The following is a 57,671-nucleotide window of genomic DNA, read 5'->3' on the forward strand; positions in this document are numbered from 1 at the left end:
TAAGTGACTCACGGTCCAACGCTGTTCAGCTTCTAACCAACCTGAATCTGAACGTTTATGATATGCAGAATCTCTAATCACGATTTGTCGAAAAGACTTCAAATCCTCAAGTTCAAGCTGTCGATTAAGTTGCTGTAAAGGATGAAAGGGGCTAGAAACCGCGACAAAGTCGATAGTGCATAACTGCTCACTCACTCCGTTTGCAAGACTAATAGGTGAAATGGCTACATCTGCTTGATTACTTTCTACCAATTCGTGTGCGCCGCTTAAAATAGACTCAAATAACTCGATGCGCAATAAAGGATATGATTTAGATGTTGCCTCAAGTGCCTGATAAAGTATATTTTTGTCAAAAACTTCATCAACTGCAATACGCAGCGATGCTTCTACACCAGCACCAAGCGTATAACCCACGGCTTCCACTTTTTGAGCTTCATCTAGCAGGTAGTTAGCACGTCTGAGTAACATTTCACCAGAGTCTGTTAACTTCGTTTTTCTGCCTTCTACATAAAATACTTTAACCCCTAACAACTGCTCAATTTTACTCACTGCAGTGTGAATACTCGACTGACTCTTGTGTATTTGCTCAGCCGCTTGGTTAAACCCACCATGCTCGGCCACCATACGAAACATTCGCCATTGTTCAAGTGTAATTCTTAACATGCTGTTGCACTTTCCTATAATTATCTTGTAGATACGCATTTAGTAAAACATATCGATGTCAGTGGGTGAAAGTTTTTCTGGCTATATTAAAATTAAAAAACACTTTACCTCAACTTAGCTTGAGCTTTTACGCTTTAAGCACTTTCAAAGGAGTATTTATGCGTAACACACTTATTTTATTTTCAAGCGCCAATGAAAATGGCAATACTTTTAAACTGACTAACCAAGTTATGGACAATTTAGCCAACGAACAAGTTAAGTTTTTTCATATTGATAAACTTAACTTCGCAGATTATAACTATAATAATCAATATAGTTATGATGATTTCTATCGCATTGTAGAAGCATTGGATTGGGCAGATAACATCATTTTTGCCTCTCCTGTGTACTGGTATAGCGTAAGTGCCAATATGAAACGCTTAATTGACCGAATGACAGAGCTAACTGAAAACCCCACAATTAAACCAATAGGTAAAGCGCTCAAGGGTAAGCGTGGTTACGTATTGACCACCTCAGCAAGCGAACAAGTGTGTGATGTGTTTGCCCGTTTTTTTAATCAGCTTTATAGTTATTTTGATATAAAATACAGTGAGTTATTACACGCCTCATGTCGTGAGGAATTTACCTTAAAAGAAGAAGAATTTAGACAGTTCATCCACAGCATTAACCGTGCGCCAGCTACCTAATGTAAATAACCTCAGCTCTGGATAAGTGAATTTGCCCAATAAAGCTATTTTTCTCACTCTCGGCGTTGCTTTCATTTGTAATAGCCAGCTATTACTGTATAAAAGCGCCTTGATATTGAAAAAAATATCATCATTGGATTGTACGTAATATTTGTTTACAACAATATTTTCTATTTCAAAACCCTTATCCAAACCTGAGGTTAAATAGCCACTTTAGTATTAGCAAAGTGGCTTTTTTGTTCACCCCTCAATATGGCGCTGACACTGTAATTTATATTTTCGTCGCACTTCATCTACTAAACGATAGCGAGAGCTACGCTGGCGTTCATGAGGAGCAAACATCGAACTGGCACCATCGAGTAAGTTAACAGCATGAGTCAGTGCTTCAATTTTACTTTCATCTAGCTCACTTTGAGCGGTCAACTCATTAATTTGCGCAATTGCTAACTCTTTAGCTGCAATATCTTCAGGCAAACCAGAGCGAGTACACAAGCCATATGTGCCAGATAAAAAGTGCGTCCACTCGGTTTTAATATGGTCAGAGAGTTTTTCATTCAATTTTGCATCTGCGCTGTGATAGCCTTGTGCCTTTAAACCCTCTATGGTTTGTTTATATCTATAACTGAACACGCGATAAATTGATTCTTGATCATCTAAAGCCTGCACTATCCCTAACCAATTAACATAGCCTTTAGCATAATATTCATAATCACTATGCTGCTGGTGCTGACCAAAAAACGACTCACAATGTACACAAGGTTTAAATGATAAGATGCTTGAGGCACAACGCCCTGCTGTTGGTATTGACGCAAAGTTTATTCACTGACCTGTGCCAATGATAGTAATTGCGATAGCGTAATAAAGTGGTTGTTTAGATAATCTAATAACTGCACTGTTATTTCCTTTTTAATTCACAATAAATAAAAAATCCCTCGCCTCTTGACCTCAAGTTAACCTGAGCTTTTAAAGTTAACTTAACTCAGTAACACATACTTATAAATGAGCATTTACCAAGTAATGAAGCAAAGATTTAATAGCGAAAGCGATTAAATCACAAATTTATACAAAGAAAAAATAGGAGATACCCATGCGCTTAGAGCACCTCAATTTAGTGATTACAAATATGGAAAAATCATTGCACTTTTATCAGGCCGCATTTCCTCATTGGCATGTACGTAGCCAAGGGCATGGCCAGTGGTATGGCAAAGCAAGACATTGGTTACATTTTGGCGATGACTATAACTATATTGCCTTTAGCGACCACGGCGAAGGAGAAAACCGGATATTAACAGGACACCAAACAGGGCTTGGTCATTTTGCATTTGAGGTTAATAACCTCAGTGCCCTAATTCAAAGAATGGAAAACTCAGGCTATGCCGTTGACAAAGGTAGCAGTGATAATCCACATAGGCGAAATGCCTACTTTATAGACCCCGATGGTTTTGAAGTTGAGTTTGTTCAATACCATAGCGATCTGCCAAAAGAGCGTAATAATGATGATTAACACTAAACGGGCCACACTGTAACAGCAATGCGGCCTTCACTTTGTTAACAATGATCAGCCAAGCTTCAAGCGCTCAACTTAGAGGAGCCCAGCAAAATCACGATATCTTACTTTAATATAATTAAACTGCTTAATTATAAAATTTTATTTTTATGATTGAATTACAGCATTAGGTTGCGGCTCACGTGAAGCACTACCAAACCGTCTAATCATTTTTGCTATTGGCCGCTCAAAGCAGCAAAAAGAGATATAAGCCACCAGTAAGCTCAAACTCAGTGATAAGATCAGCTTAAATTCAATCGCTATTTCCCACTCGTTAACCATCAAAATAATGGGCATATGCAATAAGTACAGTGAATATGAAATTTTACCAACAAAATCTCCTAACTTGTTAGCAAGCAAGATATTGTTGTTAGGCACTAAAAACACTACACAAAAAAATACAGCACTCATCACCAATAAAACTTCATAGCTAAGCCACATCCTATTTTTAGCGTCTGATGTGACTGGCGTAAACTCTGGATACATAAGTGGAATTAAACATAAAGAAAGAACAAACCAATGTTTTTTAAGATAATCTGGAATTTTTGCTGATTTATAATGCATACCAAACACCACTCCAACAAAGAAAAACGGTAAGGTTCTTAATATGCTAAATAAGTTATATGGAATACCATTAAAATCACCTGAAATTCTAGGGAAATTAGTAAAAAACAGTAACATCATCACTGCAACAGCGCCGACATAAATATATCCAGCTCTTGCATTTGACAATGACCAAAAAATTACAAAAATTAAATAGAACTGAATTTCTGGTGGAATTGACCAAAGTACACTCTCACCATACACAAATAATAAATGGCCTAATAACGTATTAAAATCCGGTATGTTATAAAGCACATCCATTTCAGCTATAGTAAAAAAGTATGAGCAAAAAACAACAAGTAAATACAGGGGCAATACGCGCGCACCTCTGGCTATAAAGTAATGCTTTATATGTTCTTTAGTAAATTTTTTATCTAAATAAAGATGTGACATTAAAAAACCACTTAACATGAAAAATAACATCACGCCATATGCGCCACTACCGCCACCTAAAATACCATCAAACCAATTAGTAATATCACTAAAGTGAGTGAAAAAAACGATTAGCGCAGCCAGTGCCCTAAGTGTGTTTAACTTCCTGATTTGCATAAACTGCTATGTTCCCTTTTTTATTTTTTGTCATGACAGTATTTATAAAAATATCAAAAAAAGACCAACAATGACGATTCAAAGTGGCCTTTTTTGTACTTTTAAAAGCTTATTCAACGAATCTGAGATTCATGTTTACCCCAAATCCCATGCTCACTTTGCCCCTGAATATTCACCCGTTTGGCATTAAACTCAGGCTCTTTGCCCAATTTTCGCTGCGCATTATAATCATTATTTACGGCAATAATGGTCGGTGTTAATAACACAATAGCGAAAATATTTACTAGAGTCATTAAACCAAGCGCCATATCAGCTAAGCTCCATACTTCTTTTAACGTGGCAGTTGCACCCCATAACATCATGCCCAAATACATCGCAGTATAAATACTTCGCCCAAGTTTGTTATCTAATTTAAACAAGTGCAAATTACTCTCAGCATAAGCAAAATTTGCAACGACAGAGGTAAATGCAAACAAAGTAATTGCAGCAGCAACAAAATAAACACCACCTTGCGCTAAATGCGCTGTCATCGCATTTTGTGTAAGACGTATGCCTTGCATTTCACCACTAATGTCAACATCAGCGAGTAGAATAACCACAGCAGTACAACTGCACAGCACAATGGTGTCAAAAAACACGCCTAGCATTTGAATATACCCTTGCGTTACAGGGTGATTTGGCACTGGACTGGCAGCCCCTGAGGCGTGAGGTACACTACCAGCACCCGCTTCATTTGAGTATAACCCGCGCTGAATACCATTTTTAATCGCAGCTCCCATAGCACCAGCACCCGCCTCTTGTAAGCCAAAAGCTGAGAGTAAAATGTCTTTGATCATTGCAGGTACTTCACTAAAGTTAATCAGCGTTATTATCACTGCGACAGAAACAAATACAATGCCCATCATAGGCACCACTCGCTCAGCAAATCGGGCTATGGCTTTAAAACCACCTAGTATGATAGAGCCCGCCAACACAGTGATAACAATACCTGAATAAAGCGGTGGAATATCAAATGCAAAAGATAATGCATCAGTAATAGTATTGGTTTGCATAGCACTGAAACTAAATCCATAACCCAAAAACAAGCAAACAGCAAAAACAATGGCTAACCAGCGCTTATTTAAACCCATTTGAATGTAATAAGCAGGCCCGCCACGAAACTCTCCAGCGCTATCTCGCACTTTATAAACTTGACCAAGTACGCTCTCAGCAAAGCCAGTAGCCATACCAAGCACTGCAATCACCCACATCCAAAAAATAGCCCCACTGCCCCCAAGTGAGATAGCCACTGCAACACCCGCTAAATTACCTGTGCCAACACGTGCTGAAAGCCCTGTACACAATGCTTGAAAGGAACTGATTTCTTCTTTATTAGCTTTGCTACTGCCTTTTAGCAAAGTAAACATATGCGCAAACTGGCGCACCTGAATACAGCCTAATCGCGCCGAAAACCACACACCTGCAAACAGTAAAATATAAATCAGTAATTGGCCTTCTCCCCACAAAAGGCCATTAACGCTAGCAATCACTTCATTTACCATGCAGAACTCCTGTTATGCACCTTTCTAGATGCATTATTATTATATATTTTGCAAATGCACACCTGCGAGCATACAGCGAATAGAGCCACCTGCAGACTCTAAAGTAGGAATGCTCATCGGCAATAAGCGAGCTGAGCTTTCAATGATGTTTTTTTGTTCCATCGTGAGCGCATCACACGCCGTATGAGATAACGCTAATACTCGCCCATGTTTACCCTTTAACTCTATAGCATTACCACAAAACTGCGCAATTTGACTGTTTGAGAGCACAATCACTTCCTTTTTATGTTGTGCAAAGCGCTCTAATAAAGATGCCTGCTGTTCTTTTGGCACCATATCTAAGCCAATCATGACAAAGTTGCTTGCCACACACATCAAGACATTAGTGTGGTATACCGCCATACCTTGTTCATCAATGGCTTTAAATATATGAGCTTGATAACCCAATTGCTTGCATACTTTCGCCACTAACTTAGCGCATGTGCGCTTTGACTCAACGGCATAGGCAGTTTTGTGATAATGATCCATCACCATAGAGCCCGTACCTTCTAAAAACAAATTATTACGCGTTAAATCACTAAAATCCGTCAGCTTACTCACTCTATAGTGCTGCTTTAAAAATTCTATTATATCGTTACGTCGCTCTGCTCGACGATTGGGGGCATACATAGGGTAGGTTAGCAGTTGACCATCGCCATGTGTAGAAAACCAATTGTTAGGAAACACCGAGTCTGGTGTTAACTTAGTTTCATCCTCAAATAAATGTACGATTACGCCCGCATCAGTTAGCAATTTGGCCACACCAGTGACTTCTTGATAAGCCTTTATACAACTATTTTGGCTCTCAGCAGCAACTTGATACGCATTATCATGCATTGTTTGTGGATTAGATACAAAGTGATGGGGTCGGATCATCACCACAGCATTAGGCGTTTGTGATTGCCTCATACTGCCCCCAGCCTAACGATTACCGGTTTGGTACAAGCCAAAGGTACAGCTTGTTCAAGTGTAAAAAAGAACGCCCGCATTGCGCCTCCTAAGGTGTTGTCATAATTTAAACTCTACTATAACGAGCAAAAAGAACAGTTAAAATGCCAAAGCTATAAGCAATTAGCACTATTATTTATCATTTTGTACAGTCATACATTGCAAAATGCCAACATCTTGGTACTTTAAATGGGTTCGTTGTTTAAATTTGGGAGTTTTAAATGCAGCCTTATCTGTATGACTCATTAGATAAAGCGCTTATCGCAGCACTTAGAAAAGATGGTCGAGCATCTATATCTGCATTAGCACAATTGCTTAATATATCTCGTGGTACAGTACAAAATCGTTTAGATAGGCTACAAAGCTGTGGCGCTATATTAGGGTTCACTGTAAGGGTTCATGAACAAATAGACAGTGACTGCGTGCACGCCATTATGATGATAGAGGTCGTAGGCCAGTCAACCTCCCAAGTCATCCAAAAATTAAAAGGCATACCTGAACTGGTTAGAATACATACCACTAATGGCGCGTGGGATTTAATAGCAGAAATAAAAACAGCTAATTTGAGCGCATTTGATAGCGTACTAAAAGAGGTCCGAGCAATACACGGTATTCTCAACAGCGAGACCAGTATTAAGCTTTCTTCAATTTAAGCTAATGAGGAAGATCTGTATACTTTTTATAAATAGCCTCGATTTCTTGATTTGCTATCATAATGGTTAAAGCATCATCTAATTGTTTTTTCAAATCAACCAAATGCGGCTGTAATCGCATGGCGACGTTGGTAGTCTCAATCGTGTATGCATCATTAAACTGCCCATAAGCTGGGTTATTGGCAATATAATAATGTGCCGTATCTTGACCTATTAAAATATAGTCTAAACGACCATAAGCCAACTGACCTAACAGCTCTTTTTCAGAAACATTATCGTATACAAGTAACTTATCCTCACCAAAGTGTCGTTCAAAAGTGCCATACCGATACCCTCTTACACGACCAACGACACTTCCGTAAGCCTGATTTATCACTTCTAACGTATTACTGTGGTTAGCTAATAAAATCTCCACAGATGTTGCGTAATCAATGGTATAAACACCCGGCACTTTTTGTTCTGCGCGCCACTGCCAATTAACTCCGGGTTCAATATCTACTTGACCTGAGTCAAAAAAACGTTGCCCACGCGCCACTGATGTGGCTATAAACTCAAACTCATGACCAGTTAGCTGCGAAAGCCGGGCAAAAATATCCGCAAATATACCAACAACCTGCTGATTATCTCTAAAACTGTAAGGTGGATTAGCACCGTGATACACCAACACGGTATACTTTTGACCAAAAGCGGAAAACGCAATTAACGCAATACATATAAGCCATAGTTTCATAGCAGCTCACTTAACCCTATATTACCTATAAGTTAGTTATAGCATTTTGTTTGACTTTTAACCGCCCCGCTTAAAGTCATTGTGTTTTATTATTCAGATTTAAGTTGTTGAGCATATTTTGCTACCACTAATAAATTAGCAATAAACCATAAATCTTTAATCACAAATTGCCCAAGGCCTGCCAATAGAGTCTGTGAGCTAAATGCCCCTTCGGCACTAAATAAAAATGTTTGTGTCATAACAAATACCGAGCCACACCCAAGTATGGCCAGCAGCATTACATTGCGATGCTTAAACCACAGGCCTAGCCCGAGTAAAGCTGCAAAAACTAGGTCAAAAATACCGATAATATTTGACGCCTGTTGCACCGAAAATACTTCATAAAGCCATGACATAAATGGCGAAGTGCTCACCAGTGATACAATGCCTTTAGCTTCAAATTCAAAAAACTTGAGCCCACCAATCCATAACAACACCATCGCCACAGGCGCATAATTTAACCAAGCTTGTTGTTTAAGAGAAAAACGAGAAGAAAAATACACGCTCAATAATAAAGGAAGAAGTGCCACATATTTTATAATACCTTGCCCAGAACCTAGCACAGGAAAGCCACCTAAATCTTGCAGATATCGACTGGGGCTAAGTAACGTCAATAAAAATACAACCGCAATAGCAAGTAATGCACCAACACCTAAATATTTAAGTTGAGGTTTATTAGCAAATACAAGTATCGCAGCAAATACCATAACGACACCAATCAGTAAGCCAAGAGTGGCGCTATTGGCTATGCTATCAATATGATAAAAGCCAAGTAGTACATCCATACCTTTGGCATTGCCGTTTAGTGCAAACGACAAACCTAACAGTCCAAGGCTTGCTGCTAAGCACACTTTTATAGCTAGATTTACATACTTATCAAACATTAATTTATTCTCTTTATACACAATAGTGAACAGTTGACCGTTCAAAGCAAAGTTTTACTTCAAATATGGTTTGATTCAAACTTCGAGAAAGTATCAAGGCCTATAAGGATACGTTTTTGAATTAAGCAGACTGTGTTGAGTTAATATAAGCGGCGCTGATGTGCGCCGCTTATATTAAACTTAAGGCGTGTTTAACTTAAATTAACTTGATAGGTAGGTGGCTGATTGAGTTGCTTACCAAGTCCTCTCAGCCCAAGCCACCAAATCAATGCCAGTACCGACATTGCCGCCAACCAAATACTGGCGAACATCGGTTGCTTTGCAAAGTTGGCGAGCTGATAAATACTGGTTGATAAAATGTAGGCCAATGAGGTGGTCCAACCAATTACCAACCACATCCAGCGCGCGCCAGATTCTCTTTTTACCGCGCCTAGCACCGCTACGCATGGGGTATATAACAAAATCAGTACTAGATAACTAAATGCACCCAACTGGCCATTAAACTGACTGGCCATTTGCGTTAGTAATGCATTACTGTTTGCATCTTGTTCATCCAATGCGCCAAGGCCCAAAGGATCGCCAAGACTACCTAATAAATCAATGAAGTTGTTTGGTATAGTGGCGAACGCTTCAATTGTTGAATCAACTAATGAGTATTCACTTTGCAGCTCACCTTGGCCAATATAGAGCGCATCAAGGGTACCTACAATCGCTTCTTTGGCAAATAGTCCTGTCACAATACCCACCGTGGCAGGCCAGTTGTCTTCATCAATACCCAGAGGCTTAAATGCTGGTGTGACTACTTGCGCTGTTTTAGCCAGTAACGAACGTTCAGTATTTTCATTGCCAAAGCTGCCATCAGTCCCAATTGAATTAAGCATACTCAATAGCACAACGACCATCACGATAGTTTTACCTGCACGCAGCGTAAAGCCTTTAAGGCGGTGCCATGTTGTGAGCCAAATATTGCGCCATACAGGTAAATGATAAGCTGGCATTTCAGTATAAGACGGTGTTTTTTCACCGGTAAACACCAGTTTTCTAAAGATAAAACCACTGGCAACAGCGACCACAATCCCCAATAGATATAATGCAAATACCACATTAGCACCATTAGTTGGAAAAAATGCAGCAGCAAATAACGCATAGACAGTTAAACGCGCACCACATGACATAAAGGGTGCCATAATAATGGTGAGTAAACGGTCCGACTCACGGTTCATAGTCCGCGCTGACATCACCGCAGGGACGTTACAACCAAACCCTACAATTAAAGGCACAAATGCATTACCCGGCAAACCAATAGATGACATAAGTCGGTCAATAACAAATGCAGCCCGAGATAAATAACCACTATCTTCGAGTAATGATAAACACAAATACAATATGCCAATGACGGGAATAAAGGTGGCTACCAACTGTACACCTGCACCAAACCCATCAGCTAGAATAACACCGAGCCAATTAGGTGCATTAATGGCAGCTAACCCTTCTTTAACGCCATCGATTAATAATGCACCAACAAAAATATCAAAAAAGTCGATAAAAACCGCGCCAAAATTTACCGCTATGGTAAACATCAAGTACATCATTGCCAAAAAAATAGGCACACCTAAAAAGCGGTTAAGTACTATTTTATCTAACGAGTCGGTTATGTCTGAGCGCTGTGGTGAAATAACATTCACTCCATGAGTAAGGCCACGTACCTTTTTATATCGCTCTGTGGTAGCTGCCACTAAATCCGTATTTATTACACTCGACTTATTAACTGTTTTTTTACTACTAGTATTTTGCGCTAAAGCAATAGACAAAGCTGATTTAAGCGCATCGGCACCTTTACCTGTTGAGCCCACCATCTCAATTACAGACAAACCTAAACGCTCACTGAGCAATTTAACGTCGAGTGTTTTACCGCGCTGCGTTGCCACATCAACCATGTTTGCAACAACAAGCATGGGTGTGCCCAGCTCTTGCAGTTGAGTCGTTAACACCAAGTTACGCTCAAGATTTGCCGCATCAACAATATTGATGATTAAGTCAGCATTGCTTTGGTGCAAAAAGTCGATGGCAATTTGCTCATCCTGCCCTGCTTCTATTTGTTCAAGACTATATAAACCCGGTAAATCAATGAGCTCAATTTCTTGGCTTTTACCTGTATTTGATAAAGTAAAGTGACCAATTTTTTGCTCTACCGTAACGCCTGGCCAATTACCCACCTTTTGTTTTGAGGATGTTAGGCGGTTAAAGAGTGTTGTTTTGCCACAGTTAGGGTTTCCTACTAATGCAATCTTCATTGACGCCCCTAAAGTTTTACGGTTAAAGAAATTAAACTCGCGTCGATTTTTCTAACGCTCACTAATGTATCGCCCACTTTGACTTGCAATGGGCAGCCCATAGGCGCAACGTTCATTAGCTCAATTGATTCCCCTGGTACTAAGCCAAGGGCCATGATGCGGCTAGATAGCGCAAAGTCTTGATGGTGCAAAGCTTCAATCACCGCTTTTTGTCGCGGCTTTAATTCATTTAAAGTCATAAATTAAACACTTATTGCAATTGGCAATAATTACCATTCCTATTTTGGTGCATGATAACTCACTCCAGTGCCTAATGAAAGTGTATGACTACGCTCTTGAGCAAAGCATTTAAGGTATGCCAACCTTTCGATCATTTAAATTTATTGTTTCAAAAAGCAGAAAGTTAACGCCTGATATAAGCACAAACAGTACGTATTCTCACCGTTTGTGCCACCTTAAAACAATGCAACTGCAATTAAAATGAAATACTCACCCCAACAGAAGGCAAAGGCATATCGGGGAACTGATAATCTTTTTCAAATGTTGTATACATTTTATCATATTCAAGCTCTTGCACAGCTTTTGAGCCATAAACGTTCAACACTTCAAAATAGACATTACTTTCAAGCCCAAATAGTTGCGTTTTGTAATCAGCGCGAATATCTAGGCGATGATAGTTATCCCATTGCTGGGCGTTAAACTCTCCATAGTGTGGAATATAGAATAGGGGCTCATTACCTTGCTCTATATAAGGTGTTGCTGATTGGACTTGAGTATAACGCCTGCCACTTTGAAAACGCCACTTGGCGCCCAATTGCCAATTGTCATTCCACTTATAATCTACAACAAGATTGGCAACCCAAGGCAAATCAAACTCTGAATTAAACTTTTGTTTTGTAAGGGTGTTATCACGCTCTGTTTTGCTATATGCAATACTCGCCCAACCAAACCAATCATCCGCAAGCTGCTTATTAACTAACAACTCAACCCCATAAGATTGACCTTTAGCAACATCTTCAAATGTAGAGTACCCCATTGTAATTTGGTTTGGCATGCGCTTTTGTGCATTAGGGTTTGCAACAATTAAGTTATCTAATTCTTTATAAAATAGTTCTGTTTTAACGCTATACCCAGCATCTAACTGAGACTCCAAATTCAACGCATAATGCTTTGATCCACTAGCTTGCAAATTAGGGTTGCCATACCCTTCAATGATAAATTGATAGTCATCAATTAAAGTATGATGCACCCCCATACTAAAATTCACCTTGTGCGCCATGTTAACTTGGTAGCCCACTCTTACTCTTGGCTCCAGATAGTTTTGGTCATTCCTATCAGAGCCGATAAAAGAAATACCCACTTGATAATTCCACCTCTGAGATAAATCTGCACTTGCTTGAATATAAGCCTGATATTTGTTGAAGCTCAATTTACCTGATGTTTCAAACAGATCACTGAAATAACTTGGGGGGCAAATTTCAAACTCTAAATTACAAGCAAGCAAACGACCACTGCTAACATAATCTACTTCTGTGTCTTGCAACTTTGCCCCAAATTTAATAACACTGCTTTCACCACGATAGGTTACATCGGTTTGTGCTATTAACTTTGTGATGTCAGCATCCCAGCGAAATATATCTCCCTCACGTTCTTGTTTATTTTGTGTCAATATATTCAGGCTCGTGGTTGTTTCAAAATCCCCAGTAAAATTTTGCCAACTTAAAGCTTGACTGTGAAAGTAAGTTTCAAAACGCTCCCCTGATGCTAAATCTGGGTTTTTACCAATATCTCGCCCCCCCTCATCAAAAGCAATCTCAATATAGTCTTTCGCACCACTTGCCGTGGCACGGATAATATTATTATCATTCACATCCCAAATCAGCTTTGCTTGGTAGTCACGATTTCTTGGTGGTACTGCGAACGAAAAATCCTCATCCTCAATAAAATTATCAACATAGGTGTGTACTAAGCTTTCACGAAAAGAAACATAAAATGCGGCATTATTAGATATTGCCTGCTCATATAAAAAACCACTCCTAAAAAAGCTCAAATCGAGCACTTGAGAAGGGGTATCTCCATCTGGGTCTCGTAACTGAGTTAAAATTACCCCGCCATTAGCATCAGCGTATTGACTGGACCAAGCACCAGTTTTCAATTCAAAGCTTTCAATTAATAGTGGGTTATAAATGCTCAGGCCATCGTTATGAAATACATAGCCCATTTCTAAACCATCGGTTAAATATAAATTATCACTCACAGAGCTACCACGAATAGCGGGCTGTGCTACTGGCCCTCCTGTACTTGGCGTAGCAAGCACAACTCCAGGCAAAGCTTCTAGCCCTTTTAATGGGTCATTACCCGTGCCGGGCAAAAACAACAGCTTACCTGAACTGATTTTGATTCCATCAGGTTTTGAAGCAACCACGGTGATGCTTTCTATCTCTTTCTCTAGTGCATTACTTTGTGCCCAAACTGGTGTGCCTACTGTGCCAATAATCATTGCTAAAATATGTTTTGAAAAAGTCATCTTGCGTCCTTTAATATTCATTTTGTGATGACTTTAATTTACGTACCTATTGCTTTCTGGTTTAATTAAACTATTGATTTATGTATGAATGGGCAGTTTTTTGTATGAATGGGCAATTTCCATTAGGCGCAATTAGTCCTTGGCGGTATTTTTTCTTTGCTGGCTTCTTTTTGGCTTGCCTACTCAGTGTCTCAGATGATGATAATAACCTGCCTGTATGGCTAAATTTTTTCGTTTGGCAAGTACAAGTTTTTTCCTGCTTAGCCTTTTTTATTTTGACCCACTGCCTACTCAAAGGTCCATTAGGAAGGCAAAATGACATACTCAAATTGGCAATTAGTTCTATAATAGGCGTTACTTTTTATGCCCCATTTTCATTGCTGATCGACGTTTATGTAGAATATGAAACAGCATATAGCTGGAATGCGCTTTTTGAAGAATGGCAAAACATGGTCCCCCCTGCACTATTATCTTGGATAGCTATTAACTTGCCTTGGGTCATTGGCTTTAAGCTAGAAAAAACAACAAGCACACCCCATAGTGCAAATATGGCAATAAAGAAAGGCATCAGCCATACAAAATCATCAACCGAATTAAGCCCAAATATTGAACAAGCAAGTATTCAGTGTACAAAAAATGAAGAACAGTCAGGTCTGAATCATAACTGTGATCGCCACTCCTTTTACCAACTGGCACAGCTCAAATCCATTAGTGAGCTCATTTATTTAAAAGCTGAATTGCATTATTTAAAAGTGGTTACGCAATCACAGCAGCATTTGATTTTATATAACCTAAAAGATGCTATTTCAGATATTTGTGCCGCTGAACCAAGCATTATTGATGGACAGACGCATCGCAGCTTTTGGGTAAATAAAGAACATATTCTATCACTCTCAAAAAATAACCGTGAAGGGTCACTGTTAATGTCAAACAAAGACTTTGTTCCTGTTAGTCGTACAAACATGAAAAAGGTTAAAGCATGGTTAGAGAGTAAAGCTTAGGCTAGGGCATGCTGTACATGAGTAAAATGGCTTTATTAACCTGTTGTATTTATGAAGATTAATGTATCAGTATTAAATTCTGTCGCAAAATGTCGTAAAGTTTTCAGGTTACTGTCGCAATTTAGTCGTAAAAGATTCCATGATAATGTTGAATCATTGCGCTGTCTTTAATCAATATAATCACAGGGTTAATATGAAAATAAATGCCACATTAATATTAAAATTAAGAGCTCAACAAAGTTGGTCTCAAGAAGAGTTAGCCATTGCATCTGGCTTGAATCTCAGAACAATTCAGCGAATCGAAAAAGACGCGACTGCTTCACTGCAATCTAAAAAAGCATTGGCGTCAGCATTTGACATCAATATTCATGAGCTCGACGATGAAGAGTCAGTAAAAGTGACCAAATACGAATTCAAAACATTAGAAATAGCACATAATGAGGGGTTTCTTGCTGGCCTTAAAAAACAAAAGCTACCGGATTTAGCCAGTATTTTAAATAAAGAGGGCCAACATGGCTGGATGTTGGTTCAAGTGTTAACACCTGAGATTACTCAAGGTGTTTGGACAGGTCAAACAGGCTCAATGATCGCTATTTTGCAAAGAGCATATACTTAATTAATGTAAAAATTATCTATTAGCTGCAAGTATTTATTCACTTAACGCGTAAACTTTAAGCAAGCTCGCGATTTTATTTATAAAATTTACATATCGAATGTTTAACAAAAACCAAAAGAGAAACGTCAGCACTGGCAACACTTGCAGCGTAATACTATGAGAAAATCTGAGAGTCAGGTAAAGTAGCCTGATTGAAACTATTAAGCCTGCGATAACATCGGGGCGAGCAATACGTGATTCTGTTCCACCGGAATCAAGGGGGTTACTGTGCAACTGAATCAGCGGTTGAGAAAAGGTTTTGATCTATACTCCAAAAACGCGGCAATATATGTTGATAACACGTATATTACTTATGAGCAGTTAGATATAAAGTCTACGTATATCAACGATAATTTAAGTTCCCAATTTACTAGTGTCGGGATACTAGACTATCGTAGCGTTGGTTATTACTGCGCCGTTGTATCGTGTGTTTTAAGTAGCAGAACTTTTGTTCCTCTTGGGACCAAGCTACCACTAAATCGACTAATCTCCATAATAGAGCAAAGCCAGCTAAGCTGCATTCTATTTGGCTCGCAATACAAAGAATTATACCAAAAGCTACAAAAACGATTCCCGAGAGTCTCTTTCTTATGTATTGAGGAGCTACTTTCGCTTACCAGTCAACCAAAATTGCATTCAAGCAATACCAAAACAGACGTTGCATATATTTTATTTACTTCAGGCACTACGGGGACCCCTAAGGGTGTACCTATTAGTTGGAATAACCTTGATAGTTATGTAACTTATATGGATCAATTCTTGCCATTGACACCTGATGATCGTGTGAGTCAAGTATTTGACCCTACGTTTGACTTAAGTATTCACGATATGTTTATAACTTGGACTCAAGGAGCATGTTTATATGTATTGCCCGAAACAGCATTATTTGCTCCAAGCAAATTTATCAAACAACATGAACTGACTATTTGGTTTAGCGTACCTTCAACTGCTTCAATTATGTCAAAATTAGGTATGCTTAAAAAAGCGAGCTATCCGAGTTTACGCATTAGCCTCTTTTGCGGCGAAGCACTACCAACAGCGCTTGCTGATAACTGGCATAAAGCTGCATACAATAGTAAAATAATTAACCTTTATGGTCCAACTGAAGCAACGATTGCTTGCTCTCATTATGAATATAACCCAAGTGAAAGCACAAGCGAGGTTTACGTTCCGATAGGGACAGCATTTCCACATATGAACTTTTGTACTGATAAAAATGGGCAGTTGCTTATTAGTGGGCCTCAAGTATTTTCAGGCTACTTATCAAATACCGAACATCATAGTGCTAGTTTGCATGTTAAAAATAATATACAACACTATTGTAGTGGTGATTTAGTTAGGTCAGGCCCAAATAATAACTGGCATTACGTAAGTCGCATAGATGCTCAGGTTAAAATTCAGGGATATCGGGTTGAGTTGGCAGAAATAAATGCCAAGAGCTCTGAGTTTTTAAATAATGCCTTAGTACAAACTATTGCAATACCAAAAAACCAACCACAAAGCTTGACTATATTTATCTGTGCTCCTGCCGATAAGAAAGTAGCAGATGAGCTATTAACTTATTTAGCACAGCAGTTACCTCATTATATGGTGCCAAAAAAAGTCATTTGGATAGATTCTATGCCACTAAATAGCAACGGTAAAATAGACAGTAATACACTACATTTATTAACGGAGAAGTAATGAGCTTAGTAAATTCAATTGAACATACTATCAACACTAAATTAATTGATAAACATGGGGCTGAAGTGTTACACACGCTAGATAAAGATAGTAGCCTCATTAGTAGTGGGTTATTAGATTCTCTAGATTTTATCAGTATGCTCATGGAACTTGAGAACACCTTTAACCTAGATATTGATTTTGAGGACGCTGACCCTGTGCAATTTACATCATATAGTGGTTTAGTTTCTTTTTTATGTGAGCCAAATAATGCCGAATAAAGTAGATTGGAAAGATATCTATAACACTGAATATGTTAACGCTCCTGAATGTTGGAAAACCTGTGGTGGGTACTGTTGTAAGAATTTCTATGGAGAACACTTCAATATCCTTGATAAATCAGGCGTTTCTCTTCCTCTACTAGAAAAAGAATATGAGTATTATAAATCAATTGGTGGTATTACTAACATCACAACTCCAGCAAAAAAGCGTACATTCCACTTAAGTAATGGTAAAGAGTTCAGTATCTATTTACTCTCTTGTCAATGTGGTGGGTTATGTAACCCTCATGGACACCGCCCTCTAATTTGCAGAATATATCCTTACTTCCCTGTTGTGGATGCGTTTGGCATGATAGTGGATTTTGAATACTCGGCACTGATGGATTTATTCTATCGTGACCCAGATAACAATCATAATTGCACACTTGTTCGAGAACAGTCTATCCGTATAAAACGCGAGCTCACAGTAAGCTTAAAGCCCTTGTTAAGAGACCCGGAAGTCGTGTTTGTATTTAGATGTTTATCAGAGCTGGTTAATAGACTTAAAATAAAAATGGATGGGTTTATTGATAACCTAGATGAAAAGCAAAAAAAGAAATTTATTGCAAAGTATGAGTGGATGATATTATCAGGTAAACCATGGAAAGATAAGGAGTTCTCTCATAGGATAACTGAGATTTATGATGAAGTTAAGCTTGCATTTGGCAATGAGGACTTTTTGTGAAAGCAATCTCCGTTGAGAAAATAACGTCAACTATTGATGGCTTAGGTATCGCCAAGGGTGATAATATTTTTATTCACTCTTCATTATTTACCCTTGGGAATATTGCGGGTCATCGAGTCGAAGAACTGCCCAACTTACTACTACAGTGTTTTCAAACAGCCATAGGGGCCGAAGGCTCTCTGTTCATGCCCGCATTTAATTATGACTTTCCAAAACAGCGAAACGCTAATTTAATTTCACAAAAAACAGTATTAGGATTTTGGCCTGAGTGGTTCAGACAGCAACCTAATGTTGAGCGCTCAGGGCATCCAATGTTCTCTATTTGTGGTCTTGGGCAAGATGCATTTGAAATCTGTAAATCAGACACCCCTGAATTTCATGCTTTTGGCCCAAACTCAACTTTCGATAGGTTAGTTAAGAAAAACGCCACACTTGTACTTCAAGGAATTGGATTAAGAGTAGCAACAGTGGTTGTTCACATTGAGTCCATGCTCCAATTAAAATATCGATTCAACAAACCGTTTCATGGTGATCTCACCCTGATAAATGGAGAAAATATAAGTGGTGATTTCCATCATTTTTGTTTCCCTATGAATAATGCTTACAGAGAAAGTTACTCGCGTTTAGAAAAAGCACTATTAAATAGTAAAGTGATGACTAAATTAACTTTAGGCCGCTCCTTTATCTATGCTATAAAAATGAAATCACTCTTTGAGTTTATTGAAAAGCTTGTTCAACAAAACCCATTTGCATTACTAAATTGCACTCCGACAGCTTTGTACCGTTATGAAAATGGGCAGGAGATCGCATACCCTTTATAGCCTTGGAGCTTCTACTTACCAAGATATTAAAGCTTCAGCTTGTAATATCTTGGTCAGCTAAAACAAGCACATTAGCTTGTCTCAAATATTTTTAAAGTGAACAAAGGCTTACTTTTATGATCAATCGTTGTCTGCCAATCATCGAGTATTTATTGATTTAACTTAGCTTTAGCCTCTTCAACTTTTGAAAAATCTAACCCCAGCTCATCAACAGCCTCTTTGATGAGTGCTGGGTTTTGCATTACCAACCCCATTAACTGCTGAAGCTTTTCGGGTGGAATACCTAGTTGTGAGATAAGCCCCATCGCCATCATAGGGTTTTCAGTTAACGCTTGGAACAGCTCTTTTACTTGTTCATCACTAATATTATGTTCTTTTAATATCGCCAAAATAGGGTTCATAATTTTACCTTTTATACTCAAATAGTACGCCAATACTTTTTTCACAAAGAAAAAGCGTATGATGGTTATATGTAGTGACTCAAATTACGTTTTTCAAGTGCCTACTTTAGGCGCATCAAAGCAACAGCGAAGGTAGCTGACAGCACATGAATAAAATACCAACACCAGACGAAAGCCCTGAAACTAACGCTGTCAACTTTCCTTGGCTTAAACCTTGGTCAATTGCCAGCAGGTTTACCTGATCCTGATGACCAATAGCATAGGCGCCGCTGAAAAGCAGCGATGATATCAAATGCAATCATAGCGCTCTTTTAAAAAGAGTCACTCACTTAACGTGGACCCAAAAATATACAACCTAGTTCAAGGTTTTACTGATGCATGCTTAACTTATGCATTAAATTATTGCGCACAGCGGGCCATTCGCTCGCAATAATCGAATATACCGCAGTGTCCCTTAATGAGCCATCGGGCATAATTTGATGAGCACGTAACACTCCATCTAGTTTAGCCCCCAACCGTTCTATCGCGCTGCGAGATGCATGATTAAAAAAGTGCGTTTTAAAGACAACAGCAATGGCAGTGCATACATCAAATAAATTTTCCAACAAGAGCAGTTTAGCTTCGGTATTAATTGCGGTCCGGCGCGCACTGTTTGCATACCAAGTATAACCAATAGCAGCCCTTTTGTTGCTAACATCAACTTGATAATAACGTGTAGTGCCAACAATTTTTTGCGTTTTATTATCAATAACAACATAAGCGATATCGCCATTTTCGGCTCCCGCGATTGCCTGCTCAATGTACGTTTGCATTTGTTCCGGTTTAGGTACACTGGCATACCATAGCCGCCAAGGTTCGCCATCTTCAACAGCACACTTAAGACCGTCAATATGGCACAGTTCTAAGGGCACTAAAGTAACATAGCGTCCTTTTAAGGCGGTGTTTTTTATCCTCATTATTGTTATTTCCCTAATGGTTCTTTATTCGTTGTTCTATTGCAGTTACACTCAGCATATTCGCGGGCCTCAATGCCTGAAAACAAAGCCAAGATTGGCATTTTAGAAACGGTTGGAGTTAATGTGCTGCTGAATTTTGCTGTTTTAATCGCTCTTTTGCAAGGTGTACCGCCTGACTTATCAGAGCTAAAATCACAGTTCATGCTTCAACCTAATGAGTTAGCGCAGCGCTATTATCAGTATGCAGCACTGCCAGCCAATACAGGTTCAGCGCAGTTTTATCAACTAACCCTCAAAGCTGCTATCATAAGCAATCAACCTAAGCTGGCCAACGACATTGCACTAAAACTTGCCCTCCCTAAGTGGCAAACACATATTGATAATCACCAAGCTAAGTTAATTAGTAACTTAGGGGTTTTATTGAGAATTAATGGCCACTACGAACATGCAATTGACGCTTATCAGTGTGCTTTATCGTTGAATAATGGCAGTAATAATTTTCGCTTTCATACACTTCTAAATTTACAATCGGCAATGTTACATACCAAACAATACGACGAGGCAAAAAGTATACTCGAGCAAGCCAAAACACTGGCTGAAAACAAACAACAACACCTGCGAGTAAAAATAAACTTAGCCAATTATCTACTTGATAACAACCAGCTGCACCAAGCACGGCATTTATTCAAAGCGCTATATCGGGACCTAAGTTTGGCTGGCGAAACCGAAATGGCTGCACGCATTGGGTTAAACCTGTTAAACACCGAAATATTACTTGGCAATTTCAGGCAGTTTTGGCGCTATCAAAACTCAGTTAGACAGACTATTTTTTCAATTGCTAATAGTAATCATCACTACTATTACCACTTTGTGATCATGCACTCATTAGTTAGTGCAATACAGGCACCTAGCGAGATTCAATACGCACGCTTTGCTTATGCAATTGAGCATGGTGATTTTTTATTTGAACATGGTCAGCAACAATCGATACGCAAATATGTAGAAATGGTGGATGTACCTTGGATTTCAGTACAATTTGCTGAGCAAACAGCGCAGTACGAGCGCGTTAGACCTAAAAAAACAGTGCCATTAGACTTGCTAGAACAATACTGCATTGCGCCAAACGAAAATCAAAGTCGCTTAAAAAGCGACTTTGACTCAATTACTTAATTAAAAGTCTGCGTATCTCGCGCTATTTTTAGCAAATTCAAATACATTGATTTTACCACACTGCGCAAAATGGTTATTTGTAGTATAAGGTGTACCAATTTGTGCTATATCCCCCTCCCATCCTTGGCCATTTTTTACATAAGCTTTTAACTCAAACCAACCATCTATACTGTTACTACAGTCCATTTGCACATCTAACATCCAATAGTGATCACCGTACAGGTTGAGTGGTGTTTCTCCATAACCATCTTGTGAGACTACACGTTTAACACCCCATGCATCTGGCCATATATTCGTTGTCCAATCCAAAGGGCTGCCTTGAGCACCTGCATTTTGTGTCGCTTCATTTGCTGACCAATCAAGATAGTGATCACCTACTTTCCAATCATTAGTCGTGCTGTTTTTTAAATTATTATGGGTTATTTTTAGTGCACATTGACTCGCATCCTGTGTGCAATTTCTACCGATACTCTGTGCATAGTTATGATCAATGCCACCGCGCACAAACATATCCTGCCCTGCTTGGGTCTCAGCCTTAATAAAAATTACCGTACGCTGCATTGGTTCGATGACATCATCAACAATTTTTGCCTTATGGTGAATGGCCAGTGCATCCATTTGAGTCAACGTAACATCAGCATATCCTTGTGTGTTGACCGTTACAGTTCGCCCAGAACAGCTCGATTTATTAGCGTTTAAACTACCAGTTAATACGTCACAATATGCGCCCTGAGCAAGGCCCGTTTGCAAGGTGCGTGTTAAGGCTTCTGAGTCACGGTTAATCGCAACAAATCCTTCATTACCACGAGAAAATGCTATCTGATTATTACCGTTATCCCACCAATTATTAACTTGCCAATGGCTAGTCGTGTTATTGCGAAAATCAACTGCACCAGAGATCATCATATGTCGATGCTCACACTGCCATTGATCTGCAAAACAGTTAAGCTGTCCATTATCATGCACTGTTACACTAGGCGGCCCAGCATCACTATCGTGATTGAACTCAAAACTCGACATTACTTTTGGGTAGCCATAAGGGTAAGCCAACATAAATACATTCGCTAAGTCATATAGTTTACCATCAGCAAACGTCACCACGTTACCAGCACCACCATGTCCGCGTTGATTATCATGATTATCAACAAAAACAACGGCTTTGTAACTTGGCATCATCCCCCATGCCTCACCAAAATTACTCAACCATGCAAGCTTACCGTTTTTAAACGTTTCTCCAAGCTTAGTAGTGTATTTAAATTCTGTCACAAGCCCATTGCCAAAGTACTCATTTGCACTGACGGCTTCGCCGCCCTGATCAATCACTTCTTGAAATATCAAAGGTGTGCCGTTCACTTGTGACAAAATAGTGGCAATATCTGATGCCGGCATGTGCTTGGAAGCGTCTAACCGAAACCCCGCAACCCCGGCACTTACTAAAGTGTTTAAAAAACCCGAAAGTTGCGATTGTACATAAGTGGTGTCGGTATCTAAATCAGCTAACCCAACTAACTCACAGTTTTGTACCCGCCACGCGTTATTACCGTAATCTGCGTTATTAATCGCACAGCTTGGGTGAAAATCTTGCGGGCTATACATAGGAAACTGTTTAATACCATAGCTCGTCCCAGCTATGCCTTGACCGCTGCCCGCCGCCATATGGTTTATTACCGCGTCTACATAGATATCGACACCAGCTTGCTTACAACGTGTAACCATCTCTTTAAACTGTGCTTGCGTGCCGCCACGACTTTGTAATTGGTAACTGACTGGTTGATAACGTGTCCACCATGGTGCACCGGTGATATGCTCATTGGGTGGTGAGACTTGCACAGCCGCGTAGCCTTTGGGGCCTAAGAAGGTTTCACATTCTTGTGCCACATCAGGCCAAGACCACTCGAACAAGTGAACAAACGTGGTTGGTTGAGCTTGCGCAGAATGCGCAAAACACAGCAGTGCTGCACCACTGGCAGCTGAAAATTTAGATATTTTATTTAATGTTGTCATAATGTGCTCTTTTGTTTTTTGATTTATTTACAAACCAATAACAATGTAGAGCACTGTCCCTAATTTATCCCGCTGAATACGTATGCAGCTATATAATGGAGCTGAATCACCCCCTTTTGCTGTCACTGCTCGAACGACGCCAAAATAAACATAAATCATCTCCGATTTCAGCTAAGCTGTGCCGTATTTAAAGGGTTAACTTGCCGCTGAACGACTTAAACGATCATGTACATCTTGCCACTGTTCATCAAATGGTGGCAGCTCAATCCAGATATGCTTTATTTCAGCACCATCAAGCTGATGAAGTGCATAATAAAGATTTTGTGCATAACGTGCTTTATCTGATGATAGCTTCATTTGCATCGCGCTCGTATTATCCAGCTCATTCGTTAAAAAGTCAGAGTAATACAGTACCGCTATATCACTTTGATACAATGTTGAATGCGCTGTTAATTGTTCAAACAAATGTTTGCTTTGCATTAGCTTGACCGGTTTTGAAGGTTGGTAATGCGCTTTCACATTGCCCGGCACTGCCATATTATGAGTTTGCGGCATGTGAATCGGATATCCCAATACAGCTTCTATTTGTGATTTAGTGATAGGACCGGCACGCAAAATAGTGGGTGTTTGGCCAGTAACATCAACAATAGTTGACTCTAATCCGACCTCACAAGGCCCGCCATCTAATATTGCCGCAATTTTATTATTCAAGCCAAACATAACTTGCTCAGCCGTAGTTGGGCTAATGCGTTTGTAGGGGTTTGCAGACGGCGCAGCAAGGCCTGTATCTAAACGGGCTAGTAATGCTAATACATCCGCCTGATTTGGTACCCGTAAACCTACTGTGTTTTGTCCACCAGTCACAATTGGTGATACATGCTCAGCTTTGGGTAAAATTAAGGTCAAGGGGCCTGGCCAAAATGCGCCAGCTAACGCCTCTACACATTTAGGTATAGCAGCAGCCCACTTACTCAGCTTATCTACCCCGTCAATATGTACAATTAAAGGATGATCGGCTGGGCGTCCCTTTGCGGCAAATATTTTACTGACAGCATCAGGTTGGCTAGCATCGGCTGCAAGCCCATAAACTGTTTCTGTAGGAATAGCGACCAATTCTCCACTTTTCAAATACTCAAAAGCAGTTTCTAAACTCCGCAGCTCGTTTAAAGATAAAATTTCAGTTTTTAAGTTAGCGCTCATACCCAATCCAATAAGGAACCATGTTCGTACATACTCTGCAAACCCGCTATTATACCTTAAGAAATGACCACAACGACAGATAAATTCTTATTTAAGAGCATGTGACAATAATGACTTTCAATCCTAATTTACCTTTAGTGTATCACCCGAATTACTCTTTCTCATTCGACCCGAAACATCGCTTTGTAATGAGTAAATTTGCACGGTTATTTGCACATTGTCAGCAACAAGGTTTCATTAAAAATAACCTTTTTCAACCAGCGCAAGGGACACCTGAGCACCTAGAAGAAGTCCACTGCGAAAATTACATTTGGGATCTGTGGTATAATCGTTTGAATGATAAAGCCATACGCCGCATTGGTTTACCATGGTCAGAACAACTTATGGCGCGTACATTCACCGCGCCTTTAGGGACACTTAAAACAGCTCAACTTGCTTTAGAACACGGTGTTGCATGCCATTTAGCGGGTGGTACACACCACGCTCATTATGATTTCGGTTCGGGGTTTTGTATGGTAAACGACTTGGCCTTCACAGCCAGCACGTTAATCGCACAAAAAAAAGCGCGTAACATCCTTATTTTTGATTTAGATGTACACCAAGGAGATGGTACTGCGGCTATGCTCAAACACAATCCATATGTATTCACCTGTTCGATTCATTGCCAAAAAAACTTCCCGTTTAGAAAGCACCCAAGCGATCTTGATATCGGCTTAGAAAACGACCTCGAAGATATTGCCTACCTAAATATTGTAAAAGAAGCATTAGTAGGGCTTATTGAAGATATCACCCCTTCATTAGTTTTATATGATGCAGGTGTTGATGTTTGGCAACATGATGGGTTAGGCAAACTAAATATTACTTGGCAAGGCTTACAAAAGCGCGATGCCTTAGTATTAAAAACATGCCAAAAATATGGTATTCCAGTTGCCACAGTCATTGGTGGCGGCTATGACAAGAACCATCAACGTTTAGCTCAGCGCCACAGTATCGTCATTGAACAAGCAGCTCTATTGTGACAAAGATGAGATTAACTTAAGGGCTTACAAAATTTGCATTGTGCTCAACCAGTGCCTTACGAACACGCTCTATAATGTGTGGGTCAGTGTTTTTATTAAATGCCATACAGGCACTACGTTCATCAGCATTTTTAACTTCATAAACAATTTCTAATAACTCATATGGCTTGCCTAGCCCTTTCATCATTTCGTAAGCTGTGTATTCTGTTGTAATAATGAAATCGACTCTTCTGGCGAGCAATTTACGAGGGCTGGCGCTGGGGTCTGCTGACAAATCTAAATTTACATCGGCTTTAAAACCTCTGGCGCGCAAGTACTCATGCGAAATACTGCCTCTAACCAGTGAAGTAATGTATTTTTTTGCATCTTCCAAAGATGTCAACTTTACGTCATCTCTGCTGCGAAGCTTAAATAAATACTCTTTAACAGGCTTAAGTAAAGGGCAAGCCCATAAAAACATAGACTCTCGCTCTTTCGTTCGATAGATAGAATAAATCATGGTATTCGCTTTAGTTTGCGTCAACTTCATAGAACGCACCCAAGGGTAAACTCTGATCTCATAAGGCACTTGAGCAGCTTCAAGCACTTCACGTACCTTTTTAGTTGCACGCCCCACCACTTCACCTTCTTCATTGATAAAGTTGTATGGCATCCAATCTTCAGTTACCACACTTAGTATTGGCTGAGCATGGATAGTGCAAGAGCACAACAAAAACACAAACCAATATACCCTCATACCACACTCACTCTAGCTGCTTTTTAAGTATTATGCGCATTACCTTTATACATTGCAAAAACAACAATTAAAGTTTCATCTCTAGTTTTGCTTTTTATCCTAACTTCATGCACCATGCGCTCTTAATTAATAGAAAGTATAGTACGTTATGAAATCATTCTTCTTTTTGCTTTGTATTTGGTTATTCAGCCAAGGTACCAATGCTCAACAACAACATACGCAGCCTACAGAGGCTGAAAAACAACAAGCACTTGATGCCCAGCAAGCCCCTATGTATAAGCCCCTTATAGAGAGATACATTTTAGACGAGCTAAAAGCTGTCCGTTATGATCAACAAAAACTACGTGAAGATGTAACCAAGCAAGTCACTCACAGCCAATTAGATGCCGCTGATAGAGCTATAACCTATACTACAGACACCGTTAACAATGTATTATTTATTATCACTGCAACAGCTTCAATATTAGTTGTTGTTGGCTGGACATCACTCAGAGACATTAAAAACAAAGTTGAAGACATGGTTAAGGAACGTGTCGGTAATATCACAGAAGAATACGAACAAAGACTGCAAATACTTGAAGAAAAACTAAAAGAGCGCTCTGAAGAAATCCTCACTAACCATAAAAAGATAACCATTACCAATGAAGTACACTCGCTATGGATGCGAGCCAACTTAGAAAGTGATATGAGCTCTAAAATTGAAATTTACGACGAAATCCTAAATCGTAAACCTGAAGATGTGGAAGCCATTGCATACAAGGCTGATGCGCTGTTAGAGCTGGGCGACACCAGCCTTGCTATACAATTGTGTAATCAGGCGTTGGAGATGGATAATGATTATGGCTATGCATACTGGCAAAGAGCCTGCGCCTTCGCCATATTGCATCAACATGCAGATGCGATGTCAGATATTCGCATGGCTTTAGAATATGCCCCAAATTTAAAAAATGAACTATTGCATGAGGCCGCTTTTGCTAGTTTACACGACAATGCCAGCTTTAATGAATTGATTGATCATACTTAAAAGCAATATTGCAGCCATTGCTATTGTCGCTAACTCGTTTGCTGGGTATGATTGCCCAGCTAAACATTAGATGGCGTTCAGAATTCTGAACGCCATCATGAAGTCTTCCTGACGAAATCTCTTAACCGTTTTACATTAATGCCTTGCTTGAACTTTTAAATAACTTATTAAACATTGTTATAATGTATGCACTTGTGAATCAAATACCTATTACAGAGCCTAAAAATAAGCCTGTAAATCATACCAATAAAAACTATAACCTTTTCAAGTAAGCATCAATTGCATGTGAAATTAACTCATCAATTTGCTCTTCAAATTCATCTTTGTCTTTGTCCAACCTATCTAAATAGGCTTCAACCTGAGCCATTGACAAGTTTTTATTTGCTACTGTGTATTCTCTTTCAGGTAATGCCTTATCATAACGAGGTACAAAGCTAAAAAGCGCATACACTGGCGGCTTAATTTTACTATTTGCAAACTCACAAAAACCTTCAACAAAATCTTTTCCAGTAGGGCCTAAACAACCAGGCTCAACGCGATACAATAATCTTATTTTTTTGTCTTCACTCATACAAACACCAATTTGTTCAACATAATTTGTACTCAATTAGTTGTTTATCTACAACTTCGAGTCACCATTAAAGTTTATGATCAATTACCAATATTGCTCAACCGAGATATGACCAGGCTCTGCACGGCGATGCCTTTTAAAACCCTTAGTCGTGAGCCAATGGGTAGTGTCTTTAACCATTTGAGGATTACCACAAATCATAAAATGACTAGACTTTGGCAACTCTTCAAGAGCACAAAACGCAACTAACTCTCCCGATTCTAATATATGAGTGATCCGCCCAGACAAGCCATATTCTGGTACTTCTCTTGAGACTACAGGAACATACTTAAATTGCTTAAACGCCTGCTGCGTCATACTAATTTGCTGTCGATAAGTTAAGTCATCATTAGCGCGAACACCATGTACCAGTATAACCTGCCTAAACCTATCCCAAAGCTTACCTTGTGCCAAAATAGATAAAAAAGGCCCAATTGCCGTGCCAGTACTTAACATCCACAAAGTATGTGCATCTGGTATTTCTTCAATCGTTAAAAAGCCATTAGCTTGAGCGTCAATGTATATATCATCACCCGCTGTTAAGCGGGCCAGTTTTTGTGACAAACAACCGTCAGTCACTTCTATTAGGTAAAATTCCAAAGTAGGGTCATGTGGAGAGTTCACATATGAATAAGCACGCGCAATACGTTTACCATCCACTTCAAGTGCTAGCTTCGTAAATTGCCCAGCTTTGAAAGGTTGAACATCAGCAGCCACTTTTAAACTAAACAAGCTGGGTGTCCACCAATTTAGATCAAGTACTTTGCCTGTTACCCACCGGGCCATACATTCTCTCCAGCATAATACATTTTATAAACTCAATGTCGGTCGCCTTACTTAGGTCACAATATAGCTGTCGTTAAAACAAAGATTGATGCTCTCCCTTAACCACACCACTGTACGTTAATAATGCCTCAATAAACCATGGCAGATATAAAAATAAAGTCAAAGCGCGGAACACCATGGCTTACCTAGAAACTCAGGCAGAGCATTTTCTCCTTGCCGGCTTGGTGGACGTGTTGGATACAAGTGCATTGCCTCAATAGTCGTTAAATGTGCTTTAATCCCCATACCATAACCTTGCTCACTCAGTTCAATTACATTATTTTTTACCCACTTTTCATCTTCTAAGGTCATGCGACCTGATTTCATAACTTTTTCAATCAAGTCAAGCCATTGTAAAAAAAGTGGCGGCTTTAAACCGTGTTGGTGCAATAATAACTCGTAGCCTTTTCTATATTTTGAAAATTTATCAAACGATTGCTGTGCGAGCGCTGCACTCATAATATTTAGCTGGATCAATACCTCAGCACGTCTATCTTTATTCTTTACATATAATAAATGTGCTTTTTCAAAGTAACTTAATGCTCTAACATGCTCTCCCATCGCAGCCAAAGTATTGCCCCTTACAACCGAGTATCCCGCTTTCACTTTAGTAGATAGTTGATGCTCATCAATGCTACTTATCAACTGAAATGCCATCGCAGGCTGATCTGACAGTCGATATACAATCGCTAAATTCACTTTTAGCAATGTTAACTCCAAGTCACTTGCAGACTGTCTTAATGCACACTTGTAATGAATTCTAGCTTGTTCAAGTTGATTATTATAGCGATATGCAACGCCAATTCGTGTAAGTAAGTTAAACTGCACAGGCCCCATAAAAACGGATAAGTCAGCGCTATAAAGCTGCTCTACAATGGTTGTAAAAGTAGACCAATCACGCGCATTTAATGCTGCGAGCACTCCCTCTAAATATAAAGTGACTACAGCTTCTTGGTCTGCTTCTTTTTGAGCTAGCTTTAACAATTGCTCATACAGCTTAAGTGCCTTTTCTGGCTCACTAGTCGACAAGCTCTGTAATTCGCTAAGCTGAACAGTGCTCACTGACGACATAAGCCATGAAGATAAAAGCAATGCGGTGATAGACATTAACACGCCTCAAGATAGTTTCTCATGTAAAAGCATAGTGGCTAATAAGCGCATTTTCCCTTAAATTTTCATACCAATTGCATTAAATAGATAATCAGATAGCGCGATTGTTAAATGGCGTAGTAACCTAATAAAGGTTTCTGGTATATCGTTATTCTACATCAATACTTTTAACGCAGTTAATGACTTATTTAGCTCGCTAGTATGACCAATGTTTTAATAAAATTGCTATTACACTCATTAAAATCAAAATCGTAGACAAAAAAAAGCCGCACTAGGTGCGGCTTTTTGGGTGTGATTCGCTTTGTTTTAGGCGTGTCTCCAAAACTCTGCGATTACGTTACCAAGGAACTGATAGTTTTCAGGCTTTGACCACCTGAAAATAAAATTTTTAAATTGACTCTAATGCAATTTTTACCATTTCATTAAATGTGCTTTGACGTTCATCGCTTGGTGTTGCTTCACCTGTGATCACATGATCACTCACAGTAAATAAAGCCATTGCTTTAGCACCATACTCTGCTGCAACGCCATACATACCAGCGGTTTCCATATCAACAGCCATGATGCCTAACTTGTCGAGCTGTGCATAAAAAGTGTCATCTGCTTGATAAAATGTGTCAGTGGTAAATACATTACCTACCTTCGCTTCAATACCAAGCTTTCGTGCTGCATTTACTCCGTTTTCAAGTAAACCAAAATCGGCGATTGCTGCAAAATCATAACCTCGCACACGAGCACGATTTACATTTGAGTCCGTGCTTGCACCTTGTGCAAAAATAACGTCGCGAATTTTAATATCTTTACTTATACCGCCACAGGTACCAATTCGGATCAGATTTTTTACGCCATAACTTGCTATAAGCTCTCGTGCGTATATAGACATTGAAGGAATACCCATACCAGAGCCCATAATACTCACAGGTTTACCGTTATAAGTTCCGGTAAAACCATACATATTACGAACACCGGTTACTTGACGCGCATCTTCTAAAAAGTGCTCCGCGATGTACTGCGCGCGAAGCGGGTCGCCAGGCATTAATACTGTTTCGGCAAAATCACCACTGTTTGCACTAATATGAGGTGTGCTCATCAATTGTTTTCCTTCTTTATGCTTTGTTCAGCGAAGCTTTAAACCCTTCACCATACTCAAGCGCAGATAAATTAAACCACTGGGCAAGGGTTTGACCTATGTCTGCAAAACTTTGTCTCTCTCCTAACGGAGCATTTTTTAAACCCGGTGTATACGCCAATACAGGCACATATTCACGAGTATGATCGGTTCCAGGCGCAGTTGGATCACAACCATGATCGGCGGTAATCATCAACAAATCACCTTCTTGCAATTTGTTCAGTATAGTCGGTAAAAAAGCATCAAACTCTGCAAGTGCTTGTGCATACCCAACGGCATTACGGCGATGACCAAATTTTTCGTCAAAATCCACTAAATTGGTAAAAATTAAACTGTGATCAGGCGCGCTATCTACTAACTCTGACGTTTTTTCTAGCAAGTTCATTAATCCAGGCGCTTTATGCTTTTGGGTAATGCCTTGATGCGCGTAAATATCAGCAATTTTGCCAACACTAATTACTTCACCACCATCTGCTGCCAATTTATCTAATAATGTTGGCGCTGGTGGCAACACCGAATAATCTCTGCGATTACCGGTACGAATAAAGTCGGCACTCGAAGTGCCTATAAACGGCCGCGCAATTACTCGTCCTATATTCATTTCATCAAGCAGTGCCCGTGCGATTTCACATACTTGATAAAGCTTGTCAAGGCCGAACGATTGCTCATGAGCGGCTATTTGAAAAACGCTATCAACTGAGGTGTAACAAATTGGCATGCCAGTTTTTACATGCTCCTCACCCAGTTGTTCTAAAATGGTCGTTCCTGAGGCATAACAATTACCTAAAATACCTTCAATATCAGCACATTTGCAAAGTTCATCTACAAACGCCTGTGGAAAACAAGGTACTGTGTTAGGGAAATATCCCCACTCAAACAACACTGGCACCCCTGCCATCTCCCAATGGCCAGATGGCGTATCTTTACCACTGGATAACTCTTTTGCATAACCCCAAGCGGCTTGCGGTTGCTGCCTTTGACTGGCTTCACAGGCTTCTTTGCCTGCAGCTTCACATGCATCAAGTAAACCTAAACGACTTAGGTTTGGTAAAGGTAACGCTTTACCTGTTTCTTGTTTATACGCTTGTAAAAGATGTGCAAGAGTATTTGCGCCTACATCACCAAAACTTTCTGCATCAGGTGCTGCGCCAATACCTAGGCTATCTGCCATTAAAATGATTGCTCTTGCCATTATTTACCTCATTTTTACAAGACATGGGTTTACGTTTGTGTAAATATCCAACCTGTGCTCCCATTGATTGCTACTTTATTGTTGCTCTGAATAATCGTACAGGACATAAGTCCGCTGTCATAAAAGCATAACAAAATTCACGAACGTCGTTGAAGTTGCTGATTTTGTCTCACAGGACATAAGTCCTGTTTTGTTATCTACAAAATCGCTAAATTTGCATCCTAAGCGAAGCAAAAGAGATTAATCGTGTCTTTTTTGCTATTGTGATCTTCCAACGTTAACGACTGCTGGGTGTGAACTTTAGTGACACGAACAATTATAGCTATTGCTGGAGCATCTGCTTCCGGTAAATCTCTTTTTACACAGACAATATACAATGAGTTAGTCAACGAGCTTGAATCTGGCGCGATCGCCATTATTGAAGAAGACGCTTATTACAAAGACCAATCGCATTTACCGATTGAGCATAGAACACAGACGAACTATGACCATCCGGATGCGTTTGAACATGACTTGCTGCGCACACATTTAGAGCAGTTAAGGTTAGGTAAATCTGTAGAAGTACCTACCTACGACTATGCCCAACATACACGTAGCAATGAAACGCGTACAGTAATCCCAGCCAAGATATTAATCATTGAGGGTATTTTACTATTAAGCGACCCCGCATTAAGTGAAGAATTTGATATTAAGGTGTTTATTGATACGCCTTTAGATATTTGTTTACTGCGTCGAATGCAACGAGATATTGAGCAACGCGGTAGAAGCTTGCCGTCTGTGGTTGAACAATACCAAGCAACGGTAAGACCCATGTTTTATCAGTTTATTGAGCCTTCAAAGCACAATGCCGACTTGGTCGTCACCCGTGGTGGTATGAATCGCGTTGCGATTGATATAATTAAAAGTAAAATAAAATACTTACTGCAAGAATAAAACGGGAACTTTAGGGCATGACAACAATAATGAGCTTAGTAGGCATGCTAATGCTACTGAGCGTGGCTTACGGTTTTTCAACAAACCGTAAGGCCATAAATAAACGTACGGTTGGGGTTGCATTAGCAATGCAAGTATCAATCGGTGGATTTGTGCTATTTGTTGATGCGGGTAAAAACGCTTTAGCAAGCATGTCCAGCGCAGTATCAGCTGTAATTGGCTATGCCAATGACGGGATAGCATTTCTATTTGGACCACTTGCAGATAAAAGTTCGTTAGGCTTTATTTTTGCAGTTCAAGTATTGCCAGTTATTGTATTCTTTTCAGCTTTAGTGGCGGTTTTATACTATCTCGGCATTATGGCATGGATCATTAAAATTTTAGGTGGTGGATTACAAAAGCTACTTAAAACATCAAAGCCTGAGTCTTTATCGGCCACAGCAAATATCTTTGTAGGCCAAACAGAAGCTCCTTTGATTGTTAAGCCGTTTATACCAACAATGACTAAGTCTGAATTATTCGCGGTTATGGTTGGTGGTTTAGCAACGGTTGCAGGTTCAGTAATGGCAGGCTACGTTGCAATTGGCGTTGAGCTTAAGTACCTAATTGCAGCCAGTTTTATGGCAGCGCCTGGTGGCTTTTTAATGGCAAAAATGATTGTGCCAGAAACAGAGCAACCAAAACAAGATTTGTCGGATGTAAACGCCGATGAAGATAAACCAGTTAATGTGATTGACGCAGCTGCTGCTGGCGCATCAAGCGGCATGCACTTAGCACTAAACGTAGGTGCAATGTTACTTGCGTTTGTGGCATTAATTGCTTTATTAAATGGCATATTAGGTGGAATAGGTGCTTGGTTTGACTATCCAACACTGACATTGCAAGAAATTTTAGGTTACGTTTTTGCTCCCGTAGCATGGCTAATTGGTGTGCCATGGGATGAAGCCGTAATAGCCGGTAGTTTTATCGGTCAAAAGCTAGTAGTTAACGAGTTTGTTGCCTATCTAGACTTTATGAATTATCGAGAAGGGTTGAGTGAGCACACACAAGCGGTTGTCACATTCGCGTTATGTGGCTTTGCTAACCTATCTTCGATAGCAATTTTACTAGGCGGACTAGGTGGTATGGCGCCAAGTCGTAGAAAGGATATCGCACGCTTAGGGCTCAGGGCGGTTTTAGCAGGGTCAATGGCTAACCTAATGAGCGCAGCAATTGCAGGGTTTTTCCTCTCGCTAGCTTAGAAACTTAACGAGATATGCCGCATTTGCAAAACAATTGGTTGAATGCCTTAAGGGGTTAAGGCATTCATACTAACTTGAACGATACTTCACCAAAGGGCCGTAAGGCCCTTTTATCGTTTTATAGCCACAACGCTAAAGTAGCTTAACTTATATTCTTCAAAATGAATTTCTCTTCACCCAGTTACACTATATGCACAAGTAACGTCAAAAATTTAGGACTTTTTTTGTATGCAACATTGTCAAAAAAGGGACAAAATGAAATAATTCACTCTAGAGCCAAGCCACACAATATCTTCAGTACTAAATCACCAGCATGTAATAATACAAGCATGCCTTAGTGCCAGTTGAGTTTAACTAAACAAAGCTCTAATAGGCTAGACATTTAAGACGACTCGGGCCAAGAATACCCCTGCACACTCTTACGTTTACAATATCGATATTTTTACCAAACCAATAAAGATTATACTTCGTTATATTAGGAATTTTATGCGCTTTATATTAACTATAATACTTGCTTTTTCTCTGGTGGGGTGTGCTGCTCAAGTTACCTCTATAAAAAGCGATAAAGACAAAATAGACAGTGCTGATGCTGGCTATTTATTACTTGGGGTTGATACCTCAAGTGACCTGAAGAGTATTCTTATTACAGGACCAAAAAACATTAAATTGTCGCCTAAAGATTTGCGCAAAGGCTCAAATTTCATCCTTGTCGATCTCAAACCTGGAATATACACCATAGAAAAAATAGAGCTTAATAATTATTGGCGCCTAGAAATGGAAGATAAAAAGTATTGGAATTTGGAAATTAGTTCCGGCGTTATAAACTATGTAGGTCATATAAAAATCAAAAGCAAAAACTTTTGGGACTCACGCTATCATACAGAACTGGTTAATAAATCATCGTATGCCATTGAGTTTCTTCAACGCAAGTTTCCAAACATTCTAGCCAAAAGGAGTGTGCATTATGGTGGCCCTGGTGATGACTCATTTTTTACGTTCTTAACTTCACATAAAAAGGAAGGAAATTAATATGAGAATAATTATATCTTTCCTTATTGCATGTAACTTTTTATTCTCTAGCCAAGCTGCGGTTATTCCAGCTGATAAACTATTTTCCAGTCCAAAATACAGTAAAGCTAAAGTATCTCCTAATGGTCTCTTCTTATCAATTACTGAGAAAGATGAAAAAAATACATACTTTAAAATTATCAACCTTGAAACATTAGAAACGTTTAATGCTAAGTCGTTCCAAAGCAAAACCAGAATTAAAGAATATTCTTGGCTAAACGATAGCAAAATCCATTTCAAACTATACAAAAACAGCAAAGAAGTAGAATACATTCTTGCCTTTACATTCAAAGACAATGTTAAAGATACGAGGTTTTATACTTTAAATAACGGGTATATGGTTGACTCTTTGCCAACAGAACCTAATCACATATTGTATGGAAGAAGAAATAATCAGCATCACAGGCTCTATAAAGTCCCTATTGATGACTTTAAATACAGTTTCAGCAAAATGAAAAACGCAAAACTGCTCGATGATGCCCAAAAGGAGATCATCGGTTACTCATATGATAATCACTTTGAGCGTATCATCACGACCGAGTTAGATTTACAAAATAAAGAAATAATATTTAGATGGCGAGAGCTAAGTAGCTCCACATGGCATACTTTATTTTCATACAGCCCTAAAGATTATCACATCATTCCTGCAGGATTTATTAGTGAAGATGTAATTGCTGTTCTATCAAATAAAAATACAGATAAAGTAGCGTTGCATGAATTTGATATAAAAACACAAACTTTAGGGAAAGTTTTATTTGAACACCCACAATATGACCTAATTGACGCTCAATTCAATAAGCAAGGACAGCTTAAATCAGTTTCCTACTACCAAAAGGGCGTATACACGAGCCAGCACTTTGACTTGACGAAGAAGAAACTAACGACTCAATTAAAAAAAGCTTTAGATAATCATGAAGTGTATATTATTGACTCAGACCATAGTAACACTAAAAAACTACTATATGTAAATTCAGCTTCTCACCCAGGGGCTTACTATCTATATGATTCAAATATAAATAGAATTGAGCTGTTATATGAATCTTTTCCAGATTTAATGAGCTTTAATTTTGCACCTAGTAAATACCTTTCAGTCACCAGCAAAGATGGTACTAAGCTCGACGCTTTCTTAACGACACCCACGGGGATAGATCACGATACATTGATTGTGATGCCCCACGGCGGCCCTATTGGCATACACGAAACAGACTATTTTGATCCAAATATACAGTACCTCGCAAATCGAGGCTTTTCTGTACTACGTGTGAATTTTAGAGGTTCAGCAGGTTATGGTAAAACGTTCCTACAGCAAGGAGTTGGACAATTTGGTCAACTCATAGAGCAAGATATCACTGCGACTGTAAACCAAGTGCTTCAATCCCACCAGTATAAAAACGTATGTGCAATGGGAAGCAGTTACGGTGGTTACTCCTCAGTTATGCTCGCGATGAAGCATCCACAGCAATATTCATGCGTTGTTGCAGCCTATGGTATTTATGACCTCCCTTTGCTCTTTAATACGAGTAATTACCGCTCAGGGGATGAGTATCGCTCACATATAGAAGGTGTTGTTGGAAAACTCGATGATTCTCTCACCAAACTCTCTCCTGTTTATACCGCTCATAAACTTCAAGCCCCCCTGCTTTTGATTGCAGGCGTGGACGATGAAGTTTCTGGCATTGAACAATCAAATAGATTCAAGTTTGTGCTTGAGCAGAATAATAAATCGGTAGATCCTGTTTTTTATCGTAAGACAGGACACGGACATTCATCTTGGTTGTGGGAGAGACACGAAGCAATTTTGAAAGCTGATTTTTTATACACAACATTAGGACTTAAAACGCATGATATAAAAACCCTTAATGAAATGGAAAAGGAATCATTGAGAGAAGATTATATGCTACTAGCCGACTCTTTCGAGTTTGGTTATCTAGTTGAAAAAGATGCTAAGAAGTCCTATCGCTATTACTTAAAAGCAGCAGAGCTTGAAGATGCAAGAGCATTGTTTAATATTGGCAGTTTCTTTCATCGAGGACAGATGGTCGAATATGACTTCAAAAAAGCAATGGCAAACTATGAACAAAGTGCAAATCTAGGGTATGCAAGCGCACATAGTCGCTTAGGTCAACTTTACATGGAAGGCATGAAAGTAGAAAGAAACCATGATAAAGCTTATAAATACCTAACTGAGGCCAATAGACTTGATGATTCATATAATAATGTCATGTTACTTGGCCGATTCTTTTGCACAGCAGACGAACAATATAAAAATATCGATACCTGTATTGAGAAGTTCACGTTAAAAGATACTCATAAACTATCAAATAAAAAATCAAGGAAAGTGTTCGATCAAAGAAGAAGTGAATTAGCCAAAGCATTCATGCAAGGGCTCTACACCCCTGAAGAGATAGCTAAGTTGAAAGTCTTTATGAAAGAGACTTATAACTTAACCCACTTAGACTTTGAGTTAGACGTAGAAGAAGCCGGCATTTTTGAATATCGACTAGGTGATAAATACCGAGAGTCAGGCCGCTATCATCAGATCAGTGATGGCTATCATGTAAAAGGTAAAAACCTGTCTTACGGCTTAAGATTCACGACTGATATCAGCGGTATTGATATGCGCACACACAGAACCGCACTAATTATGATGTGGACAAAGCAGTCTAAAGATGGAAAAAGTGAACCTGTTAAATATTCTCTTTTATGGGGAAATCCTCGCGAAGACTTTATAGCAATCCGTAGTGTAGAAAGTAATGACGACAACACAAACTATAGCTTACAGATATATAACTTAGACAAAACACTTCTCTACTCTAAATCGTTTTTGGTCAGCCAAGAATAGTTGCTCCATCACATACTTGCCGACAAATAACATCTCACTAACATGAGGGCCGCAAGGCCCTTTTATCGTTTTAAAGCCATAAACTTTTTACCGCGCACACGTCTTTTTGTTACCATATTTCCTACATAAAGCAGGGCTGATATATTCATTTTTCATAGCCTAGTCACTCCTTTGAAAGTCTTGTACCTGCCATTACAATTTATAACACGTACTATGATTTTATGCGTAGTCTTTGTCATAATATGTACCTAAACTATAGAAACCACAGCGTTACAAATTGTCAAAAATGCTTCGTTTTAAAAAAGGATAAATAGTATGCAAATCTATTATTTACAAATGTTGAGTGAAACTGACCTAGCGCCCTCCCCTTTACCTGACGACCTCAGTATTGTTGAAATAGAAACCATACAACCTGAGTTCAATCTTTTTTTATACTCGTTTGTTGGCAAGCATTGGCAATGGACTGGTAAATTAACTTGGTCTTTAGCGCGTTGGCAGAACTATATTGAGTCAAATAAAATACGCACTTGGGTCGGTTATAGCAAAGGCGCTATTGTCGGTTACTACGAGCTAAACCCTAATACAAAAAACGAAGTTGAAATCATGTACTTTGGGTTAACAGCCTCTTTTATTGGCAAGGGATACGGTGGCGCTTTATTAAATCACGCAGTAGAGTCTGCATGGGCCATTGAAGGAACCAAAAAGGTATGGCTTCACACGTGCGATCTTGACCACCCCAACGCTCTAAATAATTATAAAAAAAGAGGCTTTTCTTTATATAAAATTGAAACTGAAAATAGCTAATTAAAAAATAAACTTATTTAAAAATATACGCTACAAACCAAGTAGAGCTTGAATTAAAAATTAAAAGCTTATAAATCAATGTACTTTATATTTTTTATAAGCTGCATAAGAGAGTTTAACTTTATTTAATTAGCACAATCACAAAAAATTCCTTAAATATTGGCAGTGAGAACAATACAACCATTTAAGGAACAATGATGAAACCAGCAATAAAAATACCGCTACTTTTAGCTGCGTTGTTATGTAGCATTGGCGCTTATGCAGCCAAAGATGCCCCAATCATGTTTGATGACTTTAGTTATAAAACCTTTGTTGATGCCACTAAAAATGGCTGGCAAATTAGAACCCAAACAGGGCATCCTGGAATTAAAGGTGCTAAATGGTGGCAAGAAGGGGTATCGTTTCACCTCGATAGTTTGGATCATAATAACACGGTGATGAGACTTACCTCAAAAACCGACGGCAGTGCTGAAAATACTCGCCACACTCAGGTATGCCATAAACGAAAGTACCGCGAAGGCATTTATGCAGCGCGTGTTTTCTTTAACGATAAACCACAATATGGCCCCGATGGGGATGGTGTTGTTGAGACCTTTTATGCCATAAGCCCTCTGGCAGCTCCCATGGACCCAAACTATAGTGAAATGGACTTTGAATATTTAGCTAATGGCGGCTGGGGTGAGGGTAATAAAACACTGTTTGCTACCTCATGGGAAACCTTTAAGCTCAACCCATTTACTAAAGTGAATGAGTACAGCACGCTACAAAATAGCTTACAAGGGTGGAACACATTATTGCTAAAAGTAACAGATAACCGACTACGCTATTATGTAAACGGCAAACTCTTCGCCGACCACGGACCTGAGGTTTACCCAGAAGTAGCAATGTCAATCAACTTTAATTTGTGGTTTATAAGCGAGCAGATTGTACAAAGCACAGAAATGCGACAGTATTACCAAGACATTGATTGGGTTTACTTTTCACAAGATACCACCCTTAACACCCAAGCTATCACTCAAAAAGTTGCACAGCTACGCAGCAAACAAATTCAACACATGGATACGGTGAATGACTGGCGTCCTAAACTAGATGATTACTGCAGCCTATAACAACTCAATTAACGGTATACGGTGATTGGTCATTAAACCATGCCGCCACTCTGGTAATTAAATGAGGTTTGTCACTATAACGGGCAACTTGCTGCGCGCTCAGTGCTAGTTGCTCGGCTTCAGTTAATTTATTTTGCTGCTTAGCAATATCTGCTTTGGCCAATAGTACCCATACTTGATTGGCGGGCGCTGCGTGATCATCCGCAATTTTTTGTGCTTGTTCCAAATACACACCTGCAACATCAAATTGCTGTTGCTGCGCCGCAATACGTGCCAATTCAATCAGTGCAGCAGTTTGTCCATATTGGCTATAAAAAGATTGATGATACTCAAGTGCCTTAGTCACTAATTTTGTGGCTTGTTGAAAATCTCCCTGCAAACGCTTAATTTTACCAAGTTCTTCATAAGTATAAGCAATAAACAACTCATCTTGCTGGGTTTGGGCCAGTGTCTGCGCTTTTTCAATATAAAATTGCGCATCACTTAACTCCATTATTCGTGCCTTGCCTTGTGGCCAATTGATCAGTAAATACCCAATCATAAGGTGCGCCCTAATAAGCTCACGATTGTCAAAAGCCCCACTTTGCTCAACCGTTGTCATAAGTAAAGTGATTGCCTTAGAATGTAGACCTTGGTTTGCATAGCTTGCTGCCAAATAACGCCTAGCTGCCAATAGGTTAGGTTCTGTTTGAAGAGCAGCCAAAAATAAAGGAACAGCTTGCTGGTAGGCTTGCTTCAAGTATAACTCCACACCGCGTGCAAATGCTTCGTTACTAAAGTCACTATCCCAATTTTGCACATTAGCGTGCCTTTGACTTGCGTACTTATGCGCAAGTGTTACATTCAGTTGCTCAAAACTTTGCTCAATGCTTTTTGCAAATTCCACTCCCTTTTCAATACCATATCCAAAAAATAGCGTGTAATGCAATTGAAAGTCCTGAGGGTAGCCAGTTAAACGCGTGTAAACCAATACTGTTGCCTCCAATTTTTGCCGCAAAAAAGCCAGTTTATTCGCATCAAGTGATTGCATACCATACTCTGAACGATGCTCAAGCGCATACAAAACTTGATCATGACCAATAACAGTTAAATCGGTGTTTGCTTTAAGTTGTCGCGATAAATACTCCATTCCTCTTAATGGCACCCACTGATGAATATTATCGGAAATATCATTCTCTACAGGTAAAAATGCAATGCTAAACGCGTTGCCTTGCTGTTTTGAATTAACACTTATAATAAGGGTAAGCAACAAACCAATGCCTATGATTGCACCAATAAACACAGCAATACGGTTGCGTGTGTTAATGGCTGTGATTGGAGCTACCCATTGGTAGCCATCTTTAGGAAAAGTCTTTATGACTTGCGAACCCAGCACATCTCGCAACTCTTTTATAGACTGTGTTAATACCTGCTCTTGTACAACAACATCATGCCAAATTATATCTAATAGTCGCTTTTTTGAAACTACCTCATCAGCATGTTGGATCAACATAATCAGTACTTGCAATGTTTTTGCTCGCACCGCTTGGTTCTTGCCATTTTTTGAGATAACACCTTGTTTTAAATCTATATAAAACCCTAAGCATTTGTATTTATATGTACGCTTACCTGCGATCAGACTCAAATTATACCATCTCAAAAATAACTGTTAGCCATTACTTTAAAGAACTATTAAACACACAACAAGTGCTAATAATTAGTAACGAGACTATTACATAGCCAGTTTGTGTGTTTAGTATGATTTTTAGTTTTATAAAGAAGCCATATTTTTTATCACAACTCAATTTTATAACTGTGGTAGTTTTTGCTTCGTCGATTATCCCTTGTAAAAGAATCACTAATCTAATAAGTTGCTCTTGTAAAACTATCTAATACATGGAAAGTACGATGACACCAAACTTCATTTTCAAATTCATATGCTGTTTCGCATTGATAATCACTTGCCAAGTTTATGCAAAGCAGCAAAAGCTGTTACCTAATGATGGTCAAGCAGAAGATCAGTTTGGCTATAGTGTCGCGATTGATGGCACAACCGCATTAGTTGGTGCACTCAATGCGGATGATAATGGTATTAAAAATTCAGGTGCCGCCTACATCTACACCTTAGACTCTACAGGTTGGCAACAACAAGCAAAATTAACGTCTGAACCAGCTTATGTTGATGACACGCTTGGCGGTAAAGTAGCGTTAAAAAACCACATTGCCATGCTAGGTGTGAGCCGAAGGGATGATAAAGGTGAAAACTCAGGTGCTGTGTTTGCTTTTGAAAAAGATGCCAATACGTGGTCGCAAAAGCAAATTTTAACAGCAGAAGATGCCAAAGCAGGCGACGCTTTTGGTCAAAGCATTGCTATGACAGAGCACTTTCTTGTCATCGGAGCGCCACACAGTGATGCACCTCAAAAAGATTCAGGCTCAGCTTATGTTTATAAACGAAACAATAATACATGGCAATTTCAAGCTAAACTTACAGCAAATGATGGAGCAGAAGGCGATTTATTTGGCATAAGTGTCGCGATTGATGATAACACGATTCTAATTGGTGCTGACTTAAATGATGAAAAAGCAGAAAAAGCAGGTGCTGTATATGCCTATGTTTTCGACGGTAAACAATGGCATCATCAAGCAAAGCTTATGGCTAAAGATGGCGCAAAAACGGATATATTTGGCGTAAGAGTGGCGTTGTTTGACGACACAGCATTGATCTCCGCCAGAAGAGACGATTTAAAAGGCGTAGGCATAGATGCGGGCTCTGCCTATATATTTAAGCGAATCAAAGAAAAGTGGACTCAAACACAAAAGTTAGTAGCACCTGATGGTAAAGCCGACGACCGATTTGCTCGTGGCGTGGCGCTAAACAAAGATACAGCCCTGATCAGTGCTATGCACCATGATGCTAATGGTAATAATGCGGGTGTTCTTTATATATTTAAAAAGCAACTTGGCCTATGGCGTTATACATCAAAAATTATGGCAAATGATGGTAAGTCCGATGACAGGTTTGGTTGGAATATCGCCCTCAATAACAATACTGCGATAGTTGCTGTTCCTCATCGTGATGATCATGGTAATGCATCGGGCGCTGCTTATATTATTGATTTATAACATTGAAAATCATTTTATAGTGAACAGTAAAACAGCCTAGTGTTGAATTTATAATAGCACCCTCATTATTTAGTGCTTAGATTCACCTATCATATTCATCAAAACCTCGGTGCGCTGAAACGCTTAATCAAATGTGCCAAAACTAGCCATTGAGGTCATTCATTTTTGTGTTTCACTTGCGGTGTAACGAAATTAGTAACCTCGCTAAAGCCAAAAAACAGCTTAAATAGAGCATCATACATACAAACAAAATACCCCGCTTATAGTATTACACCAATTTTATTAAAACATTGATCATTTAGAATAACGACATACCGGAACTTTTGCTTAGTTACTGGGTCATTTATCTATCGCAATATCTGATATTAAAACTCATTAACCCTAAAACTTATGCATTTTTAATAACACTGTTTTCACAGTTTAGTATAGAGACTACACCGCATGTTCATGCGCTAATATTAACTGTATTGATATGCATTAGTTTAAAGGCTGTCATCGATGGTTTGTGGTTATTAGCAGGTGGCAAAGTTAGGTAAAGTGCCAAAGAGCCGTCAATACATAAAACGGCTCAATGAGTTGTGTTCATTTTCGATTTTAGTGGTCGCGTCAGTCTTAATTAACCATTAACCCTGACGTTCAAGTGCCGCACCATAAAAACCATCAAAGTCGCTATTGATACCAGGCTGCAGGTGCAACTCTTCAACAAGTTTAAACTGCGTATTATTAGCCAAAAAGGTTTGTACTTGCTGCTGGTTCTCACTCGGTAGAATTGAGCAAGTTGCATACACCAAGCGCCCGCCCGGCTTACACATTTGGCTGTAACGCTGCAAAATTTCAGCTTGGAGTGACACCAATGCGTTAATGTTTTCGCTTTTTAAAAGCCATTTAGCATCTGGATTTCGACGCAATACGCCAGTACCAGAGCATGGCACATCTAATAACACACGGTCAAATTTATTTTTTAAGCGTTTGATAGTTTTGCTATTTTTAATTTCTCTTGTTTCAAGCATATGCACACCTGCACGTTTAGCACGCTTTTTTAGCGTATCTAATTTGTGCTGGTGAATATCCATAGCAAGCACATAGCCTTTGTTTTGCATTAACGCAGCAATATGTAAACTTTTACCACCAGCACCTGCGCATGCATCAACTACACGCTGACCCGCTTTTGGTTCAAGTAGCTGAGCAATTTGCTGTGAGCCTGCATCTTGCATTTCAAACCAACCTTGTGAAAACGCTTGAGATTTGAATAAGTGTCCATATTGCGTTACCTCAAGTGCCTCGCTACTTGGCAAGTGCTCACATTCAATTTTTTCTTGAGCAAGAGAAGTTTTTAAATCGCTAAGGCTACACTTAAGTGTATTTGCTCTGAGGTAAGTTTTAGCAGGTACATTTAAGCCCTGAGCGATAAGGGGCCACTGCTCTCCCAATTCCTCAGACGCTTTTTGCCATAACCAATCAGGGTAACTGTTCACTTGTGCAATACTGGCCTGCGCCAAGTTATTATTAAGCTTATCAATATCCAAGCTCTTAAACTCAGGCCAATCAGGCACTTTACTGGTACTTAACAATTGATAAGCACCCCAAATAGACCATACTAATACGCTTTTATTGTCATCACCATTTAATGCCACAGTCAATTTGCGCCACCAACGGATAATATTATAGGTGTCTGTTACAAAAGTTTTTCTTTTTAAAAGGTCCCAATATGGCTGCTCGCTTAGAACTCTTTCGATCACTTTGTCAGCATATTGCTCTGTAAACATGATTTGCTCTAGAGCTGAAATTTGCGTTTCTACATATTGACGTTCTGCGTACACAGACAACCTCATTATTCAATAATATCAGCGCCAATTGTAACTTTTTTTCGTTATGACAGCGAATAATTCTAATCTGGTTAGCTCATTAAAACGAATTACAGTAAATTATTTTCCGACTAAACAATGCACTTATATCCCAATAAATAGTTTTCATTTTAACAATTATTTACATATCTATTATTGCCTGAAATTCACTATCAGTTACCATAGCTATATATCTAGCTTGCATAGCCAAACACTATCTTTTTTACTTAATAGTAAGTTATATAGGTAAAGGTTAGGCAGTAACACAAAGCATGGATGATTTTTGTTGAACTAGCCTACTCTATGTTTAACAACAAAGCCGATAGTGCCCGCTATCGGCTTTTTACTAAATGACTACTTTAATGTGTTATTTAGCATCTCGAATAAATTTCCAAGGCTGAGAGTTATCTGGAATATCACCTTTAGTCCACCACTTGGCCTCGTAAATTGCGCCTTTGTAACTTGCTTGATCGCCGCCTAGATATACTTTATCTGTATCCCAACCAGCTACACCACCCACTGGCGGCTCATCTACAGGAGGCTCGAGCGTGTCTACAACTCTTACAGCAGGCCAGCTCGCATGCGATTGGTAAAAGTTAGTTACACACTTTTTATAATCACCTGGAACCAGCGCCGAGTAAGCCGTTTGGTAACCCACTAATTTACACTCAAATGAATAGCCACCGGGTCTATCTGAGTAATAAGCCCAATCTCCTTCCCAGTTGGTATAAAGTACATCGGTCGCACCATTTAAATTCAAACTTCCATAGGGCGTTTGCTGCCAACAAGTATTCTCTTCATCTGTTTCAATAGGAATGTTATAATAATGCGACAACCCTTCCCAATAACGAATACGATTAACAGGTTGGCCTTTATTTTTATTTTGTGCGCCACATTCAATACCACCATTGATCACATTAATGGTAGTACCGAATCCGTAGCCAATACCAGCATCTTGTTCACGCTGCGATGGTAACCATGTTCTATCAATCACATGTAACATGGCAGGTTTTGGCGCTTGTGGGGTTAAAAAGAACCAAATAGCCGACGCTAAATTTAACCAAGAGTCAGCTACCAACCCTGGATTATTTAGTAATACTGTTGCATCGCCATCAAACATCACTTCTGAAAATGCGCCATAGTTAAAATGATAAGAGAGCTGTTTAGCGCCACGGCCAAAGTATCCTTGCCCATCTGCACATGGCCAGCGTCTGTTTTGCCAATCATTTTGGCCACATCCAGTGGTATAACCAGGTTGGCCCTCTGCCCAGCCCATTTCTCTAACATGCACTAATGCTTGTTGCCATTCCTCTAGACCTTGTGGGTTATCAGACACATTGTCTTTGCCAATATGCCCACCTGTTTCTTGTGCAAAATGTGCAAAGGCAGTGATAATTGATTTTTTACAGATTTCATCTGCATTTCGGCCATCTGTATAGTCGCCACAAAATGCAGGAAACTTACCAATAGCACGTAAAAATCGCGTGTAGGTATATTCTGGCGCCGCCATGTGCGTTAAAAAGTCCCATTGGGCTTGCGGGAATACACTTTCTACCCGCTTTACATTACTTGGGTTTGCAGCACGACCCGGCAGAATTGCTTCTACAGAAGTGTTATCAAGTGTTTGTAGCGCTTTTGCCCAAGTTGCATACATCGGATTGCTTGTTTTGCTTTTAGCTGCCTCGGCTAATTCAACTTTTGAGACTAAATAGCCACCAGGGTTTTGCGGGTCCGGTTCGATAGTCATTGCACTTGCAGACGCAATAGCGACTAAATTTAGCGCCATCATTATAGGGGTTAACTTATACATGTTGTTCTTCCTTTTTATATGTTGTATCGAGTGAGAAACAAAAAGTTTACACACTGATTTAAGAGTATTAACCAAATGACATCGCTGTCAATGAATTTATGTGAAGGAATGTAACAATTAAATAGCTCAATTAGCATTCAAAATTCAAAGCATAAATATGCAATCTGTTCATTTTTAAATAAAATAATTTATCTAAACGCCCTTGTACCTGCATTTTCATGAAGATTTATTATCAAATTCACAGTAAGGTAATAAAGTGAAAATAATTCAGGTGAATTGGGTATGATTATAACGCAATTGCGTTCAGAGCATTTTGAAGCCGTAGTAAAACTTGCTAACCAAGTGCATGGTGAAAACTACCTTGATATGCAGGGTATAAAAAAAATGGTTGAAGCTGGAACTAAGTTTGAGATTAACGCTTGCTTTGTAGCACTTGATGAAAAAAATCAACTTATTGGCTTTAGAACCAGTTACGCCGCAAAGCAATGGTCAATAGATAAATGGTGCACCCCAAAAGCGTGGCCCGTTTTACCATCTCAAATGGCTTACTTTAAATGTATTGCTGTTGCACCTGAGGCGCAAGGACAGGGTATTGGCCCCAAGTTATTGCATGCTTCAGTTGTGGCATTAAGACAGCAAGGTGCATTAGCTGGTGTATCCCACCTTTGGAAGCAAAGCCCAGGCGGTGGCGCGGTTAAATACTTTACCAAGGCTGGCGGTAAACTAGTTAAAACACATAATGACCGTTGGTTAGAGAACTGCATAAATGATGGCTATAAATGCACATTATGCGGTAGTGAGTGCCATTGCCAAGCCGCTGAAATGGTGCTGCTATTTTAACCTTTAAGAATAAAAATGACTATGAACAACAATCATTACGACCCACTAACCCATATGAACTGTCAAGCGTCAGGCTACGCACCAAGCTATTGGGCAAGTACCATAGATTTACCAACGCCAAATAAGGCACCTAGCAACGATACGCATTTTGAAGTCGCTATTATTGGAGGTGGTTTCAGCGGCTTGTTAACAGCCTACTATTTAGCACATCATCACAATATTAGCTGTTGCGTTCTTGAAGCTAATCAAGTGGGTTTTGGCGCCAGTGCACGCAATGCTGGTTTTGTATTAAAAGGATCTGGACGTTTAAGTTACCCGCAAATGGCTAACAAGTGGGGAATGGATATCTGCCAAGGTATTTATGATGAATTTAGTGAGGCCGTGAGTCGGGTTGAATCTTTGATCAGCGACCATAATATCGATTGTGAGCCTCAAGCTAAGGGCTATTTAAAAGTGGCTCATAATCAAAAAGCAATGCAAAACCTACGTGCTCAAGCAAACTTTTTGCAGAGCTTAGGCGGCAATGCCCAATTTTTAACACCATCAGAGCTTGAGCAAAGTTATATGCTAAATCAACAAGCTTTTGGTGCAATGCGCTTACCTGATGGATTCGGCGTAAACCCTTTGAAGTTACTACTTGGCTATCGAGATATGGCAATTAAAGCGGGTGTAACTATATATGAAAACTCACTCGTAACTCATGTTGAGTCAAAGAATAAACAACATAGGTTAAGCGTCAATAATATATCGATCACTGCTAAGACTCTAGTCTACGCTGGCAATGCTTATAATAACAAACAGTCTCATACACTTATAAATAATCGCTACCTGCCCATTTTAAGTAGTATTTTAGTCACTCGTCCATTAAGTGAAGAAGAACTTATGCTTACTGGCTTGAAAACCCACCAAGTCACCATGGACACTCGAACTCTAAAATATTATTACCGTTTATTACCAGATAAGCGTATTTTATTTGGTGGACGAGGCGCTGTATTTGCAAAACATCAAGACTCCCCTGTTTATCTTAATAATTTAAAGCAAGGACTAGCCGATATTTTTCCTTCGCTTACCAAGATTGAGCATGACTATTACTGGAATGGCTTTATTGCAGCAGCACTGGATGACATGCCCCATGTTTATCTAAATAATAACGTAGGCTATATTCTTGGTTACTGTGGTGCGGGTGTATCATTTAGCGCGCAAGCCGCCTACAGAATGGCTCAATTGGTTGCACAAAAAGCAGTGCCTAATTTACCTTTATATCAAACTCCCCTGCCGTATTTACCCTTCGCCAGCTTTAGACGATTTGGCCAATTAGCCTATTATCAATACGCACGGGTCAAAGATAAACTAGGGTAAGCGCGATACCAGTTGCTAATCACAACTAGTATCGCACAAAATAGCCAAACACAGGCGATGCAACAGCTTGTTACCCACTTTATTCTACAATCAAGTGCCAATAAGCTGTAACAAGTATTTACCAACGAAAGTGCATTGCACTTTCGTTTTCCTCTAGCAATAAATCAATACATTATTCGTATATTGTCCATTTCACCTAATCATAACTTGCATCAGCCAACTAATCCTGTTTAATTATTGTGGACAAACATAATTCAAATTAGGGATATTTTATGAAGTATTCTACTTTGGCATTGGCTGTTTTTTTTAGCCTGCCTCTGCTAAAACCCGCTATCGCACTAGCTAATTCAGACAAGTCGACTACCTGTGATTTCAATATACCTTCATCTCACTATTTGGTTGATGGAACTGAAATGAATGTTCAACCCGGGGATACTATCTGTCTTGCTGCTGGAGAGCGAGGACCACTGAGAGTAAAAAATGTGGTTGGCACACAATCACAGCCCATTACTATTACAAATGCAGATGGCGTAGTCGTCAGTAAGCCTTATGAATATAGTATTGCAATAGAGCAATCAAAATGGGTGAGAATTACGTCAACTCCAGTAGGTTCTGCCAATCCCTATGGTATTCGCTTAGGTGGAACACTTAGCATTGGCCAACTTAGCGAGCAAGTAGAAGTAGATAATATCGAAATTTATCGTGCTCGTTTTGCTGGCATGTTAATTAAAACCGACCCAAATTGCTCTCCAGCAACTTGGGCAGAAAACTTCACGATGACAGGCATTAATATTCATCATAACTACATTCATCACACCGAAGAAGGTGAAGGTATGTATGTGGGATACACAGGCTTGAGTAGAACGCTTGAATGTGATGGCGTAGCAACCACTGTCTACCCTCATAAACTTAAAAATGTGCGTATTCATAACAACAAATTAGAATACATTGCAGCCGATGGTATCCAATTAAACGCTGTGCAAGGTGATGCGCAAATCACTAACAATACAATCTACCGTACCGGTGTGAGCCCATTTGCGCCGGTTTGGCAAAACACTGGCATTCAGGTTGGTGGTGACAATGTGCAAGTAAGTGGTAATTTAATCTACCGCAGCGGCGGTAATGGCATGATGCTCGATGGTGACAACCTCGAAATTACTAACAACAATATTATCTACGCTGGTGAAAACGGTATCTTTGCACGTAATGCGGCGCAACAAAATAACCAAAATAGTGGCGGCTTACCGCATATTTATAAAGATAACCTATTTGTGCAGCCAAAAAGCTACGGCATAAAGTTATATGCGACTAATACATCGGCACCAAATGAAATTAGCAATAATACCATTGAAAATGATGGCCAGTTTGATGCAGCAAATCGTCCAATGACGTTTTCATTCTTAAATGACCAAGTGGACAGGGAGCTACACAATAACCATCATTATATAGTCGATGAAGGCGAACAAGACTAACTTTGCTGTAGGAGCGGCATTGCCCGCTCCTACACCTCATGGTTAGCGCGCTTTTTACTCATTAACCATGCAACGAAAATGCAAATGCACTGCATTAACAGTATATTAATGCTAAACCATTGTAAGCCTTCATAATTCAGCACCATTGAAATAATCAGTAGTGCAGCAAACAAGCTTAAATTTAATTTAGCCGAGCCAAGATACGATGAAACTTCATCGCTTAGGTAATACAACAACCCAACTAAAAGTAATGTGCAAACCAAGAGGTATATAAAAGTTGCAAAGTAATACTTAACCAAATCAAAAGCTAAAAAATACAGCCATAAATTATAATACGCAATAAAGCCTACAAATGTTTGCCTACCTGAGAGCCCAAATACCTTTAACGATACAATTGGCGCAAATAGTGGCAACAAAAATATAAACCAAATAGATACATTCATATCATACCCTTCAAATGGGGCACCTTAGCACCCCTGAATTATATTAATAGCATACTTGCTGGGCTACATCACCACCACCAGAGTTAGTCCAAACAGTCACACATATAAAGCCCCTTTCTACATCTCTACCACGATCTCGGCCGCCACCTCCTTCAGAGCCACCTCCAGATGAGCTACCCGAGCGCACTTCTAATAGACTTCCTCCTTTAATAACTAAGGTGTCACCAGCTTGTAGATCCGTTCTGTACCAATTAGTTCCGGTCAGTATTTCATTAATTGCTGTAGCAGTTGTAGCCTCAACAAGACTTGAACGAATTATAACACTTAAAGCCGCAGCTACCCGAGCAGCAATTTTTCCAACAGCATTGGCTGTTACCACAGAGATTGCTATTCGTCTCGCATCGTTATTACCATCAATAAACTCTTGGGTGACAGTAAATTCAACCTTTTTGTTTATAACATAATCCAAAAAATCACTTTGAACCCATTGCTCACAACTATAGTCAGGGTCATATCTACAATCTAATGGCATGTCTAATGGTTGGACATCATTGGATACAATGCGTGGAACGGTTGGATAATAAATGTCTAAGTACTCTTCAAGAGTAATACTTTCTACAAGCTCACTACCATCAAAGAAGTTAAAGACTTGCTCTTTACCAAAGTAAGTATCATAAAAGCTAAAAATATATCTAAATTCCTGATCTATATTACAACTATAACGGCATAACACATTAAAATGACCATTATCATCTAAGTGTGAAGTTGTTATCTCTCTTTGATCTAGAGAGTCCATATACGTAGTTAAATCATTAGCATAAGATAATGTTGATATTGCTAAACTTATAAGAAAGATAGTCAATTGTTTCATAAGTAATTCCATTTATAATTAAAGTCCCCTTCTCATTGAAGGGCCATAACAACAGCCATATTTGGCATTAGAAACCATAGACAAGAAACAAATTAATAATTTAATTTTCACGAAAAAAACAAAATAAAGACATAAAGTCCAGCCACACCGATGAGAAAAATATCAATTAGCCACTCCCATTAAAGAAGAGATATATTGAAAAATGTATTCCAACTCCTATGTCAAACTACCTTGTTTCTACCTTGAATTTTCCAGATAAAAACAACTCAAGCTTCGACTTGGGTGACTCATGACTTATCGGCTTCATAACAACCCGGTTGACGTGGACACGCGTTACCACGAGTACATATTACTCTTACGTCACCACTTAATGCTCGCTCGACCCAAGCAATATTTAAAATTCTAGCCACACTCATTAACTGTTGTTTTATATTATGAGGTATAACACTCGCTCCGCCATGTTTTATGCATAACATTTGTAGCTCAGACACCACAGCATAAACATCAACCCCTTGAGCAGCAATGGCAGGGTTTAAGTCTAACCCCGCACAAAGTACATGAGGATTCCCGGCTAAATCTTCTACTTGTATCGATTCACAGCAATAAAGTCTTGGCTTACCCTCAACCAACAAAATAGACAGCTGAGTGCTACTTTGCGTTGACGCCTGTGCAAACTTTCTAAACACCGCCCAGTGTTGACAGGGGTCTTGCACCGTTCGCATATTACCCCATGGCAACGGAATACCATTACCACGATATACGGCTTTTAGTTTACCTGGTTGATAAGCATCAAAATAATGCCAATGCGGGTAAGGCGATACCACCGTCATACGGCGCATGGCAACTGATGCTGAGATATCGAGCTTTTTATGTACACTCACTTCGTAACCGTGACTATCAAGTAGTTGCCTAAACGGTACTTTTGGACAAAGTAATGCCCCAGCAAAAAAACTTGCCTCGAAATCACGCCATGCATTAAGAATATCTTGTGCATTAGGTGTACTATGCGCAGGCTCTGTACTATCGCTATGCCCGCCAATGGTTAGCTTGCAGTGTAAGCCCTCTTGATTATGCAATACTGCATGACCAATATGTACGGCTAAGTCGTACTTTAATCGACTTTGCCTACTCTTAAGCGCCTCATTTAAATACACCGTATTAGGAAGTTCAAAATAAGAAGTTGTCAGGCACTTGGTTACTTCTCCTTCATCACCCAACTTATTATTACCAGAGTGATTAAACCAACGAATTTGCAAGCCATGTTGCGTTGCAATCGTCATTAAGTCGTTGCTATTTAAAAATAAATTTTTATTGCCAACTTCTTCGGCAGCACGCTCTAAATCAGGGAAGTGGTTTTGATGATGCTCTTGGTGGGCACGGATCAGCAAGTGCGCAAATTGACGACCACTGATCCCCGTTTGCGAAAGCATTTCTGGAATTGCAATTTGCAAAATATCATTTGAGAACAAAAAGTTGGGTTCAAGTGCCATACCTACAATTCCACCATGGTTTCCCTTGGTAGGCGTAATACTGGCAGCTTCTGGTTCATTATCTAAAAACCACGTCACAGGCTTTTGAAATACCGCTGACAAATTTTCTAACATGTCTTGGCTTGGTGTGCGCTTACCACGCTCAATCATAGATAAATAAGATACAGAAGGGGCCGTATGTGGGTCAACACGAATACAACGTGTTGACAAATCTTCTAATGTTAAATGATTTCGCTTACGCAAGTTGCGTATTTTAGTACCTAAGAAGTGAGATTTTCGCATCAAACTTTGTTCTTTTTTCATTATTTTTATACCAACAAGGATGTCTGCCTATGTATAAAAATAACACAATTTGTAAAATTTACACTGTAAAATTCTTTTTGTGAAATTTTAGAGAAAAGTCACATACACTAAGTTTGAACACTCTCACATGGCATTTAAAACTAACGCGACTAAGAATGAGGCACTTTTTATGACAGCTCTAACCTGTTCAAATTTTGACACGCAATCAACTCAATGCGAAAAGCTAGATATAGCAAAGCAATACCTAGATCAACACTGCCCACTTGATCATGGCTCTCACCTACAAGCCACGCATTATGTAGTTTACTACAATCACGTAATGGCATTTTTTGCTGATGGCAGTCACTGTGGCTTAAAATACCCCAAACAATTTGTGGCATTATGCGGTCACCGTGATGATCCCAGTGCTATCTTGCTAAAAAAATCAGATGACTTACACATAGAAATCACATTTAACCGCTGTGGTGTATCGGGCAAGTTTGACCGTGCTAATATTGATGATATTCAAGTAGAAACACCACTGAGCGCTGTATCGTCTGACACAGAACTCAATAAGTTATGGATGAGTTTCCTATCAGGCGTACAGCACACCACATTTTGTAAGCAGTACACAGCTAAAAATGGTCATGATTATTGCCTTGGCAATGTTTAAACAACCTAGGTGCAAGGAGGGAGTGTCAGTTGATTGCTCCCAATATGCTACTTCATCATCTATATTACCAATTGCATTAAATAAAGTTATAGCTTTAGTTCTTTGCTTAATATCACATCAAGCTTTGTTCTTTTGGTACACATAAAACACATTTTTTGGCTAATATGACGAAACGCCAATGACTCCTTTTCACTAAATCGAGACCATGCATCTAACTGCTTAATAGATGAATTAACTGCCGTACTAAAGAGCATACATTTGTCAGCTTTACACTTACTGCTATCAGCGCTGATATAGCTTAAAATATCAACCGAGGTGTGTTCGTTAGCAACAAGCTTTAAAAACAAATTAGAAAACGCAGCCTTATCTATATTCACATCCATTTCATATAGGCTCGCTATGTTTTCCATCTCGGTATGTAGGTTGTGTAAAAACACCTCCTGTTCATCACCAAGCTTTTCCCAGCCAGTACATAAATACTCGCCTAATTCCACCACTTTCATAACCGCCCTCTTAACTACACTGATACAGTTGATCATTATGCAAATTGCATTATCAGCGTCCGTGCATATCACTCCTCAATTGTTAGTATAGACTAGCAATCAATAAACAAATTTGGTTAGGCTTGTGTAACGCCTAGGACATGTTCAAAAGAGGTCGTTAGTAATCAAATAAAACATCAAGGCAACCATTAAGTTCAGTGCCCGTCAGAGCCATAAGATTCAATGTGCGTTTTGATACAAGAATTTATGCCACTTCTGTTACCGTATACTCTATATTTACAGTGTTAAACTGAACTTAGCCAACTTAAGGAACAAAGGATATGAAAGTACTAAGCGGCCCTATACTTAGGCGAGTAGAGGCAACCACAGCATGTATTTGGCTCATAATCAATGGTACATTTGATAAAGAGCAACTAAGCACAAATACCAGTGTGCAGTTACAACCCATTAGCAATACGGCTACCACTGAATACATCAAACTCACCGACCAGCTGCATGCCATACTCATCACATTACAAGCTCCCCAAGCTGGTTGGCCTGAAGGAGATTATGTACATTACGACTTGCTATACCAGGGTGATAGCCTTATTCAAAAACAGTATTTTAATGGTCCGCTACCAACATACCCTGGCCATACACTTCCTTGCTTTCGCTACTTTTCTAAACACCAAAAAATATTGAATGCTTCTTGTCGCAAACCTCATGGTACAAAGCAAGATGCATTAGCAGCTTTTGATAAACGAGTCGAAAACCGCAACAAGCTCGACTCACTCCCAGACATTGCATTTTTTACTGGCGATCAAATTTATGCCGATGACGTTGACCCTCAAATTGCTAAATACATTTTTGAGCAATCACAAATGCTTTTTAATAATGAGGCGTTGGCACCCGCAGTAGATAACAACACCTCTCATTGGAAACCTAGCTTAGACGAATTAGGCTGGCAAAATCGTCAACGACTGTTAAACAAGCAAGAAGGGTTTTATAGTCAAAGCGCAGATCATCATTTACTAGGCTTTAGAGAGTATATGTTGATGTATATGCTCGCATGGGGTGGCTTATGCCATGACTTAGCCCCACCATCAAATGAACGACCTCGGCGTTTAAATGATATATGGAAAAGCTACGATAAAGCCCTATCTTTTGTTAAGCAAAGCTGGCGTGTCCGCCGCTTACTTGCTCATGTACCCAGTTATATGATGTTTGATGATCATGAAGTTACTGATGATTGGAATCTTACCAAAAAAATTACTGAGCAGCTAAGTCACCATGGTCACTTAGGACAACAAGTTGTAACTCATGCTTTAGCGGCTTTTACCATTTGCCAAGCATGGGGTAATTCACCAACCCAACATCAAACGCTTATCAATGACCTGCTTCCTACCTTAATAGGTAGCCTTAATAATTATGACGCACCTCTTTATCAAAATGTATTTATGCAACTCAATCAACATAACTTTACTACTTTAATTCCCAGCAACCCACCCGCTTTACTCATCGACACCCGTACACAAAGGACGTTTAAAAATGAGAAAGGCTTATTTCCATTATTGGTTGATGACCCTGCGTTAGCAACAATAAAAGCGCAACTTGCAACACTAGATAATAATACGAAGCAACTACTGGTCATTTCACCTGCGCCCGTTTTTGGCTTTTCTGAACTGGAACAAAAGCAGCTTGGCGTTGTTAAAACATTTCGCCATGGCGGGTCTACATTTATGGATGGTGAATGTTGGATAAGCGACGAACAACAATTGGCTAAACTATGCGAAGCACTGATGAGTTTAAGTCACTTACAACAATGCTACATCCTCTCAGGTGACGTACACTATGGTTTTTGTCGTGTAAAGAAAATACCTCATCCAGCCAATTCACATACTGTAAATTTTTGGCAATTAACCAGCAGCTCTATTTCAAACAAACCAACAGGCGCCATTGAAACAACATTAAAAATATTGCACTCAGGAACAGTGCTTGGTTTATCAATCAACCCCTTTCATAAGAGAAATACCCAGTACCTCAAGCCAAAAAAGTGGCAAGGCAAGTTTTTATCTGGCAATTTGAATCTAGGGTTTTTAATGTTAGATGATGCAAACGGTCATAAATATACTATGGATGTACTCAAGCAAAAAGGACAATGGAAAAATTGGCAATATGATTTGAATGCACCTGATTTACTGCAATAGTCGTTGCATCAATTTTTGTTTATAAGCCCGGGCGTTAACTTAGAGGTTGTACAGCTGTTCGGTTATGAGCAGCTACTTTAATGACCTAACAGGGCTCTTACTGACCAGCATTGCGTTCTACACGCTTTTATCTGTTGAATTTGGATAGTTTATGTAAAGTAAAGTAGACGCATTACTTTATCTAACACACTAAACGTCTTTGTTGTTCTGTTCGTTGGTTGTTATTCTTGCTCAAACTGCCAGTCATTGAATAATAAATTCAAACTATTTTGACTTTTTAGATATCGAGAAACAACATGAGCTGCCCATACCAATCTGACAACAAATCTAGTAATTACCGTGCTATGGAAAAAGACATTCATACCGACTTTAAAGACGATATGTCTTATGGTGATTACTTAAACTTAGAACCAATACTAAACGCACAACACCCATTATCTGATCAACACGATGAAATGCTATTTATTGTCATCCACCAAGCCAGTGAGTTATGGTTAAAATTGGCAGGCCATGAGCTAAACGAAGCCATCGAAAATATCAAAAGCGGCGACTTTGGCCATGCTTTTAAAGTGAT

At 39.4% G+C, this 57,671-nt stretch carries 51 protein-coding genes (2 of these 51 running past the window's edge); 25 read left to right on the forward strand and 26 right to left on the reverse strand.

All coding sequences use genetic code 11. The annotated features are described in order from the left end of the window. On the reverse strand, nt 1–663 hold the 5' portion of the coding sequence (locus tag OCI93_RS05755) for a LysR family transcriptional regulator (protein WP_261593718.1). It extends 225 nt beyond the left edge of the window; only the first 663 of its 888 coding nucleotides appear in the window; its start codon is at nt 661–663; the stop codon falls past the left edge of the window. 158 nt (nt 664–821) lie between these two features. Between OCI93_RS05755 and OCI93_RS05760 the strand changes: the two genes are divergently transcribed. Beyond that, nucleotides 822–1,349 carry a flavodoxin family protein gene (locus tag OCI93_RS05760; protein WP_261625984.1) on the forward strand — a complete coding sequence of 176 codons (528 nt, stop codon included), beginning with the start codon at nt 822–824 and terminating at the stop codon, nt 1,347–1,349. Between the two features lie 240 nt (nt 1,350–1,589). On the opposite strand, the gene OCI93_RS05765 is transcribed toward OCI93_RS05760, so the two are convergent. Further along, the gene (locus OCI93_RS05765; protein WP_315942793.1) at nt 1,590–2,015 is read right to left on the reverse strand and encodes a DUF6058 family natural product biosynthesis protein; all 426 of its coding nucleotides are present in this window, start codon (nt 2,013–2,015) and stop codon (nt 1,590–1,592) included. 421 nt (nt 2,016–2,436) lie between these two features. On the opposite strand from OCI93_RS05765, the gene OCI93_RS05770 reads away from it, so the two are divergent. Beyond that, entirely contained in the window at nt 2,437–2,853 is a 417-nt protein-coding gene (locus OCI93_RS05770; protein ID WP_261593715.1) for a VOC family protein, read from the forward strand. Between the two features lie 150 nt (nt 2,854–3,003). On the opposite strand, the gene OCI93_RS05775 is transcribed toward OCI93_RS05770, so the two are convergent. The 3 genes from OCI93_RS05775 to ctlX form a co-directional block, all read right to left on the reverse strand. Next, complete coding sequence (locus tag OCI93_RS05775; protein WP_261625985.1) at nt 3,004–4,047, reverse strand: acyltransferase family protein; 1,044 nt, start codon at nt 4,045–4,047, stop codon at nt 3,004–3,006. Nucleotides 4,048–4,160: 113 nt separating this feature from the next. Continuing rightward, nucleotides 4,161–5,588, reverse strand: coding sequence for an alanine/glycine:cation symporter family protein (locus OCI93_RS05780; RefSeq protein ID WP_261593713.1), 1,428 nt, complete (start codon nt 5,586–5,588; stop codon nt 4,161–4,163). Nucleotides 5,589–5,627: 39 nt separating this feature from the next. Beyond that, nucleotides 5,628–6,536, reverse strand: a complete 909-nt coding sequence (gene ctlX / locus OCI93_RS05785) for a citrulline utilization hydrolase CtlX (protein ID WP_261625986.1) — start codon at nt 6,534–6,536, stop codon at nt 5,628–5,630. Between the two features lie 260 nt (nt 6,537–6,796). Here ctlX and OCI93_RS05790 point away from each other — a divergent pair, with 260 nt between their 5' ends. Continuing rightward, entirely contained in the window at nt 6,797–7,228 is a 432-nt protein-coding gene (locus tag OCI93_RS05790) for an Lrp/AsnC family transcriptional regulator (RefSeq protein ID WP_261593709.1), read from the forward strand. A 1-nt stretch (nt 7,229) separates the two neighbouring features. On the opposite strand, the gene OCI93_RS05795 is transcribed toward OCI93_RS05790, so the two are convergent. The 5 genes from OCI93_RS05795 to OCI93_RS05815 form a co-directional block, all read right to left on the reverse strand. Beyond that, entirely contained in the window at nt 7,230–7,958 is a 729-nt protein-coding gene (locus OCI93_RS05795; protein WP_261593707.1) for a substrate-binding periplasmic protein, read from the reverse strand. Nucleotides 7,959–8,047: 89 nt separating this feature from the next. Beyond that, nucleotides 8,048–8,881 carry a YkgB family protein gene (locus OCI93_RS05800; protein WP_261625987.1) on the reverse strand — a complete coding sequence of 278 codons (834 nt, stop codon included), beginning with the start codon at nt 8,879–8,881 and terminating at the stop codon, nt 8,048–8,050. 191 nt (nt 8,882–9,072) lie between these two features. Beyond that, nucleotides 9,073–11,175, reverse strand: coding sequence for a ferrous iron transport protein B (feoB, locus tag OCI93_RS05805; protein ID WP_261625988.1), 2,103 nt, complete (start codon nt 11,173–11,175; stop codon nt 9,073–9,075). An 8-nt stretch (nt 11,176–11,183) separates the two neighbouring features. Further along, nucleotides 11,184–11,414 carry a FeoA family protein gene (locus OCI93_RS05810; protein WP_261593702.1) on the reverse strand — a complete coding sequence of 77 codons (231 nt, stop codon included), beginning with the start codon at nt 11,412–11,414 and terminating at the stop codon, nt 11,184–11,186. A gap of 236 nt (nt 11,415–11,650) precedes the next feature. After that, a complete protein-coding gene (locus OCI93_RS05815; protein ID WP_261625989.1) occupies nt 11,651–13,702 on the reverse strand; it encodes a TonB-dependent receptor plug domain-containing protein in 2,052 nt (683 codons plus the stop codon). Between the two features lie 104 nt (nt 13,703–13,806). Between OCI93_RS05815 and OCI93_RS05820 the strand changes: the two genes are divergently transcribed. The 6 genes from OCI93_RS05820 to OCI93_RS05845 all read left to right on the forward strand — a co-directional run bounded on the left by OCI93_RS05820 (nt 13,807) and on the right by OCI93_RS05845 (nt 18,846). Continuing rightward, nucleotides 13,807–14,703, forward strand: coding sequence for a LytTR family DNA-binding domain-containing protein (locus OCI93_RS05820; RefSeq protein WP_261625990.1), 897 nt, complete (start codon nt 13,807–13,809; stop codon nt 14,701–14,703). 193 nt (nt 14,704–14,896) lie between these two features. Beyond that, nucleotides 14,897–15,319 carry a DUF4177 domain-containing protein gene (locus OCI93_RS05825; RefSeq protein ID WP_261593698.1) on the forward strand — a complete coding sequence of 141 codons (423 nt, stop codon included), beginning with the start codon at nt 14,897–14,899 and terminating at the stop codon, nt 15,317–15,319. A 267-nt stretch (nt 15,320–15,586) separates the two neighbouring features. Then, nucleotides 15,587–17,041 (forward strand): AMP-binding protein, encoded by a 1,455-nt coding sequence (locus tag OCI93_RS05830; protein WP_261625991.1) that lies wholly within the window; start codon nt 15,587–15,589, stop codon nt 17,039–17,041. Further along, the gene (locus tag OCI93_RS05835; RefSeq protein WP_261593696.1) at nt 17,041–17,301 is read left to right on the forward strand and encodes an acyl carrier protein; all 261 of its coding nucleotides are present in this window, start codon (nt 17,041–17,043) and stop codon (nt 17,299–17,301) included. Before OCI93_RS05830 ends, OCI93_RS05835 begins: the two co-directional genes overlap by 1 nt. Further along, nucleotides 17,291–18,025 carry a hypothetical protein gene (locus tag OCI93_RS05840; RefSeq protein WP_261593695.1) on the forward strand — a complete coding sequence of 245 codons (735 nt, stop codon included), beginning with the start codon at nt 17,291–17,293 and terminating at the stop codon, nt 18,023–18,025. The genes OCI93_RS05835 and OCI93_RS05840 overlap by 11 nt, the downstream gene beginning before the upstream one ends. Next, the gene (locus tag OCI93_RS05845; RefSeq protein ID WP_261625992.1) at nt 18,022–18,846 is read left to right on the forward strand and encodes an AAC(3) family N-acetyltransferase; all 825 of its coding nucleotides are present in this window, start codon (nt 18,022–18,024) and stop codon (nt 18,844–18,846) included. The genes OCI93_RS05840 and OCI93_RS05845 overlap by 4 nt, the downstream gene beginning before the upstream one ends. Before the next feature lie 149 nt (nt 18,847–18,995). Here the strand turns inward: OCI93_RS05845 and OCI93_RS05850 are convergent, their stop codons facing one another. Continuing rightward, on the reverse strand, nt 18,996–19,247 hold the full coding sequence (locus OCI93_RS05850; protein WP_261593693.1) for a DUF2999 domain-containing protein: 252 nt from the start codon (nt 19,245–19,247) through the stop codon (nt 18,996–18,998). Nucleotides 19,248–19,615: 368 nt separating this feature from the next. After that, a complete protein-coding gene (locus tag OCI93_RS05855; RefSeq protein ID WP_261593692.1) occupies nt 19,616–20,203 on the reverse strand; it encodes a GNAT family N-acetyltransferase in 588 nt (195 codons plus the stop codon). Nucleotides 20,204–20,275: 72 nt separating this feature from the next. Here OCI93_RS05855 and OCI93_RS05860 point away from each other — a divergent pair, with 72 nt between their 5' ends. Further along, nucleotides 20,276–21,373, forward strand: coding sequence for a tetratricopeptide repeat protein (locus tag OCI93_RS05860; protein WP_261625993.1), 1,098 nt, complete (start codon nt 20,276–20,278; stop codon nt 21,371–21,373). Here the strand turns inward: OCI93_RS05860 and OCI93_RS05865 are convergent, their stop codons facing one another. Together OCI93_RS05865 and OCI93_RS05870 are read right to left on the reverse strand one after the other, a co-directional pair. Then, complete coding sequence (locus OCI93_RS05865; RefSeq protein WP_261593689.1) at nt 21,374–23,377, reverse strand: alpha-amylase; 2,004 nt, start codon at nt 23,375–23,377, stop codon at nt 21,374–21,376. A 195-nt stretch (nt 23,378–23,572) separates the two neighbouring features. After that, nucleotides 23,573–24,577, reverse strand: a complete 1,005-nt coding sequence (locus tag OCI93_RS05870; RefSeq protein ID WP_261593688.1) for an L-threonylcarbamoyladenylate synthase — start codon at nt 24,575–24,577, stop codon at nt 23,573–23,575. Nucleotides 24,578–24,687: 110 nt separating this feature from the next. Here OCI93_RS05870 and OCI93_RS05875 point away from each other — a divergent pair, with 110 nt between their 5' ends. Then, the gene (locus OCI93_RS05875) at nt 24,688–25,596 is read left to right on the forward strand and encodes a histone deacetylase family protein (protein WP_261593686.1); all 909 of its coding nucleotides are present in this window, start codon (nt 24,688–24,690) and stop codon (nt 25,594–25,596) included. Nucleotides 25,597–25,612: 16 nt separating this feature from the next. Here the strand turns inward: OCI93_RS05875 and OCI93_RS05880 are convergent, their stop codons facing one another. Continuing rightward, a complete protein-coding gene (locus OCI93_RS05880; RefSeq protein ID WP_261593685.1) occupies nt 25,613–26,332 on the reverse strand; it encodes a substrate-binding periplasmic protein in 720 nt (239 codons plus the stop codon). 148 nt (nt 26,333–26,480) lie between these two features. Here OCI93_RS05880 and OCI93_RS05885 point away from each other — a divergent pair, with 148 nt between their 5' ends. Beyond that, nucleotides 26,481–27,356 carry a tetratricopeptide repeat protein gene (locus OCI93_RS05885; protein WP_261593684.1) on the forward strand — a complete coding sequence of 292 codons (876 nt, stop codon included), beginning with the start codon at nt 26,481–26,483 and terminating at the stop codon, nt 27,354–27,356. A 253-nt stretch (nt 27,357–27,609) separates the two neighbouring features. Here OCI93_RS05885 and OCI93_RS05890 read toward each other — a convergent pair whose 3' ends face one another. From OCI93_RS05890 to OCI93_RS05910, 5 genes are all read right to left on the reverse strand, one after another. Then, nucleotides 27,610–27,927 (reverse strand): hypothetical protein, encoded by a 318-nt coding sequence (locus OCI93_RS05890; RefSeq protein ID WP_261625994.1) that lies wholly within the window; start codon nt 27,925–27,927, stop codon nt 27,610–27,612. Nucleotides 27,928–28,011: 84 nt separating this feature from the next. Next, the gene (locus tag OCI93_RS05895; protein ID WP_261625995.1) at nt 28,012–28,752 is read right to left on the reverse strand and encodes a ferredoxin--NADP reductase; all 741 of its coding nucleotides are present in this window, start codon (nt 28,750–28,752) and stop codon (nt 28,012–28,014) included. Between the two features lie 159 nt (nt 28,753–28,911). Continuing rightward, the gene (locus OCI93_RS05900) at nt 28,912–29,898 is read right to left on the reverse strand and encodes a tetratricopeptide repeat protein (protein ID WP_261625996.1); all 987 of its coding nucleotides are present in this window, start codon (nt 29,896–29,898) and stop codon (nt 28,912–28,914) included. Nucleotides 29,899–30,289: 391 nt separating this feature from the next. After that, the gene (gene deoD / locus OCI93_RS05905; RefSeq protein ID WP_261593680.1) at nt 30,290–30,991 is read right to left on the reverse strand and encodes a purine-nucleoside phosphorylase; all 702 of its coding nucleotides are present in this window, start codon (nt 30,989–30,991) and stop codon (nt 30,290–30,292) included. A 16-nt stretch (nt 30,992–31,007) separates the two neighbouring features. Beyond that, the gene (locus OCI93_RS05910) at nt 31,008–32,222 is read right to left on the reverse strand and encodes a phosphopentomutase (protein WP_261625997.1); all 1,215 of its coding nucleotides are present in this window, start codon (nt 32,220–32,222) and stop codon (nt 31,008–31,010) included. Nucleotides 32,223–32,525: 303 nt separating this feature from the next. Here OCI93_RS05910 and udk point away from each other — a divergent pair, with 303 nt between their 5' ends. The 6 genes from udk (at nt 32,526) to OCI93_RS05940 (ending at nt 40,219) form a co-directional block, all read left to right on the forward strand. Next, nucleotides 32,526–33,155 (forward strand): uridine kinase, encoded by a 630-nt coding sequence (udk, locus tag OCI93_RS05915; protein WP_261593678.1) that lies wholly within the window; start codon nt 32,526–32,528, stop codon nt 33,153–33,155. Nucleotides 33,156–33,172: 17 nt separating this feature from the next. Further along, entirely contained in the window at nt 33,173–34,396 is a 1,224-nt protein-coding gene (locus tag OCI93_RS05920) for a NupC/NupG family nucleoside CNT transporter (protein WP_261593677.1), read from the forward strand. A gap of 486 nt (nt 34,397–34,882) precedes the next feature. Continuing rightward, on the forward strand, nt 34,883–35,425 hold the full coding sequence (locus OCI93_RS05925) for a hypothetical protein (protein WP_261625998.1): 543 nt from the start codon (nt 34,883–34,885) through the stop codon (nt 35,423–35,425). A 1-nt stretch (nt 35,426) separates the two neighbouring features. Beyond that, nucleotides 35,427–38,306 carry a prolyl oligopeptidase family serine peptidase gene (locus OCI93_RS05930; RefSeq protein ID WP_261625999.1) on the forward strand — a complete coding sequence of 960 codons (2,880 nt, stop codon included), beginning with the start codon at nt 35,427–35,429 and terminating at the stop codon, nt 38,304–38,306. 315 nt (nt 38,307–38,621) lie between these two features. Next, entirely contained in the window at nt 38,622–39,110 is a 489-nt protein-coding gene (locus tag OCI93_RS05935; RefSeq protein WP_261626000.1) for a GNAT family N-acetyltransferase, read from the forward strand. Between the two features lie 197 nt (nt 39,111–39,307). Continuing rightward, complete coding sequence (locus OCI93_RS05940; protein WP_261626001.1) at nt 39,308–40,219, forward strand: glycoside hydrolase family 16 protein; 912 nt, start codon at nt 39,308–39,310, stop codon at nt 40,217–40,219. Between the two features lie 4 nt (nt 40,220–40,223). Here the strand turns inward: OCI93_RS05940 and OCI93_RS05945 are convergent, their stop codons facing one another. After that, a complete protein-coding gene (locus OCI93_RS05945; RefSeq protein WP_261626002.1) occupies nt 40,224–41,843 on the reverse strand; it encodes a winged helix-turn-helix domain-containing protein in 1,620 nt (539 codons plus the stop codon). Between the two features lie 263 nt (nt 41,844–42,106). On the opposite strand from OCI93_RS05945, the gene OCI93_RS05950 reads away from it, so the two are divergent. Then, the gene (locus OCI93_RS05950) at nt 42,107–43,324 is read left to right on the forward strand and encodes an FG-GAP repeat protein (protein WP_261626003.1); all 1,218 of its coding nucleotides are present in this window, start codon (nt 42,107–42,109) and stop codon (nt 43,322–43,324) included. Between the two features lie 623 nt (nt 43,325–43,947). Here the strand turns inward: OCI93_RS05950 and OCI93_RS05955 are convergent. Both OCI93_RS05955 and OCI93_RS05960 read right to left on the reverse strand, forming a co-directional pair. After that, entirely contained in the window at nt 43,948–45,144 is a 1,197-nt protein-coding gene (locus OCI93_RS05955) for an RsmB/NOP family class I SAM-dependent RNA methyltransferase (RefSeq protein WP_261626004.1), read from the reverse strand. Between the two features lie 391 nt (nt 45,145–45,535). Then, nucleotides 45,536–46,978, reverse strand: coding sequence for a chitinase (locus OCI93_RS05960; protein WP_261626005.1), 1,443 nt, complete (start codon nt 46,976–46,978; stop codon nt 45,536–45,538). A 282-nt stretch (nt 46,979–47,260) separates the two neighbouring features. On the opposite strand from OCI93_RS05960, the gene OCI93_RS05965 reads away from it, so the two are divergent. The 3 genes from OCI93_RS05965 to OCI93_RS05975 all read left to right on the forward strand — a co-directional run bounded on the left by OCI93_RS05965 (nt 47,261) and on the right by OCI93_RS05975 (nt 50,649). Continuing rightward, on the forward strand, nt 47,261–47,818 hold the full coding sequence (locus OCI93_RS05965) for a GNAT family N-acetyltransferase (protein WP_261626006.1): 558 nt from the start codon (nt 47,261–47,263) through the stop codon (nt 47,816–47,818). Nucleotides 47,819–47,839: 21 nt separating this feature from the next. Next, nucleotides 47,840–49,177, forward strand: coding sequence for an NAD(P)/FAD-dependent oxidoreductase (locus OCI93_RS05970; RefSeq protein WP_261593762.1), 1,338 nt, complete (start codon nt 47,840–47,842; stop codon nt 49,175–49,177). Nucleotides 49,178–49,449: 272 nt separating this feature from the next. Continuing rightward, nucleotides 49,450–50,649 (forward strand): right-handed parallel beta-helix repeat-containing protein, encoded by a 1,200-nt coding sequence (locus OCI93_RS05975; protein ID WP_261626007.1) that lies wholly within the window; start codon nt 49,450–49,452, stop codon nt 50,647–50,649. A 486-nt stretch (nt 50,650–51,135) separates the two neighbouring features. Here the strand turns inward: OCI93_RS05975 and OCI93_RS05980 are convergent, their stop codons facing one another. Then, on the reverse strand, nt 51,136–51,963 hold the full coding sequence (locus tag OCI93_RS05980) for a hypothetical protein (RefSeq protein ID WP_261593660.1): 828 nt from the start codon (nt 51,961–51,963) through the stop codon (nt 51,136–51,138). A gap of 287 nt (nt 51,964–52,250) precedes the next feature. Beyond that, nucleotides 52,251–53,756: a DUF3612 domain-containing protein gene (locus OCI93_RS05985; protein ID WP_261626008.1), complete on the reverse strand. Its 1,506-nt coding sequence runs from the start codon at nt 53,754–53,756 to the stop codon at nt 52,251–52,253. A gap of 127 nt (nt 53,757–53,883) precedes the next feature. Between OCI93_RS05985 and OCI93_RS05990 the strand changes: the two genes are divergently transcribed. Then, nucleotides 53,884–54,408: an aldolase/citrate lyase/malate synthase family protein gene (locus OCI93_RS05990; RefSeq protein WP_261626009.1), complete on the forward strand. Its 525-nt coding sequence runs from the start codon at nt 53,884–53,886 to the stop codon at nt 54,406–54,408. An 86-nt stretch (nt 54,409–54,494) separates the two neighbouring features. Here the strand turns inward: OCI93_RS05990 and OCI93_RS05995 are convergent, their stop codons facing one another. Beyond that, complete coding sequence (locus OCI93_RS05995; RefSeq protein ID WP_261626010.1) at nt 54,495–54,911, reverse strand: hypothetical protein; 417 nt, start codon at nt 54,909–54,911, stop codon at nt 54,495–54,497. A gap of 320 nt (nt 54,912–55,231) precedes the next feature. Here OCI93_RS05995 and OCI93_RS06000 point away from each other — a divergent pair, with 320 nt between their 5' ends. Both OCI93_RS06000 and kynA read left to right on the forward strand, forming a co-directional pair. Continuing rightward, nucleotides 55,232–57,097, forward strand: coding sequence for a metallophosphoesterase family protein (locus OCI93_RS06000; RefSeq protein ID WP_261626011.1), 1,866 nt, complete (start codon nt 55,232–55,234; stop codon nt 57,095–57,097). A gap of 296 nt (nt 57,098–57,393) precedes the next feature. Continuing rightward, on the forward strand, nt 57,394–57,671 hold the 5' end (the start) of the coding sequence (kynA, locus tag OCI93_RS06005) for a tryptophan 2,3-dioxygenase (RefSeq protein ID WP_261626012.1). Its footprint extends 586 nt past the window's final position; only the first 278 of its 864 coding nucleotides appear in the window; its start codon is at nt 57,394–57,396; its stop codon lies off the right edge, out of view.

Source organism: Pseudoalteromonas holothuriae (assembly GCF_945859825.1).
Lineage (GTDB): Bacteria > Pseudomonadota > Gammaproteobacteria > Enterobacterales > Alteromonadaceae > Pseudoalteromonas > Pseudoalteromonas holothuriae.

Coding starts and splice junctions, on each gene's coding strand:
- deoD (WP_261593680.1), bottom strand. CDS start 30,991: ATGAGCACACCTCATATTAGTGCAAACAGTGGTGATTTTGCCGAAACA.
- OCI93_RS05910 (WP_261625997.1), bottom strand. CDS start 32,222: ATGGCAAGAGCAATCATTTTAATGGCAGATAGCCTAGGTATTGGCGCA.
- OCI93_RS05970 (WP_261593762.1), top strand. CDS start 47,840: ATGAACAACAATCATTACGACCCACTAACCCATATGAACTGTCAAGCG.
- OCI93_RS05940 (WP_261626001.1), top strand. CDS start 39,308: ATGAAACCAGCAATAAAAATACCGCTACTTTTAGCTGCGTTGTTATGT.
- OCI93_RS05960 (WP_261626005.1), bottom strand. CDS start 46,978: ATGTATAAGTTAACCCCTATAATGATGGCGCTAAATTTAGTCGCTATT.
- feoB (WP_261625988.1), bottom strand. CDS start 11,175: ATGAAGATTGCATTAGTAGGAAACCCTAACTGTGGCAAAACAACACTC.
- OCI93_RS05795 (WP_261593707.1), bottom strand. CDS start 7,958: ATGAAACTATGGCTTATATGTATTGCGTTAATTGCGTTTTCCGCTTTT.
- OCI93_RS05995 (WP_261626010.1), bottom strand. CDS start 54,911: ATGAAAGTGGTGGAATTAGGCGAGTATTTATGTACTGGCTGGGAAAAG.
- OCI93_RS05920 (WP_261593677.1), top strand. CDS start 33,173: ATGACAACAATAATGAGCTTAGTAGGCATGCTAATGCTACTGAGCGTG.
- OCI93_RS05770 (WP_261593715.1), top strand. CDS start 2,437: ATGCGCTTAGAGCACCTCAATTTAGTGATTACAAATATGGAAAAATCA.
- OCI93_RS05985 (WP_261626008.1), bottom strand. CDS start 53,756: ATGAAAAAAGAACAAAGTTTGATGCGAAAATCTCACTTCTTAGGTACT.
- OCI93_RS05775 (WP_261625985.1), bottom strand. CDS start 4,047: ATGCAAATCAGGAAGTTAAACACACTTAGGGCACTGGCTGCGCTAATC.
- OCI93_RS05980 (WP_261593660.1), bottom strand. CDS start 51,963: ATGAAACAATTGACTATCTTTCTTATAAGTTTAGCAATATCAACATTA.
- OCI93_RS05780 (WP_261593713.1), bottom strand. CDS start 5,588: ATGGTAAATGAAGTGATTGCTAGCGTTAATGGCCTTTTGTGGGGAGAA.
- OCI93_RS05870 (WP_261593688.1), bottom strand. CDS start 24,577: ATGAGCGCTAACTTAAAAACTGAAATTTTATCTTTAAACGAGCTGCGG.
- OCI93_RS05865 (WP_261593689.1), bottom strand. CDS start 23,377: ATGACAACATTAAATAAAATATCTAAATTTTCAGCTGCCAGTGGTGCA.
- OCI93_RS05950 (WP_261626003.1), top strand. CDS start 42,107: ATGACACCAAACTTCATTTTCAAATTCATATGCTGTTTCGCATTGATA.
- OCI93_RS05835 (WP_261593696.1), top strand. CDS start 17,041: ATGAGCTTAGTAAATTCAATTGAACATACTATCAACACTAAATTAATT.
- OCI93_RS05880 (WP_261593685.1), bottom strand. CDS start 26,332: ATGAGGGTATATTGGTTTGTGTTTTTGTTGTGCTCTTGCACTATCCAT.
- ctlX (WP_261625986.1), bottom strand. CDS start 6,536: ATGAGGCAATCACAAACGCCTAATGCTGTGGTGATGATCCGACCCCAT.
- OCI93_RS05990 (WP_261626009.1), top strand. CDS start 53,884: ATGGCATTTAAAACTAACGCGACTAAGAATGAGGCACTTTTTATGACA.
- OCI93_RS05895 (WP_261625995.1), bottom strand. CDS start 28,752: ATGGCCCGGTGGGTAACAGGCAAAGTACTTGATCTAAATTGGTGGACA.
- OCI93_RS05900 (WP_261625996.1), bottom strand. CDS start 29,898: ATGTCTATCACCGCATTGCTTTTATCTTCATGGCTTATGTCGTCAGTG.
- OCI93_RS05810 (WP_261593702.1), bottom strand. CDS start 11,414: ATGACTTTAAATGAATTAAAGCCGCGACAAAAAGCGGTGATTGAAGCT.
- OCI93_RS05825 (WP_261593698.1), top strand. CDS start 14,897: ATGAAAATAAATGCCACATTAATATTAAAATTAAGAGCTCAACAAAGT.
- OCI93_RS05965 (WP_261626006.1), top strand. CDS start 47,261: ATGATTATAACGCAATTGCGTTCAGAGCATTTTGAAGCCGTAGTAAAA.
- OCI93_RS05975 (WP_261626007.1), top strand. CDS start 49,450: ATGAAGTATTCTACTTTGGCATTGGCTGTTTTTTTTAGCCTGCCTCTG.
- OCI93_RS05930 (WP_261625999.1), top strand. CDS start 35,427: ATGAGAATAATTATATCTTTCCTTATTGCATGTAACTTTTTATTCTCT.
- OCI93_RS05855 (WP_261593692.1), bottom strand. CDS start 20,203: ATGAGGATAAAAAACACCGCCTTAAAAGGACGCTATGTTACTTTAGTG.
- OCI93_RS05885 (WP_261593684.1), top strand. CDS start 26,481: ATGAAATCATTCTTCTTTTTGCTTTGTATTTGGTTATTCAGCCAAGGT.
- OCI93_RS05820 (WP_261625990.1), top strand. CDS start 13,807: ATGAATGGGCAATTTCCATTAGGCGCAATTAGTCCTTGGCGGTATTTT.
- OCI93_RS05925 (WP_261625998.1), top strand. CDS start 34,883: ATGCGCTTTATATTAACTATAATACTTGCTTTTTCTCTGGTGGGGTGT.
- OCI93_RS05850 (WP_261593693.1), bottom strand. CDS start 19,247: ATGAACCCTATTTTGGCGATATTAAAAGAACATAATATTAGTGATGAA.
- OCI93_RS05840 (WP_261593695.1), top strand. CDS start 17,291: ATGCCGAATAAAGTAGATTGGAAAGATATCTATAACACTGAATATGTT.
- OCI93_RS05790 (WP_261593709.1), top strand. CDS start 6,797: ATGCAGCCTTATCTGTATGACTCATTAGATAAAGCGCTTATCGCAGCA.
- OCI93_RS05875 (WP_261593686.1), top strand. CDS start 24,688: ATGACTTTCAATCCTAATTTACCTTTAGTGTATCACCCGAATTACTCT.
- OCI93_RS05815 (WP_261625989.1), bottom strand. CDS start 13,702: ATGACTTTTTCAAAACATATTTTAGCAATGATTATTGGCACAGTAGGC.
- OCI93_RS05935 (WP_261626000.1), top strand. CDS start 38,622: ATGCAAATCTATTATTTACAAATGTTGAGTGAAACTGACCTAGCGCCC.
- OCI93_RS05890 (WP_261625994.1), bottom strand. CDS start 27,927: ATGAGTGAAGACAAAAAAATAAGATTATTGTATCGCGTTGAGCCTGGT.
- OCI93_RS06000 (WP_261626011.1), top strand. CDS start 55,232: ATGAAAGTACTAAGCGGCCCTATACTTAGGCGAGTAGAGGCAACCACA.
- OCI93_RS05800 (WP_261625987.1), bottom strand. CDS start 8,881: ATGTTTGATAAGTATGTAAATCTAGCTATAAAAGTGTGCTTAGCAGCA.
- OCI93_RS05760 (WP_261625984.1), top strand. CDS start 822: ATGCGTAACACACTTATTTTATTTTCAAGCGCCAATGAAAATGGCAAT.
- OCI93_RS05860 (WP_261625993.1), top strand. CDS start 20,276: ATGCCTGAAAACAAAGCCAAGATTGGCATTTTAGAAACGGTTGGAGTT.